Annotated in this window: 52 protein-coding genes, 1 pseudogene and 1 riboswitch (1 of these 54 running past the window's edge); of the genes and pseudogenes, 23 read left to right on the forward strand and 30 right to left on the reverse strand. The window is 63.2% G+C overall.

What is annotated here, in order from left to right:
• Nucleotides 1-457: 457 nt before the first annotated feature.
• Nucleotides 458-739 (reverse strand): putative quinol monooxygenase, encoded by a 282-nt coding sequence (locus OO12_RS24740; protein WP_052216248.1) that lies wholly within the window; start codon nt 737-739, stop codon nt 458-460.
• A gap of 206 nt (nt 740-945) precedes the next feature.
• Between OO12_RS24740 and OO12_RS24745 the strand changes: the two genes are divergently transcribed.
• Nucleotides 946-2,367 carry a M20/M25/M40 family metallo-hydrolase gene (locus OO12_RS24745; RefSeq protein WP_034161368.1) on the forward strand — a complete coding sequence of 474 codons (1,422 nt, stop codon included), beginning with the start codon at nt 946-948 and terminating at the stop codon, nt 2,365-2,367.
• 31 nt (nt 2,368-2,398) lie between these two features.
• On the forward strand, nt 2,399-2,770 hold the full coding sequence (locus OO12_RS24750; RefSeq protein ID WP_034161369.1) for a nuclear transport factor 2 family protein: 372 nt from the start codon (nt 2,399-2,401) through the stop codon (nt 2,768-2,770).
• 142 nt (nt 2,771-2,912) lie between these two features.
• Here OO12_RS24750 and OO12_RS24755 read toward each other — a convergent pair whose 3' ends face one another.
• Nucleotides 2,913-4,148, reverse strand: a complete 1,236-nt coding sequence (locus OO12_RS24755) for a tetracycline resistance MFS efflux pump (protein ID WP_034161370.1) — start codon at nt 4,146-4,148, stop codon at nt 2,913-2,915.
• Between the two features lie 322 nt (nt 4,149-4,470).
• Here OO12_RS24755 and OO12_RS24760 point away from each other — a divergent pair, with 322 nt between their 5' ends.
• The 5 genes and pseudogenes from OO12_RS24760 to OO12_RS29475 form a co-directional block, all read left to right on the forward strand.
• Entirely contained in the window at nt 4,471-5,691 is a 1,221-nt protein-coding gene (locus OO12_RS24760; protein WP_034161371.1) for an acyl-CoA dehydrogenase family protein, read from the forward strand.
• Nucleotides 5,692-5,823: 132 nt separating this feature from the next.
• The gene (locus OO12_RS24765; protein ID WP_034161372.1) at nt 5,824-6,891 is read left to right on the forward strand and encodes an acyl-CoA dehydrogenase family protein; all 1,068 of its coding nucleotides are present in this window, start codon (nt 5,824-5,826) and stop codon (nt 6,889-6,891) included.
• A 226-nt stretch (nt 6,892-7,117) separates the two neighbouring features.
• Nucleotides 7,118-9,877, forward strand: a complete 2,760-nt coding sequence (locus OO12_RS24770) for a TonB-dependent receptor (protein ID WP_034161373.1) — start codon at nt 7,118-7,120, stop codon at nt 9,875-9,877.
• 110 nt (nt 9,878-9,987) lie between these two features.
• Nucleotides 9,988-11,295 (forward strand): spinster family MFS transporter, encoded by a 1,308-nt coding sequence (locus OO12_RS24775; protein WP_034161374.1) that lies wholly within the window; start codon nt 9,988-9,990, stop codon nt 11,293-11,295.
• Nucleotides 11,247-11,430: pseudogene (locus tag OO12_RS29475) on the forward strand (hypothetical protein); the annotation flags it as partial. The gene OO12_RS24775 and the pseudogene OO12_RS29475, both read left to right, overlap by 49 nt.
• A 123-nt stretch (nt 11,431-11,553) precedes the next feature.
• Here the strand turns inward: OO12_RS29475 and OO12_RS28355 are convergent.
• Entirely contained in the window at nt 11,554-12,285 is a 732-nt protein-coding gene (locus tag OO12_RS28355; protein ID WP_152616647.1) for a hypothetical protein, read from the reverse strand.
• A gap of 307 nt (nt 12,286-12,592) precedes the next feature.
• Between OO12_RS28355 and rnr the strand changes: the two genes are divergently transcribed.
• Together rnr and OO12_RS24790 are read left to right on the forward strand one after the other, a co-directional pair.
• Nucleotides 12,593-14,818, forward strand: coding sequence for a ribonuclease R (gene rnr / locus OO12_RS24785; RefSeq protein ID WP_034161414.1), 2,226 nt, complete (start codon nt 12,593-12,595; stop codon nt 14,816-14,818).
• A complete protein-coding gene (locus OO12_RS24790; protein WP_034161376.1) occupies nt 14,815-15,120 on the forward strand; it encodes a hypothetical protein in 306 nt (101 codons plus the stop codon). Before rnr ends, OO12_RS24790 begins: the two co-directional genes overlap by 4 nt.
• A 28-nt stretch (nt 15,121-15,148) precedes the next feature.
• Here OO12_RS24790 and OO12_RS24795 read toward each other — a convergent pair whose 3' ends face one another.
• The 3 genes from OO12_RS24795 to OO12_RS24805 form a co-directional block, all read right to left on the reverse strand.
• Nucleotides 15,149-16,318, reverse strand: coding sequence for a saccharopine dehydrogenase family protein (locus OO12_RS24795; protein ID WP_034161377.1), 1,170 nt, complete (start codon nt 16,316-16,318; stop codon nt 15,149-15,151).
• A 459-nt stretch (nt 16,319-16,777) separates the two neighbouring features.
• Nucleotides 16,778-17,089 carry a hypothetical protein gene (locus OO12_RS24800; protein ID WP_152616648.1) on the reverse strand — a complete coding sequence of 104 codons (312 nt, stop codon included), beginning with the start codon at nt 17,087-17,089 and terminating at the stop codon, nt 16,778-16,780.
• Nucleotides 17,090-17,154: 65 nt separating this feature from the next.
• Complete coding sequence (locus tag OO12_RS24805; RefSeq protein ID WP_034161379.1) at nt 17,155-18,957, reverse strand: ABC transporter transmembrane domain-containing protein; 1,803 nt, start codon at nt 18,955-18,957, stop codon at nt 17,155-17,157.
• Between the two features lie 134 nt (nt 18,958-19,091).
• On the opposite strand from OO12_RS24805, the gene OO12_RS24810 reads away from it, so the two are divergent.
• Nucleotides 19,092-20,324 carry a polyhydroxyalkanoate depolymerase gene (locus OO12_RS24810; protein WP_034161380.1) on the forward strand — a complete coding sequence of 411 codons (1,233 nt, stop codon included), beginning with the start codon at nt 19,092-19,094 and terminating at the stop codon, nt 20,322-20,324.
• Between the two features lie 13 nt (nt 20,325-20,337).
• Nucleotides 20,338-20,895 carry an SMI1/KNR4 family protein gene (locus OO12_RS24815; protein ID WP_052216249.1) on the forward strand — a complete coding sequence of 186 codons (558 nt, stop codon included), beginning with the start codon at nt 20,338-20,340 and terminating at the stop codon, nt 20,893-20,895.
• 413 nt (nt 20,896-21,308) lie between these two features.
• On the opposite strand, the gene OO12_RS24820 is transcribed toward OO12_RS24815, so the two are convergent.
• A complete protein-coding gene (locus tag OO12_RS24820) occupies nt 21,309-21,848 on the reverse strand; it encodes a DUF805 domain-containing protein (RefSeq protein WP_034161381.1) in 540 nt (179 codons plus the stop codon).
• 76 nt (nt 21,849-21,924) lie between these two features.
• On the reverse strand, nt 21,925-22,305 hold the full coding sequence (locus tag OO12_RS24825; protein ID WP_034161416.1) for a VOC family protein: 381 nt from the start codon (nt 22,303-22,305) through the stop codon (nt 21,925-21,927).
• 79 nt (nt 22,306-22,384) lie between these two features.
• Between OO12_RS24825 and soxR the strand changes: the two genes are divergently transcribed.
• Nucleotides 22,385-22,888 carry a redox-sensitive transcriptional activator SoxR gene (gene soxR / locus OO12_RS24830; RefSeq protein WP_235365008.1) on the forward strand — a complete coding sequence of 168 codons (504 nt, stop codon included), beginning with the start codon at nt 22,385-22,387 and terminating at the stop codon, nt 22,886-22,888.
• Here soxR and OO12_RS24835 read toward each other — a convergent pair.
• From OO12_RS24835 to OO12_RS28965, 7 genes are all read right to left on the reverse strand, one after another.
• Complete coding sequence (locus OO12_RS24835; RefSeq protein WP_034161382.1) at nt 22,885-24,063, reverse strand: acetyl-CoA C-acyltransferase; 1,179 nt, start codon at nt 24,061-24,063, stop codon at nt 22,885-22,887. The genes soxR and OO12_RS24835 overlap by 4 nt on opposite strands.
• A gap of 135 nt (nt 24,064-24,198) precedes the next feature.
• Entirely contained in the window at nt 24,199-24,657 is a 459-nt protein-coding gene (locus tag OO12_RS24840) for a MaoC family dehydratase (RefSeq protein WP_034161383.1), read from the reverse strand.
• A 373-nt stretch (nt 24,658-25,030) separates the two neighbouring features.
• Nucleotides 25,031-26,281 carry a mechanosensitive ion channel family protein gene (locus tag OO12_RS24845; RefSeq protein WP_034161384.1) on the reverse strand — a complete coding sequence of 417 codons (1,251 nt, stop codon included), beginning with the start codon at nt 26,279-26,281 and terminating at the stop codon, nt 25,031-25,033.
• Between the two features lie 10 nt (nt 26,282-26,291).
• Nucleotides 26,292-27,296 (reverse strand): DNA topoisomerase IB, encoded by a 1,005-nt coding sequence (locus OO12_RS24850; protein ID WP_034161385.1) that lies wholly within the window; start codon nt 27,294-27,296, stop codon nt 26,292-26,294.
• Between the two features lie 44 nt (nt 27,297-27,340).
• Nucleotides 27,341-28,450 (reverse strand): acyltransferase family protein, encoded by a 1,110-nt coding sequence (locus tag OO12_RS24855; protein WP_034161386.1) that lies wholly within the window; start codon nt 28,448-28,450, stop codon nt 27,341-27,343.
• Nucleotides 28,447-29,814, reverse strand: coding sequence for a putative O-glycosylation ligase, exosortase A system-associated (locus tag OO12_RS24860; RefSeq protein WP_034161387.1), 1,368 nt, complete (start codon nt 29,812-29,814; stop codon nt 28,447-28,449). The genes OO12_RS24855 and OO12_RS24860 overlap by 4 nt, the downstream gene beginning before the upstream one ends.
• The gene (locus OO12_RS28965) at nt 29,807-29,971 is read right to left on the reverse strand and encodes a hypothetical protein (protein ID WP_200887556.1); all 165 of its coding nucleotides are present in this window, start codon (nt 29,969-29,971) and stop codon (nt 29,807-29,809) included. Before OO12_RS28965 ends, OO12_RS24860 begins: the two co-directional genes overlap by 8 nt.
• Before the next feature lie 126 nt (nt 29,972-30,097).
• On the opposite strand from OO12_RS28965, the gene OO12_RS24865 reads away from it, so the two are divergent.
• Nucleotides 30,098-31,339, forward strand: a complete 1,242-nt coding sequence (locus tag OO12_RS24865; RefSeq protein WP_034161388.1) for a TIGR04063 family PEP-CTERM/XrtA system glycosyltransferase — start codon at nt 30,098-30,100, stop codon at nt 31,337-31,339.
• Nucleotides 31,336-32,349, forward strand: coding sequence for a hypothetical protein (locus OO12_RS24870; RefSeq protein ID WP_052216250.1), 1,014 nt, complete (start codon nt 31,336-31,338; stop codon nt 32,347-32,349). The genes OO12_RS24865 and OO12_RS24870 overlap by 4 nt, the downstream gene beginning before the upstream one ends.
• 3 nt (nt 32,350-32,352) lie before the next feature.
• Here the strand turns inward: OO12_RS24870 and OO12_RS24875 are convergent, their stop codons facing one another.
• Entirely contained in the window at nt 32,353-32,664 is a 312-nt protein-coding gene (locus OO12_RS24875) for a hypothetical protein (protein ID WP_034161389.1), read from the reverse strand.
• A complete protein-coding gene (locus tag OO12_RS24880) occupies nt 32,661-32,840 on the reverse strand; it encodes a hypothetical protein (RefSeq protein WP_034161390.1) in 180 nt (59 codons plus the stop codon). Before OO12_RS24880 ends, OO12_RS24875 begins: the two co-directional genes overlap by 4 nt.
• A gap of 93 nt (nt 32,841-32,933) precedes the next feature.
• Between OO12_RS24880 and OO12_RS24885 the strand changes: the two genes are divergently transcribed.
• Nucleotides 32,934-33,566, forward strand: coding sequence for a S24 family peptidase (locus tag OO12_RS24885; RefSeq protein WP_034161391.1), 633 nt, complete (start codon nt 32,934-32,936; stop codon nt 33,564-33,566).
• 20 nt (nt 33,567-33,586) lie between these two features.
• Here OO12_RS24885 and OO12_RS24890 read toward each other — a convergent pair whose 3' ends face one another.
• Nucleotides 33,587-33,760 carry a hypothetical protein gene (locus OO12_RS24890; RefSeq protein ID WP_235365010.1) on the reverse strand — a complete coding sequence of 58 codons (174 nt, stop codon included), beginning with the start codon at nt 33,758-33,760 and terminating at the stop codon, nt 33,587-33,589.
• Nucleotides 33,761-33,932: 172 nt separating this feature from the next.
• On the opposite strand from OO12_RS24890, the gene OO12_RS24895 reads away from it, so the two are divergent.
• The 3 genes from OO12_RS24895 to OO12_RS24905 are packed head-to-tail and all read left to right on the forward strand — an operon-like array spanning nt 33,933 to nt 40,326.
• A complete protein-coding gene (locus OO12_RS24895; RefSeq protein ID WP_034161393.1) occupies nt 33,933-34,142 on the forward strand; it encodes a hypothetical protein in 210 nt (69 codons plus the stop codon).
• 53 nt (nt 34,143-34,195) lie between these two features.
• On the forward strand, nt 34,196-36,154 hold the full coding sequence (locus tag OO12_RS24900) for an autotransporter assembly complex protein TamA (RefSeq protein ID WP_034161394.1): 1,959 nt from the start codon (nt 34,196-34,198) through the stop codon (nt 36,152-36,154).
• Entirely contained in the window at nt 36,151-40,326 is a 4,176-nt protein-coding gene (locus OO12_RS24905; protein WP_052216251.1) for a translocation/assembly module TamB domain-containing protein, read from the forward strand. Before OO12_RS24900 ends, OO12_RS24905 begins: the two co-directional genes overlap by 4 nt.
• Before the next feature lie 77 nt (nt 40,327-40,403).
• Here the strand turns inward: OO12_RS24905 and OO12_RS24910 are convergent, their stop codons facing one another.
• The gene (locus tag OO12_RS24910; protein ID WP_052216252.1) at nt 40,404-41,252 is read right to left on the reverse strand and encodes an ATP-grasp domain-containing protein; all 849 of its coding nucleotides are present in this window, start codon (nt 41,250-41,252) and stop codon (nt 40,404-40,406) included.
• A gap of 7 nt (nt 41,253-41,259) precedes the next feature.
• Nucleotides 41,260-42,684, reverse strand: a complete 1,425-nt coding sequence (locus OO12_RS24915) for an aldehyde dehydrogenase family protein (RefSeq protein WP_034161395.1) — start codon at nt 42,682-42,684, stop codon at nt 41,260-41,262.
• A 120-nt stretch (nt 42,685-42,804) separates the two neighbouring features.
• On the opposite strand from OO12_RS24915, the gene OO12_RS24920 reads away from it, so the two are divergent.
• A complete protein-coding gene (locus OO12_RS24920; RefSeq protein ID WP_034161421.1) occupies nt 42,805-43,779 on the forward strand; it encodes a quinone oxidoreductase family protein in 975 nt (324 codons plus the stop codon).
• Between the two features lie 49 nt (nt 43,780-43,828).
• Here OO12_RS24920 and OO12_RS28360 read toward each other — a convergent pair whose 3' ends face one another.
• The 9 genes from OO12_RS28360 to map form a co-directional block, all read right to left on the reverse strand.
• Nucleotides 43,829-44,155: a hypothetical protein gene (locus OO12_RS28360; RefSeq protein WP_152616649.1), complete on the reverse strand. Its 327-nt coding sequence runs from the start codon at nt 44,153-44,155 to the stop codon at nt 43,829-43,831.
• A gap of 284 nt (nt 44,156-44,439) precedes the next feature.
• On the reverse strand, nt 44,440-44,763 hold the full coding sequence (locus OO12_RS24925; RefSeq protein ID WP_034161396.1) for a hypothetical protein: 324 nt from the start codon (nt 44,761-44,763) through the stop codon (nt 44,440-44,442).
• A 123-nt stretch (nt 44,764-44,886) separates the two neighbouring features.
• Nucleotides 44,887-45,657 carry an SPFH domain-containing protein gene (locus tag OO12_RS24930; protein ID WP_052216253.1) on the reverse strand — a complete coding sequence of 257 codons (771 nt, stop codon included), beginning with the start codon at nt 45,655-45,657 and terminating at the stop codon, nt 44,887-44,889.
• A gap of 177 nt (nt 45,658-45,834) precedes the next feature.
• Nucleotides 45,835-46,254: a lysozyme inhibitor LprI family protein gene (locus OO12_RS24935; RefSeq protein ID WP_034161398.1), complete on the reverse strand. Its 420-nt coding sequence runs from the start codon at nt 46,252-46,254 to the stop codon at nt 45,835-45,837.
• Nucleotides 46,255-46,261: 7 nt separating this feature from the next.
• The gene (locus OO12_RS24940) at nt 46,262-46,603 is read right to left on the reverse strand and encodes a hypothetical protein (RefSeq protein ID WP_034161399.1); all 342 of its coding nucleotides are present in this window, start codon (nt 46,601-46,603) and stop codon (nt 46,262-46,264) included.
• Nucleotides 46,604-46,769: 166 nt separating this feature from the next.
• Nucleotides 46,770-48,182: a type I glutamate--ammonia ligase gene (gene glnA / locus OO12_RS24945; protein WP_034161400.1), complete on the reverse strand. Its 1,413-nt coding sequence runs from the start codon at nt 48,180-48,182 to the stop codon at nt 46,770-46,772.
• 123 nt (nt 48,183-48,305) lie between these two features.
• Nucleotides 48,306-48,644, reverse strand: a complete 339-nt coding sequence (locus tag OO12_RS24950) for a P-II family nitrogen regulator (RefSeq protein WP_034161401.1) — start codon at nt 48,642-48,644, stop codon at nt 48,306-48,308.
• A gap of 180 nt (nt 48,645-48,824) precedes the next feature.
• The gene (locus OO12_RS24955) at nt 48,825-49,364 is read right to left on the reverse strand and encodes an RNA 2'-phosphotransferase (RefSeq protein WP_034161402.1); all 540 of its coding nucleotides are present in this window, start codon (nt 49,362-49,364) and stop codon (nt 48,825-48,827) included.
• A 17-nt stretch (nt 49,365-49,381) separates the two neighbouring features.
• Nucleotides 49,382-50,206: a type I methionyl aminopeptidase gene (gene map, locus OO12_RS24960; protein ID WP_034161403.1), complete on the reverse strand. Its 825-nt coding sequence runs from the start codon at nt 50,204-50,206 to the stop codon at nt 49,382-49,384.
• A 63-nt stretch (nt 50,207-50,269) separates the two neighbouring features.
• On the opposite strand from map, the gene OO12_RS24965 reads away from it, so the two are divergent.
• The 4 genes from OO12_RS24965 to OO12_RS24980 all read left to right on the forward strand — a co-directional run bounded on the left by OO12_RS24965 (nt 50,270) and on the right by OO12_RS24980 (nt 56,624).
• Nucleotides 50,270-51,025, forward strand: coding sequence for a competence/damage-inducible protein A (locus tag OO12_RS24965; protein ID WP_034161404.1), 756 nt, complete (start codon nt 50,270-50,272; stop codon nt 51,023-51,025).
• A gap of 18 nt (nt 51,026-51,043) precedes the next feature.
• Entirely contained in the window at nt 51,044-51,394 is a 351-nt protein-coding gene (locus OO12_RS24970) for a hypothetical protein (RefSeq protein ID WP_052216255.1), read from the forward strand.
• 97 nt (nt 51,395-51,491) lie between these two features.
• Nucleotides 51,492-51,734, forward strand: a riboswitch (cobalamin riboswitch).
• Nucleotides 51,735-52,031: 297 nt separating this feature from the next.
• Nucleotides 52,032-55,286, forward strand: a complete 3,255-nt coding sequence (locus OO12_RS24975; RefSeq protein WP_160296905.1) for a TonB-dependent receptor domain-containing protein — start codon at nt 52,032-52,034, stop codon at nt 55,284-55,286.
• A 57-nt stretch (nt 55,287-55,343) separates the two neighbouring features.
• Complete coding sequence (locus OO12_RS24980; RefSeq protein WP_034161406.1) at nt 55,344-56,624, forward strand: hypothetical protein; 1,281 nt, start codon at nt 55,344-55,346, stop codon at nt 56,622-56,624.
• Nucleotides 56,625-56,680: 56 nt separating this feature from the next.
• Here OO12_RS24980 and OO12_RS24985 read toward each other — a convergent pair whose 3' ends face one another.
• Nucleotides 56,681-57,671, reverse strand: partial view of a sulfatase family protein gene (locus tag OO12_RS24985; RefSeq protein WP_034161407.1) — the 3' portion only. Its footprint extends 458 nt past the window's final position; 991 of the gene's 1,449 nt are visible here — the last part of the coding sequence; its start codon lies off the right edge, out of view — the gene reads right to left on this strand; it ends in the stop codon at nt 56,681-56,683.

A 57,671-nucleotide genomic window follows, 5' to 3' on the forward strand; every position in this document is an offset into this window, starting at 1 on the left:
ACAATAAGGTGTAACATATCCTCCGGACCATCCCCCTCGACCCTCCCGCATTCCCCTTGAGTGGATCGATTCACATCGCGCCCGAACCCGTCATACCGGCGCTCGTTTGCCCGCGTTTTTTCACATCCCGGATAAGGCGTGTGCGACGAAACAATTGCACGCCGCAGACCCGCAAATCAGACAGCCCCGAATTGAAGCGATCATGACTCCACCGCCCGACATTTCCCGAAATTCCCGTTTGCGTGCCGCGAAATTCCCGCGCGGTTCCAACAAAATTCCCGCAGGATTTCCCGTAAATTCCCGTAGCGCGCGGAAAAAAGCACTTTCCCGTGGCAATTCCCGTCGTAACGGGAATATCGCGCGCCGCAGCCCGATGTTTCCGGTCGGCTCCCGCCGCTTCTTGCTGGTTGAAGAGGGGTGCGGCTGCTTTCCGGCAGGGGGCGGGGTACGAAGTCGATTAGAACGGGCTTTCCGCCTGCTCGGTGTGGAACAGGCTGACATGGGTTTCGCGCCGGCTGACGTCCGGCGGATTGGCGATCTTGCGCCAGGCGTCGAGCGAGGCCTGGTCCGCCCAGCGCTCGAAGACGTTGATCCGCTCCGGATCGATCGCATCGGCGCTTATCGCAAGGTCCAGGCAGCCATGATGGATACGCGCCCGCGCCACCATCGGCGCATGCGCCGCAACGGCATTGTCGCGCGCCTCGGCGGCGGTGCGAGTATAACCGGCGATGATGATCATGATCTTCTCCCGTTGCCCCGTGCAGCAACGGTGTCATTGTTAGTTATCTTTTATAACTATGCAACAACGACTCGTTGCATGATGAAATATTTGCCGGCGTCGGCGGCATTCCGGCTTGTCGCCGGCACCGCTCTTCGCCAGACTGCGACAGCGCTGACAGACTTACCTCCCCGGCAGCGCTTACCAGCCCGAAAGGACCGCTTCGCATGAAGGCTCGCAGCCATTTCGCGTCGATCACGCTTGCCGCATTGCTCACCACCAGCGCGATGCCGGCTCAAGCCGCACCGTCCGATCCGCGCGCGGGTGAGCCAGCTTTCCGGGCGTTGTACAAGGAACTGGTCGAGACGGATTCGAGCTGGCCGGACGGTAGCTGCACCTTGGCGGCGGAGCGCATGGGCGCGCGGCTCAAGGCCGCCGGCTACCCGGCCGGGGATGTGACCGTGATCGTCGATCCGGCCCATCCGAAGGAGGGCAATCTCTCCGCCATCCTGCGCGGCAGCAATGCCAAGCTGCCCGCGCTGCTGCTGCTTGCGCATATCGACGTGGTTGCCGCGAAGCGTGCCGACTGGACTCGCGACCCGTTCGTCATGGTCGAGGAAAATGGCTATTTCTATGGGCGCGGTACGTCGGACGACAAGGCGATGGCGGCTGCCTTTACCGATGCCCTGGTCCGGTTCCGGGCGGAAGGGTATAAGCCCAAGCGCACGATCAAGCTCGCGCTGACTTGCGGTGAAGAGACCGAGAAGGCGCTGAACGGCGTCGAATATCTGCTCAAGAACAAGCCCGAGGCGCTGGCCGCGGGATGGGCGCTGAACGAAGGCGGCGGCGGTTCGCTGGATGACGCTGGCAAGCCGGTCAGCAACGGTGTCCAGGCGGGCGAGAAAGTCTATCAGGACTTCACCTTCGCCGCGACCGCGCCGGGTGGGCACAGCTCGCGCCAGGCGCCGCATTTCAATGCAATCGGCTGGATGGCGGAGGCGCTCGCCCGGGTGAATGCCTATGATTTCCCGGTTAACCTGACCCCGGCCGCCAAGGCCTATTTCGGTGCATCGGCACCGCTCTATCCCGCCCAGACCCAGGCAATGGCTGCGATCGGTACGGGCAAGGCGAGCGAGGCGGATTATGCTGCGGTGTCGGCGGCGAATCCGAGCTGGAATGCGACACTGCGCACCACCTGCATCCCGACGATGATCTCGGGCGGCCATGCGACCAATGCGCAGCCGCAATCGGTGAGCGCGAACGTCAATTGCCGCATCATCCCGGGCGAAGGCGCCGAAACGATCCTCGCCAAGCTCGCGGCGCTTGGCGGCGACAAGGTCAAGGTCAGCTTTGCCGACCCGCCCCAGGCCGGATCGCCCGCGCCGCCGCTGACGCCACAGATCATGGGGCCGATCGAAGCGATCTCGAAGGATATGTGGCCGGGCGTACCGGTGATTCCGCGCCTCGCCACCGGCGCGACCGACGGGCGTTTCACCAATGCCGCCGGCATCCCGACCTATGGCGTGTCGGGCATGTTCTCCGATCCCGACGGGCAGGGCGTGCACGGCCTTAACGAGCGCATCAGGGTCAAGTCGCTGATGGACGGACGGGCGTTCCTCTACCGGCTGGTGAAGGCATATACGGAGTAGGAGCCGGGCTTCATATCGGTGGGAGGCATGAGTGACTAATCCGTCGAACTTTGCGGCAGAATGGTGCGAGGCCTGGAACGCGCATGACCTTGAGCGTGTCCTCGCCCATTTTCACGACAATGTCGTGTTCTCCTCGCCTGTGGCCGCGGCAATCCTTCCCGAAACGCAAGGACAGGTCCGCGGTAAGGAAGCGCTGCGCGCCTATTGGTCGGAGGGGTTGCGACGCATTCCTGACCTGCATTTCACGGTCGAACAGGTCTTTGCCGGCATCGACACGGTCGTGATCCAGTATCGCAACCAGAAGGGCGTGTCGGTCAGCGAGGTGCTGATCTTCGATGGCGACAAGGTCAGGAGCGGGTACGGCACCTATCCCGTCGGCGTGGAGAATCCCGCGGGAGCCTGATCCTCCGCCCTCCGTTCGTTTCGAGCGAAGTCGAGAAACCTTGCGCAGCCTTTGTGACTTGTTTCTCGACTTCGCTCGAAACGAACGGAGGGGGAGCGATACTGGCGTTCAGATGAGCCTGAGGCCCCGTAACGCTCGAAGTTCAGGCGTCCATCGGTGCCGTGGGCGGCTCTGCCGGCGGTGCCACCTGGTCGAGCACTTTCCACGCGATCGTGCCGAGCGCCGTCAACGCCAGCACGCTGGCGACCAGGAACGCGGCACCGGGAAAGCCGCGATCGACCCCGGTCGCCAGCGCCTGGGTGAGCAGCAACGGCCCGACGATCTGCGACACGCTGCCCATGCTGCCGATCCCGCCCTGCAATGCGCCCTGGCGCGTCGCATCGACCATGCGCGAGAGCAGGCCGTTCATTGCCGGGAAGACCAGCCCCGAAAAGGCGCTGAGCAGGAACAGGGCATAGGCCTGCCAGCTCGCGGTGATGAAGGCGAAGATCAGGAAGGTCAGCCCACCGCTGGCCAGCCCGATCATGACCGCGCGGCGTTCGCCGATCCGCGCGATGATCCGGCCCGACAGCCCGGCCTGGAAGATCACGCTGATCAGCCCGACAAAGGCGAGGCTCCAGCCGATTTCGGCCGGGCTCCAGCCGAAGCGGATCGCCGCCCAGAACGCCCAGGTCGCGGGGTAGACCATGTGCGCGAGCTGCCAGAAGAACCAGGCGAGCAGCAGCGGCGCGGCGTTGCCGGCGGCGAACAGCGGGCGGAACGCGCCGACGATATGCGCGTCGCGCAAGTGGAAGGGGCGGCGATTTTCCGGCGCCAGCGTCTCGGGCATGGCGACGATCATCGCCGTCGCGTTGAGCAGCGCCAATACTGCGGCGGCAACGAAGGGCGCGCGCGGTCCGAAATCGGCGAGCAGTCCGCCGATCGCCGGGCCGATGATGAAACCGACACCAAAGGCCGCGCCGATGAACCCGAACACGCCCGCACGCTTTTCGGGCGGCGTGACGTCGGCCAGCACCGAGCTTGCCGGGCCGTATACCGCACCCGCAATTCCCGCGATCGCCCGGCCGAGGAATAGCCAGGCGAGCGTGGGCGCGATCGCCATCAGTGCATAATCGGCGGCAAAAGCGAGCATCGACGCGATCAGCACGACCCGCCGCCCGAACCGGTCGCTGAGATTGCCGAGCACCGGTCCGGCGAAGAATTGCGTGAAGGCGAACACGACCAGCATATAGCCGGCGATCCGCGTCGCCTGTTCCAGGTCGACATGGCCGAGATGCGTGATCAGTTCGGGAAAGACCGGCATGATGATGCCGAAGCCGATCGTATCGACCAGCACCGCGGCAAGGACGATTGGTACGGCGCGGTGTTCGAATCGCATGGTTTGCTCCCCTGCGCGGCTTCTAGCGGGTGAGCAGGGCGGTCACAAAGGGGGAGATGCGGCTGGGCTTTGGCCTGAGAAGGATCGGGTAGGAAGGCCGGCGCAACGAAACGGGGCGGTAGTTCGGGACCATGTCTCTACCGGACCCCGGCCTGCGCCGGGGGAAGCGTCTTTTTCTGGTCTGGCGAAGCGGAGTCAAGCGGGCCCCGGAGGACGGAGTTCCTGATCATCCGGGCCTCAACCTCCCTTCCACTCCCCGCCAATCTGTGCCACACCACCGACCATACCCGATATTCAGATTCGGTCCCAAAGGAGAGGATTTATGGCTACCGCCGCCGAACTCGACGTTTCCGTCAACCCGCTCGACGCCTTTCGCACCGATGTACGCGACTGGCTTGCCACGAACTTTCCGCCCTCGTTGAAAGGCAAGGACAATAGCTTGTCCGCGATCGAGGGGCCGGCCGAGTTGTCGGCCGATGAGGTGGCGTGGAAAAAGGCCATGGGCGACAAGGGTTGGGGCGTACCCACCTGGCCGGCGCAATATGGTGGCGGCGGTCTCGACCGGGCGCAGGCCCGTGTGCTGCAGGAGGAAATGGGTCGCATCGGCGCATCGAACCCGATCGGCGGCATGGGCGTGATGATGTTCGGCCCGACCCTGCTCGAATATGGCAGTGAAGCGCAGAAGAACGAGCATATCCCGGCGATCGCCAAAGCCGAGGTGCGCTGGTGCCAGGGCTATTCCGAACCGGGTGCCGGCTCCGATCTTGCGTCGCTGCAGATGTTCGCCGAGGACAAGGGTGACCATTATCTCGTCAACGGGCAGAAGACCTGGACGAGCGGCGGCCAATGGGCAGACAAATGCTTTGCGCTGGTGCGCACCGACAAATCGAAAAAGCATGAAGGGATCAGCTTCCTGCTGATCGACATGACCAGCCCAGGGGTCGAGGTGAAGCCGATCCGGCTGATTTCGGGCTCATCGCCCTTCTGCGAGACCTTCTTCAGCGATGTGAAGGTGCCCAAGGAGAATCTCGTCGGGCAAGAAGGCGAAGGCTGGACGATCGGCAAGCGCCTGCTCCAGCACGAGCGGCAGAATCTGTCGGGCGGCGGCTCGGCGGTCGGACGCATGTTCGCGGGGAAGGCGGTCAGCGCGCTGGCCAAGGAATATCGCGGTACCGACGAACAGGGCCGGGTCAATGACAGCGATCTGCGCATGCGCATCGTGCGTCACGAAATGGACAGCCGCGCCTTCATGTTGACCTTGCGCCGCGCCGCGCTGGAATCGAAGTCCAATCAGGGCCCGTCGGCGGCGACCTCGATCATGAAGAATGTCGGCGCGCGCATCACACAGGATCGCGCCGAATTGTCGATCGAGATCATGGGCATGAACGGCCTGGGCTGGGAAGGCGAGGGCTTCTCCGCAGACGAACTGACCCAGACCCGGACATGGCTCTTCGGCAAGGCGGTCTCGATCTATGGCGGGTCGAGCGAGATCCAGAACAACGTCATCGCCAAGCGCATCCTGGGGATGCTCGATCACCAATAGGAGCGCGTCGCCCCGGAACTGTTCCGGAACCACTGCGCGGCGTGCGTGGAGCGTGAGGCTCCGGCGACGCCCTCGCGGATGAGTGGATGCCGGAACACATCTGGCGTGACGAACTGAACGAGGAATATGACAATGGCCGTACTCAACGACGAACAGACGATGTTGCGCGACATGGCGCGCGAATGGGCTGACAATGAAGCGCCCGTCACGGCGTTCCGCAAGATGCGCGACGCCGCGCCGGCGGAGGCTTTCGATGCCGATAGCTGGGCCGCGATGGGCCAGATGGGCTGGGCTGGGGTGATCATCCCTGAGGAATTTGGCGGATCCGCATTTGGTTATCTGTCGCTTGGCCTAGTGCTCGAGCAGCTCGGGCGCAACCTGACGGCGTCGCCGCTCGCCGCGACCGCCGCCGCATCGACCGCGATCGCGCTTGGTGACAATGAGGCCGCCAAGGCCGAATGGCTGCCGAAGATCGCTGCCGGCGAGGTCGTCGCGACCCTCGCGATCGACGAGGGCCCGGTGCACGATCCGGCGAAGATCGCCACCGCCGTCTCGGGCGGTGCATTGACCGGTACCAAGCAATTCGTCGCGGAAGGCGATAGCGCGCAACTGTTCGTCGTCGCGGCGGCCGACGGCCTCTATCTCGTCTCGGACGATGCGGGCGTGACACGCTCGCCGCGCCACATGGCGGATGCGCGCAGCCATGCGCAGGTCGCCTTTGCCGAGGCGAAAGCGCAGAAGCTCGGCGGGACCGACCTGACCGCCCGGGTGGTCGATCGTGCGACGGCCGCGCTGTGCGCGGAGATGCTCGGCATGGCCGAGCAGGCCTTTGCGGTGACCAATGACTATCTCAAGGTTCGCGTCCAGTTCGGCCAGCCGCTCGCCACGTTCCAGGCGCTGCAGCACCGCATGGCCAAGATGTTCACTGAGCTCGAACTGGCGCGTTCGGCGGTCGAGGGTGCGCTCGAGGCGATCGATGCCGGGCGCTCCGATGTCGATCAGGCCGTCAGCCTGGCCAAGGCGGTGATGGGCGACACGCTTCACCTCGTCAGCCGCGAGATGGTCCAGCTCCATGGCGGCATCGGCATGACCGACGAACATGATGCCGGCTTCTATCTCAAGCGCGCTTATGTGCTGGAAACGATGTGGGGCAATGCCGCCTATCATCGCGAGCGTTTCGCACAGCTCAACGGGTACTGACTCTGGCCGGGGCGGCGGTTTGTCGCCCCGATTTAACCCGGTTTTCGATAAATTCGAATACACGTTCTGGCCGACCCGGATGTTTCTGCCGGTATGACTTTTTGGCAACAGGCCCTGGCAAGAGGGTAAGTTGGTGCCGGTTCTGCTTGACGTAACGGAAGTCTCTCTATCTATTCGAGTGTGGGGTACGGAACCGATCAGCGTTTCGGCCTAACGGGAGATAGAGATGCTCAAGAAGCAATATATGTCGGCGTGCGCCGTTGCGGTCCTGGCTCTGGGACTGGCGACGCCGGCATTGGCGCAGGAAGCGCCCGCCGCGGCAGAGGCCACCACCCAGGACAGCCAACCCGATAATTCCAGGGACGATATCGTCGTGACCGCCCAGGGCCGTGCCCAGGCGCTGGCCGATGTGCCGCTCGCCGTGTCCGCGATCAATGCGAGCAGCCTCGAGCGCTCGGGCGCCAGCGATATTCGCCAGCTCGCGCAAATCGCACCGTCGTTGCAGGTTTCCTCGACCGGCAACGAGGCAAACGGCTCCGCCCGGCTTCGCGGTATCGGTACGGTTGGTGACAATCCCGGGCTCGAAAGCTCGGTCGCGGTGTTCGTCGATGGCGTCTATCGCTCGCGGTCGGGCATTGGTCTGAATGAACTCGGGGATATCGAGCGCGTCGAAGTGCTGCGCGGCCCGCAGGGCACATTGTTCGGCCGCAACGCATCGGCGGGCATCATCAGCATCGTCAGCAAATCGCCTTCCTTTACCTTCGGTGCGGGTGGCGATGTCTCCTATGGCAATTACGATTACTGGCGTGTCGCCGGCAATGTGAACGTGCCGCTGAGTGAAACGGTCGCCGCGCGCGTCGACGGCGTTTATGTGTCGCGCGACGGTTTCTACAAGGACGTGACCAATGGCGGCACGGTCAATGACCGCAACCGCTATTTCCTGCGCGGCCAATTGCTGTTCCAGCCGTCGAGCGACCTGACGGTCCGCCTGATCGGCGACTATACCAAGCGGAACGAGGCGTGCTGCGCGGCGGTCTATATCGACCAGACGGTCGCGCCGGCCAATCGCAACCTGCTGACGACGCAGAACCCGATCATTCCGATTCTGACCGCGCTGGGCCAGCCGACCGCGGCGTTCAGCGACCCCTATTCACGCAACATCTATGTCACCCCGGGCCGCAGCTATGACGGCAAGACGCAGGATTGGGGTGTTTCGGCCCAGGTCGATTATGATTTCGGCGGCGCCTCGCTGACCTCGATCACCGCCTATCGCGGCTATTATAATTATCAGGCGTCGGACACCGACTATAGCAAGGTCGACATCCTGTATCGCGCGCCCGGTCCCGATGCCGGCCGGCGCCAGTTCAAGACTTTCTCGCAGGAACTTCGCCTGCAAGGCGAGGCGTTCGGCGGCAAGCTCGACTGGCTGGTCGGCGGCTTCTTCGCCAATGAGGATCTCGGCGTTCGCGACAATCTGAAGTTCGGGTCGCAATATGGCCGCTTCGCCGCGTGCCGCATCCTGGTCAGCACGCCCTTGGCGCCCTTTGCCAGCCCGTCCTCCGCTGGATGCCTCAGCGCCGGCGGCCGTGGTGCGCTGCTTGGGGCCAATGGTGGTGCCGGTCAATTCGGTGCGGCCACGCCCGCGATCATCGCCGGGTTCGATCGGCTGGATTCGGTGGTCAATGTCGGTGACACGCGATCGACCTATGACCAGAACAGCAAGAATTTCGCTTTCTTCACGCACAACATCTTCGAGATCACCGATGGGCTGAAGCTGACCATCGGTCTACGCTACACCCATGAGACCAAGAAGCTCGATGCCCGGTTCGGCAACAACAACACCTTCTGCCCGGCGCAGCAGGCCGCATTGTCGCCGTTCCTTGCCAATGCCGGGCTTGCCGCGATTGCCGGCGGCCTGATCAACCTGACGTGCCAGGGCAATTCGACGTCCGAACTGAACGGCGTGTCGATCAACGACAAGCGTTCCGACAGCGAACTGACCGGCACAGGCATCCTGTCCTACAAGGTCACGCCGGACTTGCTGCTCTATGGCAGCTATTCGCGCGGCTATAAGGCGGGCGGCTTTAACCTCGACCGGTCGGCGCTGAAAGGGCCGATCCCGGCCTTCGCGACTGCCACGCTGACGGCACAGCAGGGTGCCCAGGCCTTGGTCCGCAACCTGCAATTCGACCAGGAAATCAACAACGCCCTGGAAATCGGCGCCAAATATTCGACGCCGGGTTTCAGCATGAACATCGCGGCGTTCCGCCAGAAATTCAGCAATTTCCAGCTCAACACGTTCAACGGTTCGGTCTTCCTGGTACAGAACGTCAATAGCTGCGCCACCGACCTGGCGGGCGGTGATCGCGACACCAGCCCCACCACCGGATCCTGCAAGAAGGGCGATGTCCGCGCCGGCGTGATCTCGCAGGGTGTCGAGCTTGAAGCCGTGATCGTGCCGATCCGCGAATTCTCGGTCTCGGCCGGCATCACTTATGCCCAGACCAAGTTCCGCAAGAACCTGATCGGCACATCGAACGGTGCGCCGCTCGATCCCGCGCTGCGTCTGTTGCCGGGCGACAATTTGTCCAATGCTCCGGAAATCGTCGCGACGACGGCGGTGACCTGGACTCCCAAACTGGGTGGCAGTGGCCTGTCGGGCCTGTTCTATGTCGATGGACGCCTGTCGAGCGACTATAACAGCGGCTCGGATCTGTTCCCGCAAAAGGAACAGGACAGCTTTTTCGTTATGAATGCGCGGATCGGCTTGCGTGGGCCCAACCAGAGATGGGGCATCGAGTTCTGGGGCCAGAATATCCTCAACGCGAAGTATACGCAGGTCGCGTTCAGTTCGCCGTTCCAGGCCGACGGCCCCGGGCCGGCCGGGGTGTTCCCGGCTACGAGCTATCCCGGCGCGACGCAGATCTTCTCCGCCTTCCTCGCTGAACCGCGGACCTATGGCATCACGCTGCGCGGTAAATTCTGATCGCGTGACTGACTCGCCCATATCGATCCGGGGCATGTAACGTCCCGCCCGCTGTCCGGTTTTCCGGGCGGCGGGCTTGTTTTCCGATCTCCAGCGTAACCGGAGCTTTCATGTCCTTATCCGCCGCGAGCCGCCCCGAGCTCGACGACACATTGGCGATCCGCCGCCGCACGCTGACGCTTGGCCTGCTCACGTTGACGTATTTCTTCAGCTATATGGACCGGCAGATCCTCGCCATCCTTGTCGAGCTGATCAAGGCCGACCTAAAGCTTTCCGATACGCAGATGGGCATGCTCGGCGGTTTAGCTTTTGCGCTATTTTACGCCATCCTCGGCATTCCCGTTGCGCGACTGGCCGATCGAGCCAATCGTCGCAACATTATTGCCGTGTCGCTTGCCTTATGGAGCGTAATGACTGCGCTGTGCGGACTTGCGCAGAACTTCGTCCAGCTGTTGCTTGCGAGGATCGGGGTTGGGGTCGGCGAGGCGGGGTCGAGCCCGCCAAGCCATTCAATCATTGCTGATCTCTATCCCGTCGAGAAGCGTGCCAGTGCAATGGCGATCTATTCGCTCGGTGTCGTACTGGGCGGTGGTTTCGGCACGATGATCGGCGGCTGGCTGGCGAGCCAATATGGCTGGCGCGTTGCGATCATCGCTATTGGTGTTCCCGGAATCCTGCTGGCGGTGCTCGTTCGCCTGTTCGTGGTCGAGCCGAAGCGTGGACTGTCGGATGCGGCTCGGGTCGCGGACAGCAGCCGAATGCCGAGTATATGGTCGGCCTTTGCGGATATGTGGCGCAATGCCGCGGCACGGCACTTGGTGCTGGCGGTGACGCTGACCTCCATGATCGGTTATGCAACGAGCTATTGGGGACCAAGTTATCTGCAGCGGTCGCTCGGTTTCTCGGTCGGGCAGGTGGCGCTGATCGTGGCGCCGATCGCCGCGATCATCGGTACGGTGTCCGGGGTCGGTGGTGGCCGCGTCGCCGATTGGGCAGCAAAGCGCTGGGGCATTCATGCGCAGAGCTGGATGGTCGGTCTGCTTAAATGCGCGGCGCTGCCGTTCACCATATTGTTCTTCACCACCGACGTCCCTGCGGTCGCGATTACCGCTTATGTGTTCAACATGCTGTTCGCCAACAGTTATCTCGGCCCAACCTTTGCCATGCTGCAGGGGCTGGCGCCCCTGCGGACGCGGGCGATGTGGGCGGCGATCACCTTGCTGGTTATCAATCTGGTCGGCCTTGGACTCGGGCCGACGATGATCGGCGTCCTGAGCGATGCGTTGACGCCGCTGGTCGGCAAGGAGGAATCGCTGCGATGGGCGCTGGTTGTTGCCGTTTCGGCGACGCCCTGGGCGATCTTCCATTACTGGCGCGCGGGGGTGATGCTGAAGCGGCAGCAGGAAATGGCGGCGTAGCGCGCGCCAGCCTCTATCTCTGGGCAAAGCCTAAACCAGCCCCCGGCCTGCCAACGCGCGAGCAGATTCTCGATTTCATCGCCACCTCCAACACGCTGGCGGGCAAGCGTGAGATCGCCAAGGCGTTCGGGCAGACCTCGCTGCATCGCCTGCCGCCCGAACTGCTGCGCCGCCTGTCGCCGGAGGATCGCGACATGCTCGCCGGGATCGCGCGGTTCACCGACACGCCGAATTTTGAGGCTCTAAGCGAACCAAAGATCATAGCGCTTTTTGGACAATAAACTTTTGCGTAAATCCTTCTGGTGTAGGGGTAATACTAAAAATTGGCCCTTTGCTCCCATCGATTGAGTCGACCGATATCTTCGCCCCCAGGATATAAAAATGTTTCCCAATCATATCCGGAGATATTGTTATTAATTCAGATCTAACCCAGCGATCAGAACGATTTTTCGAAGAATTTGAAATTATGTAGTTATATTTATCTTTGCTTTTGCTGTTGAATTGAAAATTGATTTGTAGGTAATTATCAATCCCATTGGCTTGTACAGTTTTATAACCAAAAGGCACGATTGGTTTAGGAGATCTATTAGTCCAGCCTGAAATCATAAAAAAACTGTGAGAGAATATGTGATAAAGGCCTTCAAATTTTCCGTCCGCATCGTTGTCTACAAAACAGTAAAAGCTATCATGCCCTTCAGGGCGTACCATCTCGCATGCGGTGTAAGGTGACTTTGCTATCTCGACCAAAATTGTGCCCGACGGAATAAGGTTTCGCCGTTCAACGTACGTTGAGTCTATTGTGATTGCCGGGTATTTGGGCGCAAAGCGAGCGATTGGGAAAAAAAATGCAGATTCGTCAAAGTTGACCGATTTTTGTGCGGCAACTCCTGAAACTGAAATCCATTCCGGTGAATAGTCTCTAACAGGAGCCCAGCCCATTATCAAAAATACCGCTGCGATGTACATCGGAGACTTGTACAATTTGCGCATTATTATAACTCTTCAGTGTTAATATGGCATCGTGCGCAAATATATCTAAACGGGGTGTATAAATCGAGGAAAAAGTTGATGGCAAATATACCAAGCTCAGCGGGCGTGGCGACTTGTTGCCCGGTTTTTTACCGCTAAGGTCGTGCGCGGGTATCACAAAGCTGGTTCGGACAAACCAAAGAACATTCTATTATGGCGACGATTGTGCTGATGACGAAAGGAAGAGTTGTGGTGGTTCGTCGTCCGCGTCCTGCGCAATGAATTCACCTCCCTTCCAGCCCCGCCCGAAACCGCCTATCCCCCGTCAATGCCTAAACCAGCCCCCGGCCTGCCGACGCGCGAGCAGATTCTTGATTTCATCGCCACCTCCAGCACGCCGGCGGGCAAGCGCGAGATCGCCAAGGCGTTCGGGTTGACCGCGCAGCAGAAGATCATACTCAAGGCGATGTTGAAGGACATGGCCGATGAAGGGCTGATCGACAGCGCGCCGGGCCGCGCGTTCCACAAGATGGGCGGGGTGCCCAAGGTGACCGTGCTGCGCATCGTCGATGCCGATGATGGTGGCAATGTCTGGGCCGTGCCGGAGAATTGGCACGCCGAGACGCCCGCACCGCGGCTGCGCGTGCGCGAACGCAAGCGCGGCGCGCTGGGGGTGGGCGACCGCATCCTCGCCCGCACCGAAGAGGCCGGCAATGGCTGGATCGCGCATCCGATGAAGGCGCTCGCCCGGGGCGAGGAACTGATCCTCGGGGTGCTGCGGCAGGAGGGGAGCAAGCTCTGGTTGCAGGGCGTCGAGAAGAAGGAACGGCGCGAATTCCAGGTCTCCGACGCCGGTGAGGGCAAGCCCGGCGACCTGGTGCTGGCGGAAAAGGCTGGACGCCCGCCGCGCATCACGGCGCGCGTCACCGAAGTGCTGGGCGATCCCTTCGCCCCGCGCAGCTTCTCGCTGATCGCGATCCATAAGCTGGGCATTCCGACGGTCTTCTCGCCCGAGACGATCGAGGGTGCGGAGAAAATCGCCAAAACGCCGCTGGGCGAGGGTTTTGGAGAGAATGGGCGCGAGGATCTGCGCCATGTGCCGATCGTCGCGATCGACCCCGCCGATGCGCGCGATCATGACGATGCGGTCTGGGCCACGTCCGACGACGATCCGAAGAACGACGGCGGGTGGAAAGCGATCGTCGCGATCGCCGATGTGAGCTTCTATGTCCGGCCGGGATCGGATCTCGATCGCGAAGCGCGGCGGCGCGGCAATTCGGTCTATTTCCCCGACCGGGTCGTGCCGATGCTGCCGGAAATATTGTCGGCGGATGTGTGCTCGCTCAAGCAAGGCGCGGATCGGGCCGCGCTGGTCTGTCATATGCAGATCGGCAAGTCGGGCGAGCTGAAGTCGTGGCGTTTCACCCGCGCGGTGGTGCGGATCGCCGCCAATATCGCCTATGAAGATGCACAGGCGGCGATCGACGGCCAAATCGATCACCCGCTGACCGACACCGCATTGAAGCCGCTCTGGGCCTGCTGGCGCGCGCTTTACAAGGCGCGCGAGAAGCGCAGCCCGCTCGACCTCGACTTGCCCGAACGCCGCGTCGTGCTCGACGAGAAGGGGCGCATCATGTCGGTCGCGCCGCGCGAGCGGCTCGATGCGCACAAGTTGATCGAGGACTATATGATCGCTGCCAATGTCGCGGCGGCCAAGGCGCTCGAGGCGAAGAAGGCGCCGGTCATGTACCGCGTCCATGAAGAGCCGAGCCGCGAGAAGCTGGTCGCGCTGAAGGACTATCTCAAGACCTTCGGCGTCGAGTTCGCCCTTGGCCAGGTCGTGCGTCCGGCGACGTTCAATCATATCCTCGACAAGGTCGGCGAAGTCGATTTCCGCCAGCAGGTGATGGAGCAGGTGCTGCGCACTCAGACCCAGGCCTATTATGCGCCCGCCAATCACGGCCATTTCGGGCTCGCACTGGGCAGCTATGCACATTTCACCTCGCCGATCCGGCGCTATGCCGATCTGATCGTCCACCGCGCTTTGGTCAGCGCCTATAAGCTTGGCCCGGGTGGGCTGACCGAGGGCGAAGCGGCTGGCATGGAGCGGATCGGCGAAGGCATCTCCGCGCTCGAACGCCGCGCGATGGAGGCGGAGCGCGACACCATCGACCGCTATGTCGCGGCCTTCCTTGCCGAGCGCGTCGGGCAAGTGGTCGAGACGCGCATCACCGGTGTGACTAATTTCGGCTTCTTCGCGACGGTGGAGGGGATTGGCGGCGACGGCCTGATGCCGGTGCGCGATATCGGCGGTGAATATTTCCGCTTCGATGAAGCGGCCCGCAAACTGGTCGGCGAGCATAGCGGCACCGAATATGCCAGCGGCCAGCGCTTGCCGCTGCGGCTCGCCGAGGCCAATCCGGTTTCGGGCGCGCTGCGTTTCGAAATGGTCGACGGCAAGGGTGCGGCACCAGAGCGCGATGTGAAACCCGCGCGCGTGATCAAACGGCGCGGCCGGCCGGCGAACATCCGGCATCAGGGCCGCAAGCGGTGATCGTGCGCGATGGCCGGGTGGGCGTACGCGTGCGCGGCCGGACGGCGGAAATCTTCCTTGCGCGCCACGCGATCACGCCGGGCGATGCGATCGAGCATGTGCCGGAGCCGCGCGATCGCCGTGTCTTCGAACGGCTGCGGGCGAAGGGCATCGTGCGCGAGGCCGCGCCGGGACGATATTGGTTCAACATCCCCGCAGCGCTTGCCGACGCCGAGGCACTGAGCCGCCGCATGGTGCCGATCGCGGTCGGCGTCGCGCTGTTGGTCGTGGTCGCGGCAATCGCTCTCAATCTCGCCGCATAAACGCCTCTCCCGTCCAGCGAGGAGTCGACTACCCCGCCGTGAAGGTCAGGCCGGCGCGGTCGATCAGCCGCTTGCGCAGCGCGTCGCCCATCAGCGCGCCCGGCGTCCAGACGCCGCCGCCCTTGTCATTGCCGCTTGGCACATCATGCACCAGGCACAAGGCCGCTTCGGAGATCATCTTGCTGGTCGAACCGTAGCCGGGATCGCGATCACCGGTCACCACCGCGTCGATCCGCGTGCCGTCGGGCATCTCGCCGACGAACAGCACGTCGTAATAGCCGTTCTCGCGCTCTTCCTTCGACGGCCCTTCGCCGGGTTTCGGGGCCTTGTCGCCGGCGAGCGGATTGATCTTCGCGATCGCCTCCGCCGCGGCCCTGCCCATATCGCCCAGCCCCGGCGCGACCATCATCTCGTCATAGACGAAGTCCGCGCCATAGCTCTGACCAAGCAGGAAATTGGTGCGATGGACATTCTTGGTGTTGATCGGCGCCATGATGAACGGTGCGACCCATGACTCGATCGTGCGGTCATATTCGGGCAGCAGCCCCTTGGGCTGGCTCGGTCCGGTGAAACCGGGGGTCAGTGCGAACGGGTTGACCAGCAGGCCGAAGATCGACGGATCCTTCGCCGCCGCCGCAAGCGTCGCCTTCAGGCTGGCAACGGTGCCGCCCGATGCGCCGCCCTGCATTTTCCGCACGCGGCATTTCACGCGCGGCGCGGGCTTGCCGTATTTGGCCCTGGCCGCTTCCTGCAAGGTCAACACGCCGAGATCGAACGGGATCGAATCGAAACCGCAACTGAGCACGATCCGCGCGCCGCTGCGCTGCGCGGTTTCATGATGGGCGTCGATCATATGCCGCATCCAGGCCGGTTCGCCGCACAGATCGACATAGTCGGTGCCGGTCTCGGCGCAGGCGGCAACCAGCTCATTGCCGTAAAGCTGGTACGGGCCGACCGTGGTCAGCACGACCTGAGTCCGCTCGCACATCGCCTTCAGCGTCGCGGGGTCGTCGGAATTGGCGGCGATCAGCACCGTGTCGGCCGGCGCGCCGACCTCGTCGCGCACCTCCTGCAGCTTGGTCAGCGACCGGCCTGCCATCGCCCAGCGCGGCGTGTTGGTCTGGATGAGATATTCGACGACCAGGCGACCGGTGAAGCCGGTGGCACCGTAGACGATGATATCGAAGTCGCGGGCCATGTCACTCTCTCCAGGTTCGTCGCCCCGAACTGGCTCCGGGGGTCACCGCGTCAAAGACGATGCTGCATCTTGCTGCACGGTGGATGCCGGAACAAGTCCGCATGACGTTATTTGGAGGGATTCTTGGCCGGATAGACCGGCTTGCCACGCGGTGAGTCGTATCCGGTAAGGAGTAGGTTGCTGGCTGTTATTCCGGCATGATCTTTCGGCTGTTCAGTTGGATTCTGAACCTGATTCCGATATAATTTCAATGCTTGAGCTCAGGATACCGTTATTGCGTAACGGCCCGACATCAGTCAGCGATCTCGCTGTTCTGACCGGAGCAGCCAGTACAGAATCGGTCGGTATCTCCTGCCATGTGAAGAGCGGATCGGCGGCTCGAGCAATGTCTCGTTCGGACACATGTGGTCACGGCCCGTGCTGGCGTTGAATCGAGGGCATTGTTATCTTCGCTGCTCGTCAGGCGTACGCCTGATGGTCTATGATGCGGACGCCGTCTGACCGAGTAGCAAATTTGAGTTCGCCTATCTCTTTCAAGGCACTGATGGCGTTCTCTGCCTGACCATTCTGAATTCTGACCCACTCGATCGCGACAAGCTCGACCGGGCCGAACTCAAGCGTGTCGATGAAGGGATGCGGCGGATACAGGCCGACGCCCACTCGCGCCGGCTTTTCCTCTTCCGCGTCGACGAATTTGAACCAGACCTGTGTGATGCCGAACTCGGGGCGCTGCAGTACCGCGAAAACCTTCCGCCATTTCGTATCGGACATGAGCGATGCCGACATCGTGCGCCGTACATTCCGAAGGGTGCGCTCGCGTTCCTCGGTAAGGCTCCTCACGCCGCTTCGCTGAACTGCAAACTCGCCAGCCGGGCATAGAGCCCGTTCTGCCCGATCAGCCCGCTATGCGTGCCGCTCTCGACGATCTGTCCGTCGTTCATGACGATGATCCGCTTCGCCGCGCGGACCGTGGCCAGGCGATGGGCGATGACCAGCGTCGTGCGATCCTGCATCAGCCGTTCGAGCGCGTCCTGCACCAGCCGTTCGCTTTCGGCATCGAGCGCGCTGGTCGCCTCGTCGAGCAAGAGGATCGGTGCATCGCGCAGCAGAGCGCGGGCGATCGCCACGCGCTGGCGCTGCCCGCCCGACAGGCGTGCACCGCCTTCGCCCATGAATGTGTTGAGGCCCTCGGGCAGCTTGCGCAGGAATTCGGCGGCATTGGCGGCTTCGGCGGCGGCCCAGAGTTCGTCGTCGCCCGCTTCCCATTTGCCGTAACGCAGATTGTCGCGCGCCGATGCGCCGAAGATCACCGTTTCCTGCGGCACCATGGCGATCCGGCGGCGAACTTCCGCGGGGTCGGCCTGGGGCAGGGGGACCCCGTCCATGCGGATTTCGCCAGCGTCGGGATCGTAGAAGCGCTGGATCAACTGGAACAGGGTCGTCTTGCCCGCACCCGACGGGCCGACCACCGCGACCGTCTCGCCCGGCGCGATGGCCAGCGAGAAATCGGCCAGCGCCGATACCTCGCGGCGGGTGGGATAGTGGAAGCGGACATGATCGAACTCGATCGCGCCCCGCGCGGGCAAGGGCAGGGGCGTCGGGTTGGCCGGCGGCGCGATCTCGGGCCGCTCTGCCAGCAATTCACCGAGCCGTCCGGCCGCGCCGGCGCCGCGCAGCAGGTCGCCATAGACTTCGGTCAGCGCACCGAATGCGCCCGCGACGATGCCGCCGGTCAGGACGAACGCGGCGATCGATCCGCCGCTGATGCGCCCGGCGGCGACGTCGATCGCTCCCTCCCACAGCACCAGGGTGATCGAACCGAAGATCATGAAGATCACGATCGCGGTCATGACCGCGCGCAGGCCGATGCGCCGCCGTGCCGCCGCGAAGGTCGCGGCAACCGCATCGGCGAAACGCATCGCCTCGCGATCTTCCTGCCCGAAGGCCTGGACGATCTTCATCGCGCCAAGTGTCTCGGTGGCGATCGACCCGACATCGGCGACGCGATCCTGCGAGGCGCGCGACTGATTGCGGATGCGGCGGCCGAGCAGAGTCATCGGCAGGATGATCGCCGGGATGCCGAGCATCAGCAGTCCGGCCAATTTGGGAGAGATCGCGAACAGATAGATCAGGCCACCGATTCCGGTGAAGCTGTTGCGCAACGCGACCGAGACAGTGGTTCCGACCACTTGCTCGATTAACGTGGTGTCCGACGTCAGCCGTGACGCGATTTCCGACGGGCGATTCTCCTCGAAGAAGCGCGGCGTCAGGGTGAGGAGGTGGCGCTGAACCGCCGTGCGAATGTCCGCAACGACTCGTTCGCCGAGCCATGAGACATAATAGAAACGCAATGCCGTGGCGAAGGCGAGCACGACGACGATCATCAGCAGATAATGGAATGACGACGCGACCGCGTCGGTGTGACCGCCGGTGAAGCCGCGGTCGATCACGCGCTTGAAGCCGTAAGGAATGGCGATGGTCGCGGCGGATGTCGTGACCAGGGCAAAGCCCGCAATCGCGATCTGGCGCGGATAGCGCGAGGCATGGCGCCACACCATCGTCAGATCGCTCAGCCGCCGCTTCCCGGTCTCCTTCGCCGGAGGAGCGGTCGGGATGATTTGGGGGGCGGAGTCGGCCATCGCCAGCGCCTAGCAGGACCCGGTCCGTCTCTCAACGGGCCAGCGATATTAGCGACGGTATTGATTGCCAGTGCTGCACCGCACCACTATGCAATTGTATTCAAAGTAACCGTTTTATCCCGATAGGGGCGTCCATGCTCTATAATGCCTATGAAATGCAGCGTTCGATGCTCGCCGGGGCGAGCGCTTTTGCCGATTTCAGCGCCGGGATACTGTCCAATCCGGCCAATCCTTTCGCCTATTTCGGTGGTGGCCCGATCATGGGCTCCGCGCTTGAAGTTTTCGCGCACGCGTCCGCACCGCGCGGCAAGCCCGCCTTCGGGCTCGATCACACCATAATCGACGGGCGCACCGTGCCGGTCATCGAGGAAGTCGTGCTGCGCAAGCCGTTCGGTCAGCTCAAGCGCTTCGTGCGCGAAGGAGTGAGCGGTGGTCCCAAGCTGCTGATCGTCGCGCCGATGTCGGGCCATTACGCCACGTTGCTGCGCGGTACGGTGGAACGGATGCTGCCGGTCGCCGATGTCTATATCACTGACTGGCGCGACGCGAAGCTCGTGCCGCTCGCTGACGGCCGGTTCGATCTCGACGATTATATCGATTATATCGTCGAATTCCTCGACCTGATCGGCACGTCCGGGGACGGCGAGCGCCCGCATATGCTTGCGGTGTGCCAGCCTTCGGTGCCCTGTTACGCCGCCGCCTGCCTGATGAGCGCGGACAAGCATCCCAACCGTCCCAAGACGCTGACCATGATGGGCGGACCGATCGATACGCGCGAAGCGCCGACCGCGGTCAACACGCTGGCCACCGAGCGGCCCTTTGCCTGGTTCGAGCAGAATGTCATCGCCACGATCCCGGCGACCTATGCGGGCGCGGGACGCCGGGTCTATCCCGGTTTCCTGCAGCTTGCCGGTTTCATGACGATGAACCTCGGTAACCACATGATGTCGCATTGGGAGATGTTCAAACATCTCGTCCAGGGCGATGACGAGGGCGCCGACGCGACCAAGGATTTTTACGAGGAGTATCGTTCGGTCTGCGATATGACCGCCGAATTCTACCTCCAGACCATCGATGTCGTGTTCCAGGACCATGCGCTGCCCAAGGGCATCATGACGCACCGCGGCCGCACCGTGGATCCGGCGTCGATCACCGATATCGCGATCCTGGCGATCGAGGGCGAGCGTGACGATATTTCCGGGCTGGGCCAGACCAAGGCCGCGCTGACCATCGCCACCAAGCTTCCGGCGGCGAAGAAGAAATACATGATGGCCGAAGGCGCCGGGCATTATGGCATCTTCAACGGCAGCAAGTGGCGCACCAAGATCGCGCCGGTGCTGGAAGACTGGATGGCGAAGCACGCCTGACGGCACTACGCGAATGGCGATGTTTGCGGGGTATATTGAAGAGCTGCGGCATGTTTATGCCGATCATGACCTTCGCTTTTGCCTTTCCGAGCCAAATACGGAAAGCGTGCTGGCTGGCGCGGAAGCGCGGCTTGGCTTCGCCCTGGATCCTGGCTTGCGTGAAGCATGGAAGATCGCCGACGGCGGCGAGCATGAGGTGCGTGTTTTCCTCAGGCCGGGTTTTCTAACTGGATATGACTTCCTCTCATTGGCCTCGGCCGAAGAGGCCCGAGCCAGGATGGAGCGCAGGTCCGCTCAATATATCGACTATGTCGAAGAGACGGTCCGCGACCACCGTATTCGTGACGGTTGGTTCCACGGCGGATGGGTTCCATTCGCTGCCTTTGGCGGCAGTTCGCTGATGCTGATACAGGACCATTCACCCGCCGAGGCGGGAAAAGTGGGGCAGGTCATCGCCTTCACCCACGATCCCGATGAAATCACCTATGTGGCACCGGATTTCGAGACCTTCCTCCAGCTTTCGTTGGAAGCCGTCCGGGACGATCCGGAGGAATTCCTCGAAATATTCTAGGCTCGAGCGTTGATGCGTTCCATTCACGCCGGGTCGAGATCACTTGCGCGACGCCCTGTCGAGGACCCGTAAGAAGGGCATTTGGCGTGGGAGTTCCATCGCCATGGGGGGACGCGCGACGTTCATAACCTGCGCACGTCTTGCGCTCCGGCAGTGCGCCAAATTCACATAAGCAACTGATATATAATAATTTATACTGGATTCTCGCCGAAGGCGTGGCGCGAGATATGTTACATTCAGGTGTAACATATCTCCGCCGTGCGTTCCTTCAGCCCCAACGTCGTCGGTGATTCAACTGACGCGCCGGATCGGGCATGACATGCCTTGTCGGCCTGATACCGGCTCGCTCTTTCTCAGTGTCGAAAACAGGCTGTGGCGTAACACCAGCGCAATGCCTTCACGCTTGCCGGTCCTCAGATTCTTGCGGTCGATGCAATTGCCTCGTCGGGCATCTCCAGGCGGGGGTCCGAGCCGAAACGATTGTCGCCAGGCGTTTCGGGCAGAAAATTCAGCACCAGCGTGGCGAGTAGGGAGACAATGCCGACGGCCCATAATGTCGTGGTCAGGGGTGTCCAAATGATCATGCGTGACCAGGGGCCGAAATGAACCGTTGCGGAACTGATCGGGCCATCGCCGGCAGGCAGCATGACAAGAGTCAATATACTCAGCGCGGCAATGACATATGTCATCGACCACCAGCCCGACCGGTTCTGATCGTGGAGTCGGCGGACAAATTGCGGGAGCGATGGCCAAGCCCAGATCATCGACCAAATGATGCCAGCCACCGCCAGCGGGCCAAATGGCGGCGAGTCGCGTTCCGTGATGTTCAGAACGCTGGCCAGCATCGACAACAGACTGAACGCCACAACCTCAGTCCGGGTCGAGCGCCCGCTGAATTCGAACGCACGGGTGAACGTCCGAAAGGCCAGCTGAAACGAGAGAGTGTTGCTCATGACCGCAAGTCTGTACGCGCTCGACCCGCCGGTCAATTCTCCCGGCTCCGTTCGCTGGAGCCGAATACGGTCGAATTCAGGCGTAACTCACCACTTCGAACTCGATCCCGTCGGGGTCGAGAAAATAGAAGCGCCGTCCCGGTTCGTAATCGCCATGCGAGAAGGGCCTGAGTCCCAGTGCGATCACCCGTTTCTCGACCTCGTCCAGATCGTCGACCAGCACGCCGATATGATTGAGCGGCGCGCCCTTGGGATAACGCGCGGTGAGATGCTGACCGCGTGGGCCGGTATAGAAAGCGATATAGTCGGTTTCACCGCCGGCATGGATGGTGAAACCGCCGTCGCGCGCCGGGCCACGCCAGCGTTCCTCCCAGCCAAACAGCATCTCGACCATCAGCGCCGACCGCTCGGGGTCGCTGACGGTTACATTGGCATGTTCGAGTTTGGCCTGCGTCACGGCGGTCTCCTTGATTACCGATTCGAGTTGACGCACGGCTTCTGCAACCTCAACCTAAGTTGAGGTCAAGAGGTTTTGAATGATGACGGGCTTGAAGGCGAGCGACGTGATTTCGATCGGCGATCTTGCGGCGCGGGTCGGCGTCTCGGTGTCGGCGATCCGCTTCTACGAGGCGAGGGGCTTGCTCAGCCCGTTCCGCAATGCCGGCGGGCAGCGGCGCTTCCTGCGTTCGGATATCCGCCGATTGTCGTTCATTCTGATCGCGCAACAGCTTGGCTTGTCGATCGAGGCGATCGGTGGGGAACTGGCCAAGCTGCCCGGCGAACGTACGCCCAACGCGACGGACTGGCGGCGGATGAGCGGGGGGATGCGCAAACTGCTCGACGATCGCATCGCCGCGTTGACGCGGACTCGCGATCTGCTCGACGTGTGTATCGGCTGTGGCTGCCTGTCGCTGCGCAAATGCGCGCTGTACAATCCGCAGGATCGCGCGGCAGCCAAGGGCCCGGGTCCGCGCTATGTCATGGGCGATGAAGCGATTGAGGCGGATCGGGTCGAACCCGATCCGCCTCTCGTCTGTTAAAGGACTTCGAACAGGCCGGCTGCGCCCTGGCCGCCGCCGATGCACATCGTCACGACGACATATTTCGCGCCGCGACGCTTGCCTTCGATCAGCGCATGGCCGGTCGCGCGCGCGCCGGTCATGCCATATGGATGGCCGATCGAGATCGCGCCGCCGCTGACGTTGAGCAGTTCGTCCGGAATGCCGAGCTTGTCGCGGCAATACAGCACTTGCACCGCGAACGCCTCGTTCAATTCCCACAGGCCGATATCGTCCATTTTCAGGCCGAAACGCTGCAGCAGCTTGGGGATCGCGACGACCGGGCCGATGCCCATTTCATCGGGCTCGGTACCACCGACCGCCATGCCGACATAACGGCCAAGCGGAGTCAGACCGCGCTTTGACGCAAGCGCTTCTTCCATCAGCACGCTGGCCGAGGAGCCGTCGGACAGCTGGCTGGCATTCCCGGCGGTGACGTTCATGCCTGGACCCATCACCGGCTGCAGCGCCTTCAGGCCTTCCAGCGTGGTCTCGGGCCGGTTGCCCTCGTCCTTGGCGAGCGTCACTTCCTTGTAGGTGACCTCCTTGGTCTCCTTGTTGACGATCGCCATGTTCGCGGTGACCGGCACGATTTCCTTGTCGTAATAACCGGCCGCCTGAGCGGCGGCGGTACGCATCTGCGACTGAAAGGCATATTCGTCGCACGCATCGCGGCTGATGCCATAGCGCTTGGCGACGACTTCGGCCGTGCCGAGCATCGGCATGTACACGTCCTTGTGCAGCGCGATCAGTTCGGGATCAGCCGCGACGCGCATCTGCGGGGTCTGGACGAGCGAAATGCTTTCCACGCCGCCGCCGATGGTGATGTCCATATTGTCGGTGATGATCTGCTTCGCGGCGGTCGCGATCGCCATCAGGCCGGAGGCGCACTGACGGTCGACCGACATGCCGGCAACCGAGACGGGCAGGCCGGCGCGCAGCAGTGAGGTGCGCGCGATATTGCCCGCCTGATGGCCCTGCTGCAACGCGCAGCCGAACACCACGTCATCGACTTCGGCACCGTCGATCCCGGCACGTTCGACCGCCGCCTTGATCGAATGGCTGGCCAGCGTCGGCGCAGGCGTGTTGTTGAACGCGCCGCGATAGGCGCGGCCGATGGCGGTACGGGCGGTGGAAACGATGACGGCGGAACGCATGGGTATTGATCCTTCTTGCTTCTTCCTCCCCGCCCGCTCGCTTGCGGGAAGGGGTGGGCCTGTGCCCTTGGTTGGATGGGGGAAGGCGGACAGGCTCTCCCCCTATCCCTCCCGCCAGCGGGAGGGGGATTCAGGTCAAACGAAAATCTGGCTGATCCATTCCGCGATCATCGCTGGCTTGTCCTCGCCTTCGATCTCGACGGAGAATTCATTGGTCTGCTGCCACTGGCCGGGACGCTTCTCGGCGAATTCGACCAGCTTGAAACGGCCGCGCACGCGCTTGCCGGAGCGGACCGGCGTGAGGAAGCGGACTTTGTTGCCACCATAATTGACGCCCATCTTCACGCCCTCGATCGACACCGGGTCGATGATCTTCGAAGACAGCAGTGGCATCAGCGACAGGGTCAGGAACCCGTGCGCAATGGTCCCGCCGAACGGCGTCATCTTGGCCATTTCGGGGTTCACATGGATGAACTGGTGATCGCCGGTCGCATCGGCGAACTTGTCGATCATCTCCTGGCTCACCTCGACCCAGTCGGAAACGGATTCAGTGCCGATCCGGCCCGCCATTTCCTGCACGCTGATCGTCGTCATCGCATTTCCCTTCGCGCCCGTTCGCAGATGCGGGTCAGATAGGCGTCGAGTGGTGCGCTCGGCAAGTGGCTGGTGACCGGAAACGTGCCAGAAACGTGAATACCGCTTCTGCCGTAGCGTCGAAGTCACGCAAATGTGCGATCTTTTATTGGTTCGACAGCGAACCGGACATTCTAATTTTTGTCGCCGGCATCCGAATCGGGTTTCTTGGCAACCAACTCCCACAGTCCTAGCTCGCGCCGAAATACACATCGACACTGTGAATCTGGCCGTCGCGCACAGTCAGATATTCGGTGTTCCGGAACCATACGGCGCCGGTCCCGGAACGCTTCATATTGCGCGCACCATCTCTCGCGGCTGCCATGCCCGTTCGTCAGGAATGTCCGTCCTGATCCACGGCCGACCGATCCGGCGACGGCTCGGGTGGGCCCTTCGGCTGGGCCGGTGTTGCCTTCACTCTCGGCTCGGCGGGTTCTTCCTCACCGGGATAGGGGTAGATCATCCCGCCCTGTGGTGCGGCGGTGAATGCGGTCTGTGTCGGGTAGGCGAATTCGATATTCTCGTTGTTGAAGCGGCGGATGATCGCCAGTCCCACCGCATTGCGCGCGTTGAAGAAATCCTCATAGGCGGCGGTTTCGGAATCGAATTCCAGATCGAAATCATAGCTGCTGGCATTGAAGTTCAGGAAACCGGCGCGGACGAATTTATAGCCGCAGCTCTCGACCACTTCCTTCAGCATGTCGGGCAAGCGATCCATCACGTCGATCGGCGTCCATTGCACCAGGTTGAGGGTGAATTTGACCCGCCGATAGTCGCGCTGCGAGTTGTTGAGGATTTCCTTGTCGAGCAAATTCTTGTTGGCAATGATCCGCTCTTCGCCGGTCGCCGCGCGAATTCGCGTCGATTTCAGCCCGATCGCCTCGACCGTACCCGATGACTGATCATAGGAGATCGCATCGCCGCGCCGGAATGGGCGGTCGAAGATGATTGCCAGCGCCGCGAACAGATCGGCGAAAATGCCCTGCGCGGCGAGGCCGATGGCGATGCCGCCGACACCGAGGCCGGCAACCAGGCCGGTGACATTGACCCCGAGATTGTCGAGCACCACGATCAGCGCGATCGCGAACAGCGCGAACGTCACCAGCAAGCGGATGATGCCCATCGCGCTGCCCAGCGCCTCGCCCGAATAATTCTCCGATTGCGTGCGATGCTCGATCGTGCCGAGGATGATTTCGCGCGCCCAGATCGCCGCCTGGAATACCGATGCCAAAGTGAAGAGGAAGTTGATCGTGGTCGTGATCTCGGCCGGCGCATTGGCGTAGCCGGCGACCAGTTTCGCGGCGACCATGACGATGAAGAAATTGCCGGTCTTGACGATCGCGCGGCCGAATACCTTGCCCCATCCTGCCGTGCCCTGGCTGCGCTCGCACAATTTCTTGCCGAGATTGCGCGCGAAATGCAGCGCCAGCACGATCGCCGTCGCGACGGCGATGGCGATGATGATCTGCAGCCAGTGGATCTGCACCCACCCCACGCTCGCATTGATAAAATTCTGCGCCTGCTGATCGAGATTTGCCGGATCGATCTTGCTCAGCGGCGCCACGGTGCTGTTGTTCGTCGTCATGCTGGGAAACCTAGGCGGCCTTGGCGCTGGGGCCAAGGCTTCCGGATTCGAGGAAATCGATCAGGCCGCGTTCGGCGCGCGACAGATGGTGCGAACGGCGGGGCAGGGTGCAGCCGTCACGAAACACCGTTTGCCCGTCCTTGACCAAGGCGATCAAGGCAGGGTGGACATAGGATTTGCGCGCGATGGCGGGCGTGTTGCCCAATGCCTCGACCACGGGTTCGAGCATTGTCTTCAGGCTGATGTCATGATCGGCACAAGCCAGCGCCTCGAACGCCAACACGCTCGCGCTCCAGGTACGGAAATGCTTGGCGGTATAGTCGTCGCCCATTGCATCGCGGATATAGTCGTTGACGTCGGAGGAGGTCACCGGATGCGCTTCGCCTTCGGTGTCGAGCCAACGGAACAGATGCTGGCCGGGCAGATCCTGGCATTTCCTGACGAAGCGGCTGAGCGATCCGTCGGTGATCGTCAGCACCCGCAACTTGCCCGATTTCGCCTTGTACTGCAGCTTGAGCGTCTGGCCGCGCAGCCTAGCATGGCGTTTGCGCAGCGTGGTTGCGCCAAAACTCTTGTTCGCCTTCACATAGCCTTCGTTGCCGATGCGGACATGGCCGAGATCGAGCAGCCGCACGATCGCCGCGATGGCGGTGTCCTTGCCGATGCCGCGGCGTTTCAGATCGGCTTCGACCCGGGCACGCAGCTTGGGCAGGGCGCGGCCGAACGGCGCGCACAGCTCATATTTGGCGGATTCCTGCGCTTCGCGGAATTCGGGATGATAGCGATATTGCTTGCGGCCTTTTTCGTCCCAGCCGACCGCCTGGATATGGCCATTGGGTGTGGGGCAATACCAGGCATCGCGATACGCGGGCGGCAGGCCAACCGCGTTGAGCCGCTCGATCTCGTCGCGATCGGTGATGCGATCGCCACCGGTATCGAAATATGCCCAGCCATGACGCATTTTCTTGCGCGTGAGGCCGGGCTCGCTGTCATCGCAATAGGTGATCCTGGACATGGCGAAGGGAATGCGCGGGGCGGCGCGTAGGTTCCCGCCCAGGCTCAGGGAAGCGAGTGCCCGGCCTTTTCGCTATTGACCTTGGCATAGGATCGGGCCGGGAGTTTCAATCCGTTCACCCATCGTTGAGCGGGCCGTTCGACCAGATGATACAGCGCCACCGAGCTCGCCAGCACCAGCAGCAGGAATAGGCCGATCAACACCGGGGGCACCGAGTGCGGATCGTTCACCAGCGCGAGCTTGAACACAACGAACAGCAGGAAATGACCGAGATAAGTCGCGTAGCTGATCTCACCGAGATAATGTAGCGCGCCGTTGTCGAGCGGGTTGCGCTTCATGCCTGAGGTCAGCGCGAGCGCCAGAAGCAAAGCGGCGAATAATGCGGGTACCGCAAGCGTCTCGGGGGTGCCGCTCCGCCACAATGCCGCAAGGAACAGGGCCAGCAACGCCGCACCGACCGCGGGCATCACGGGCCGCGCCTTCCAGCGCACCCAAAGCGCGCAGACCGCAGTGCCGGCGACGAACTCGATCACGCAACGGACCAGCCCGAAGCGGCTGATATCGGTCCCGAGCGTCGGCGCCCCACCGCGCGCCATCACCGCATGGAGCAGCACGACCAGCGACCCGATCGTCGCCAATACCGCCCAGCTCGGTACGCGCCGCCAGTCAATCGCCAGCGTGAGGAACGGGAAGAGTAGATAGGCGCCCAGTTCCGCACTGATCGACCAGCTCGGGTCGTTCCAGTTGAGCTGACCGGTAAAGCCCCAATTCTGCAGCAGCATGATATGCAGCGGCAGTTCGCGGAATGGGTAATTGGCCTCGTCCTGCCGCCCGGTTGCAGCGAACAGCAAGGCCAGCCCCACGGCGCACCCGAGCATGAACAGATGCAGCGGCCAGATTCGCGCGATGCGCTTGTGCAGGAAACCGGGCACGGCGGCGAAACCTCGGTCGCGCAGTTTCTCGCTCCAGCTCAACCAGATCACGAAACCCGACAGCAGGAAGAAGAAGTCGACCGCGAGATAGCCCTTGGCGAAGAATGCCACCCAATCCTGTGGCAGCCCCGCGATCGACAGACGGATATGGTAGAGCACCACGAACCACGCGGCGATGCCGCGCACGCTGGTCAGCGCGCGAAGTTCGGGCCTGGCGTTCACGACAGGATCGGCTCGAGTGCGGGTGGGCGGGATTTCCGGATCGGGCGCCAGGACGCCTCGCGCCGCTTGCGCGCGAGATAGGTGTCGAGCCCGATCTGCGCCCCGATCAGCATGTAGACGAAGGGCTGGAAAGCGATGGCGATAAAGGCCGCGCCGAGCAGATAGACGATATGCCCGCTTTGCAGCGCGCTGGCCAGGGGCGCGATCCATTCTTCGCCGGGCAGCGGCTTGCGGTAGCGCCGGCGCAACACCTCCATCCGCATGATGCCGGTCAGGTTGATGATCAGCCACAGCAGCAGCCCGGGATAGCCTTGCTCGCCGAGCATCTCGAAATAGGCGCTGTGGAATGCGCGCGCCTGATCGACCGTCAGCTTGCGCTCCACCGTCTGCTGGCCGGCGACCTTTTCGACCTTCTCGGTGTCATAGCGGATCTGGTTCTGGCGATACATTTCGAAACCGCCGCCGAACGGATGGTCCTTGGCGTAGTCCATGGTCCATTTCCACACTGCGAGCCGGGTCGAAGCGGACTCATCCGCCTTGTAGGTCTTGATGGTGCTCATTCGGTCCGTGAAGGTGCTCGGCAGGAACGGGACGGCAGCGACCGCCATCAGCGCCAGCGCGCCGACATACAGGCCCTTGCGTTTCGTATCGCGGATCATCAGCACCGCGAGCAGCCCGATGCACAACAGGCCGGTACGGGTCGAGGTGCCGACCGGGATCAGTAGACAGGCGAAAATCAGCGCGTAACAGAAACCCTTCACCATCCAGCCGGGTTTGAAGATCGTGCCATGCCGCGTGAACCACAGGATCACCGGGATGATGGCGATCGCCACCGCGGAAATCGTGCTGCCCTCATAAAGACCCGAATTGTTGGTCACCATCAGGTTGAGTTCGCCATAGCCGCCGCCGCCCGACGCGATCGTCTTGATCCCGCCGACGATGATGATCGACGATGCGGACAGGATCATGATCAGCAGCAGCGATTCGATGCGCAGCTTGGTACGCAGCGTCAGCGGCAGGAATGCGGCGAAGGCAAGCGCCTTCCATACCCAGTCCCATTTATCGAGCGCCTCGATCGGGAAGTCGGCGGCGCGCGTCGTCTGAGAACAATAGAGCAGCAGCAGGACGATCAGGAACTGACGTGGCGCGATGCGCGTATCGCGCTTGTCATCGACCACAGCCCAGGCCGCCACCGCCAATCCTGCGGCAATCAGCGAGATCGGCACCGAATTGAGCATGATATAGGTCAGCCGCTGCGGGCTGACGATATCGATATAGACATAGACCAGCACGAACAGGAACGGCTTGCGAAAGCCGAGCGCGAAGAAGGAACCGAGAAAGGCAACGAAGACGAGATCACGCACCGGGCTTTCCCCCGATGGCCGATTTCCTGTCTTGCTTCGGTGCTTCCGCAGTATCGCCTGGTGCTGTTTCGCGGTCGAGATCGGGACGGCGTAGCAACAGCCACGCGGCAAGCAGCATCAGGCCATGGCTGATCGCGAGCGCGAGATTGTCGATCATGCCGCCTTATCCGTCCCTTCCTTCCGTTCGTGCCTCGACAAGTGCAGAGCGAACGGACGTTGAATAGCGCTGTACCGGCCCCGGGTTGACGCCCCGTTAAACACTGATGTGGCAGGGATACTGGCCATGCGCATCCTCCACGCCCTTGACCACGGCCTGCCGCTGCAGAGCGGCTATACCTTCCGCACTCGGGCCATCCTGAAAGCGCAGATGCGCCGTGGATGGCATGTCGCTGCCATCACCGGCCCGCGGCACGGCGCGAGCGAAGCCGACTTCGAACGAGTCGACGGGATCGATTTCTACCGCACGCCGGCGGTCAAGGGCTGGCCGAGCCCCTTTGGCGAACTGCGCGAGATCCAGACCTTCGCCAGGCGAATCGCGGCGGCGATCGATGAATTTCAGCCCGATATCGTTCATGCCCATTCGCCGGTGCTGGATGCGCTCGCCGCGCTACGCGCCGCGCGCAGGCGGAACGTGCCCTTGGTCTATGAAATCCGCGCCTTCTGGGAAGACGCGGCAGTCGGCAACGGTACCGGTCGTCAGGGCTCGCTGCGCTATCGCGCGACGCGCGCGCTCGAAACCTGGGCCGTGGGCAAGGCCGATGCCGTCGCGGTGATCTGTGACGGATTGCGTCAGGATCTCGTAGCGCGTGGCGTCGATCCGGCGAAAATCATGGTGTCGCCCAATGGTGTCGATCTGACCGTGTTCGGCGCGCCGCTCAACTATGACGCGCCGCTCGCGCTGTCGCTTGGCCTCAATGGTGCCGAGGTGATCGGCTTTATCGGGAGCTTTTACGATTATGAAGGGCTCGACGACCTGATCGCGGCAATGCCGATGCTGGTCGCGTCGCGCCCCAACGTGCATCTCTTGCTGGTCGGCGGCGGTCCGATGGAGGAGGCGTTGCGTGCTCAGGCTGCGGCATCGCCGGTCGCGAAGCAGATCACGTTTATCGGTCGCGTGCCGCATACCGAGGTCGACCGCTATTACAGCATGATCGACATATTGGCTTATCCGCGCAAGCGCATGCGCCTGACCGACCTGGTCACGCCGCTGAAACCGCTTGAGGCGATGGCGCAGCGCCGCCTGGTCGCGGCATCCGATGTCGGAGGCCATCGCGAACTGATTCGCGATGGGGAGACCGGCACGCTGTTCCCGCCCGACGATCCCGCCGCGATGGCGCAAGCGCTGGCCGGCTTGCTGGCCGACCGCAATCTCTGGGAAGAACGGCGCGACAAGGGCCGCGCTTTCGTCGAAGCGGAGCGTAACTGGGAAATGAATGTTGCTCGTTACGGTCCCGTTTACCAAAAACTTACCGACGCTGGTGCATCACTCGACTCATGGTCGCGAACTCCCGCCGTAAACGCTTGAATCTGCCGCTCGCGCCGGTTGTCGCCGGTGCATTGGCGACGCTTGCCGCGCTGGTCTTCGCGTTGCTCCCGACTCTCACCCTCGAAGGGCTTGTCCTGGACAGCGGCATCGCCGCGCTGGTGCCGGCCGCCGCGCCACCGCTCGGCGTCACCGCCCGTGCCGCGCTGATCCTCATCGTCGGGGGCGGGATCGGCCTGGTTTCCTGGTTCGCCCTGTTCCTGACGGTTGGGGCACGGACCATTTCCTATTCCGGTAAAGCAGCCAGTCCCGACGCGCCGGTGCTCCGTCGTGCGGATGCGCATCCCGATGCGCCCGCGCGCCGCCCGGTCTATGCCAATCAGGATCTCGGCACGCCTTTCCTCGAAGTGCGCGCGCGTCCTGTACATGCCGTGGCCGATGAGGCTGACGCCGGTGAGGCTGACATGGCTGAACCGGAAGCGTTCGAGCCCGAGATTGAAGAGGCGGTGTTCGAACCGGCTCCTATGTCGCTGAATTTCGCGCCGCTCCAAAAGCTTCCCCCGGTCCTGACGCCTCCAGCGCCCGAGCGCGCCCAAATCCTTGAGCAGCCTCCGGTTCTGGAGCAGCCTCCTGTCGAACAGGATATTCCTGTCGATCTCGACATGCCACTGGCGGCCTATGATCCCGAGGCAATCCCCGATGAGCCGATCGACTGGTTCCCGGCACCGGCGCAGTTCGTCTCGCGGCCGCGTCCGCCGGTATTCGATGCCAGCGAGCGTTTCGAAACATTCGAACTGACGCCATTGACGCGCCCGGTTCCGGAACCCGTTATGCCGACGCCGGTACTGACTCCCGAGCCGGCGGCACAAAGCCCGCGCCGCGCCTCTGACTATGATTCGTCGGCGAGTATCCACGCGTTGCTCGACCGGCTGGAAAAAGGCGTCACAAGGCGCGAAGCCGTCGCGCCTCCCGCACCGCCACCGCCACCGCATCGTGAGGAATCGCTGCAGGACGCGCTTGTCTCACTTCGCCGGATGGCGATGCGCGGCTGACTGTCATTCCTCGATCGTCAGCGCTTCGAGCTCGATCGTCACGGTATTTTCCGATCGCCGCAGCGAATTGACCGCCATGCTGGCGAGCAAATGACCTCGCACGTCGATATCGGCCTCGGGCAGGGCGGCAAGCCATTCGTCAAGCGCGGACGATGCGGATGCCGTCAGGCTTACCAGGTGCCGCGCTCCGGAAAAGGTCGCGCTGGCCCATGGCGTCCAGGTCGCTGTGGAGATCGCCGCCGGGCAGCCTGCTTCCTGGGATTCACGCTCGATCGCGCGCGTCAGCAATGTGCTGGCATCGGTATCGCGGCTCATCGTGATGCCCCATTGCGGATAAACGCCTCGATCCGTGCAGCGGTGCGTACCCCCGGTTCGCGTCCATTGCGCAAGTCGCGCACCAGCCGAGGATCATTCAGCGCCAGGCGACCGAACCGGGTCTCCGGCATGTTGCTCGCACGCAAATAAATTTCGACCTTCCGCAGAACCGACATCCTCAAACATCCTCACTGAGTCGCATTGATGTTCATGTTCTGTTCTGGAATTTCCAACTTGTCTAGGAAAAATCCTATGCTATTGCATCCCCTATGGATGCGATCGATCCGCGTGCGGCTCTCGACGCTCTCGTGGCGGACAGCGGCGAGAGCTATGCCGCGCTGTCGCGCATGCTCCGCCGTAACGATGCGTATCTTCAGCAATATGTGAAGCGCGGCACGCCGCGTGTTCTGGCCGAGCGCGACCGCAAGCTGCTGGCGGCGTATTTCAACGTTGATGAGGCCGTGCTGGGGGGGGCGTCGTCATCGCCGAACCCGGCAATGATCTCGGTGCGCCGGCTCGATGTCGCTGCGTCAGCCGGGCCGGGCGGGCTGGTCGAGGATGACAAGGCGATCGGCGATGCGCGGTTCGACCGTAATCTTCTCGACATGCTCGGCATTCGCACCGGCAAGCTGGCGATGATTCGCGCCGAAGGTGATTCGATGAATCCCCTGATCGAGGACGGCGACCAGATGCTGGTCGATGAAGGGGACCGGCGGACGGGTCCCCGGGGCGCCATTTACGTGATCCGGCTCGACCAGGCGTTGATGGTCAAGCGCGTGTCGCGAAATGGGGATCGCATGACGATTGCGAGCGACAATCCCGCTTTCCCGGTGATGCCGGAGCATGGCGTGAGTGACGTCGATATTATCGGGCGGGTCGTGTGGTTGTCGCGTAGCCTGTAATAGGCGGTTCGGTCGCGGGACTATCGCCCCCGGTCGAGCAGCCAGATCAGGATGGCAATGACGATGCCGCCGCCACTGCCGATCAGGAAGCCTGCGGTTGGCTGTTCGAGAAACAACCCGATAATTGCGCCGAGTATCGCGCCGATTGCGATCAGGAAGCCGCCGGCGGCGGGAGAGCGGGATGTATTGGCCATGGCGCGCTCTGCCATGTCCCGCGACAGGACGCCAGCGTCCCGCGACGGGATGCATGGCCCATCCCAGGGCAGCGTGCTGCAACTCGTTTACCAATGTCGCCCGCGCATTTGCTGGCTCGCACGGTTCTGGCACGCGGATTGTAAGCCTCGCGCACGACCGCGGGGGAAATTCATGTCGTATATGCCGTATCTTGCCAGCCATGACGTTGCGGACGCCACCGACCTGATCGCGCGCTTTGGCGATGATGCGGGTTTCGAAGCGGCGGCGCGGGCGGACAAGAGCCGGGATGTCGGCAATCAGCTGCATTTCTGCCGTTGGCGCCAGATCGAACGGCTCATCCTGTTGCTTTCGATCGACCGCGCCGTGGGCACAGTTCACTAATCTCCTGCTCAAGCCCCCTGTCGCTCGCGGAATTGTCCGTCTAGGACAGAGACATGTCAGTGTCGGTCGGGCGGTGTGGCGCGTTGTTGTGCGCCGCTGCGGGTCTTTTTGTTATCGTCGCTCCCTGCGCCCATGCGCAGGACAGCGCGGGGATCGCCGCGCCCGACGCCGGAACGCTCGATCCGAACTCGCCGCTTGCGCCGCTGCCCAATATCGGCGTCGAATGGCCTGACCTGTCGGCGGCCCCCGATGAACCGGTCGATCCTTCGGCAACACCTGAATTGACCGGCGAGACACGCTACAGCTTTGCCGTCGAGGGCATTGACGGCGTCGCCACGCCGCTGTTGCGCCAGCGATTCGATGCGCTGTCGACCCTGAAGACCCATGACGGTGATCCCGCCAATGCGGGGCAACTCGACCGGCGCGCGCGTGAAGACACACTGTTGCTGACCGAGCTGTTGCGTGCCGAGGGCTATTATGATGCGCGCGTGACCAGTCGGATCGAACCCAAGGGCGGCCATCCTCTGGTCACGATCGAAGCTGAACCCGGAGTGCAATACAAGTTCGGTGGCGTCACGCTGAATGGTCTGGCCGCTGCCGGGGACAAGAGCGACGGATTGCGCACGGCATTCGGCGTGAAGCCCGAAGATCCGGTCAATTCGGATGCGGTCGCAGCCGGCGAAACCAATTTGCGCACCCGCATCGGTCAGCAGGGCTTTCCCTTCGCCACCGTAGGCGAACCTGAAATCGTCGTTGATCGCGCCGCACGCACTGCGACGCTCGACATGAAGGTCGACCCCGGCGGCGCACGGCGTTTTGGGCAAGTCACCGCACCACCGAACAAGGTGTTCGGCGCGGATCACATTCAGGACATTGCCCGCTTCACGCCGGGCCAGCCGTTCGACCAGAGCGCGTTGGTCGATTTGCGCCGTGCGCTGATCCAGACCGGTCTGGTTTCCTCGGTCGATATCAAGCCGGTCGAGGGCAAGGATCCAGGCACGGTCGATATCGCGGTCGGACTCGAGCCCGCGCCGCCGCGCACCATCGCCGCCGAACTCGGCTATGGTACCGGCGAAGGTGCGCGTGCGGAAGTCAGCTGGACGCACCGCAACCTGTTCCCACCTGAGGGCGCGTTGACCCTGCGCGGCGTGCTTGGCACCAAGGAACAGCTTGCCAGTGTGATCTTCCGTCGCAACAACTACAACGCGCGTGACCGCGTGCTGACTTTCCAGGCGGTGGCGTCGAACCTCAATCGTGACGCCTATCAGGCAAAGACCTTCGCGGTGTCGGGGACACTCGAGCGACAGACCAACATCTTCTTTCAGAAGACCTGGACCTGGTCGATCGGTAGCGAGTTGGCGGCGTCGGACGAACGCGACGTGATCCTGTCGACTGGTGCGCCGCGCCGTCGTACTTTCTTTATCGGCGCGTTGCCGACCAGCCTCACCTATGATGGTTCGGACGATCTGCTCAACCCAACCCGCGGCTTCCGTCTGGGCGGGCGCCTGTCACCGGAATTGTCGCTGCAGGGAAGGGTATTCGGCTATGCCCGGGTGCAGGTTGACGCCAGCGCCTATCAGCCGATTAGTGATGGGGTGATCATGGCCGGGCGTATCCGGCTGGGCACGATCGTCGGCGCGCCGCGCGATGCAATCGCGCCGTCGCGGCGCTTCTATGCCGGCGGCGGCGCATCGGTGCGCGGCTATGGCTATCAGGATATCGGGCCGCGCGATCCCAATAACGCTCCGATCGGCGGGCGCAGCCTGACCGAATTCTCACTCGAGGCGCGGGTCAAGGCGTTCGGCAATTTCGGCGTCGTGCCGTTCCTTGACGGGGGCAACATCTACACCTCGCCCTTGCCCAAATTTGCCGAGTTCCGCTTCGGTGCAGGTCTTGGCGTGCGCTATTATTCCAATTTCGGCCCGATCCGCATCGATGTCGGCACGCCGCTCAACCCGCAAAAGGGCGATGCGAAGGTCGCTGTCTATGTCTCGCTGGGACAGGCATTTTGACCGAAGCGGCGGCCGCTTCCGCCCCCGCGCCGGTCAAACGCACGCGCTGGTGGCGCTGGCTGATCACCGCGCTGCTCGGCCTGCTCGCCTTGCTGGCGGCCGCGCTGTTCATCCTCGATACCAGCATCGGGCATCGCTGGGTCGCCGACCAGATCGCGGCGCAGAAGCCGTCGAACGGCCTGCGCTACAGCGTCGGTCGGATCGACGGTTCGCTTTTTTCGAAAGCCGTGCTGATCGATGTGCGGATCCGCGATCACAAGGGGCTGGTATTCAGGGCTCCGCGAGCGGAGCTCGAATGGTCGCCGTTCGCCTGGCTTTCCAACCGGCTCGACATTAGCCGCCTCGTCATTCCCAGGGCGCTGCTCGCCAAGGTGCCGGAGACGATCAAGACCGGGCGCAAGGGGCCGACCCTGCCGAGTTTCGATATCCGTATCGGCGAATTGCGTGTCGATCGGCTGACCATCGCCCCAGCGGTGTCCGGTGTCGCACGGTCCGCACGGCTGGCGGGCAAGGCGGACGTCCGCTCGGGCCGGGCACTGGTCGATCTGACCGCGGTCGTTGCGGGCAGCGACACGCTGGTCGTGAAGCTCGACGCGGAACCCGATCGCGACAAGTTCGATGTGACTGTCCGTGCGAGAGGCAGCGCGAGCGGCGTGCTGGCGAAACTGATCGGCATTGCCCGCCCGATCGCGCTTGACGTGGCTGGCGACGGCACCTGGAAGAACTGGCAGGGCAAGGCCCGGGGTGATATCGGCGATGTCCGCGTGATCGATCTCGCGCTGGGTAACAAGACGGGCAGCTACTCGCTCACCGGCACGCTGACCCCGGCGCCGTTCGTCAAGGGCAAGCTGATGCGCCTGACCAGCCCACGCATTGTGGTGAGCGGATCGGCGACACTCAGGAACCGGCGTCTGGACGGGACGCTTGGTCTGCGTTCGGCCGCTTTGGTCGTCGATGCGACCGGTGTGATCGATCTGGCCGAGAACAGCTATCGCAATGTCCGCCTCGCCGCCCGGCTGCTGCGCCCGCCGGCCCTGTTCCCCAATATGAGCGGCCGCAATATCCAGTTGCGCGCGATCCTCGACGGTGCCTTCGCCACCGCGGCGTTCGACTATCGTCTCACCGCCGACCGCTTCGCCTTCGACGAGAATGGTTTCGAAGTGGCGCGGGCGGCGGGCAAGGGGCGGCTGTCGAAGTCTCCGGTATCCGTGCCGGTCAAGTTCAGCGCCGTGCGCGTCACCGGGGTCGGAGATGTGGCGGGTGGTATCCTGCATAACCTGACGCTCGATGGCGTGTTGCGTGTGACCAGCAAATTCATCACCGGCGACAATCTGCGCCTGCGTTCCGACAAGCTGACCGGGCGGATCAACCTGATCCTCGATCTCAAGACCGGGCATTACGAGGTTGGCATCAACGGCGCGCTCGGCCGTTATCTGATCCCCGGCCTCGGCATCGTTGACGTGACCTCGAAGCTGCAGGCGGTGCCCGGCCCGAACGGCAAGGGCTTGCGCATCATCGGCAGCGGCACCGCGCAGATGATCCGGCTCGACAATGCCTTTTTCCGCTCGCTGGCCGGCGGCTTGCCGCGCGTCGTCACCGGGCTGGAGCGCACCCCGGACGGCATTCTCCATCTAAAAGGGCTGGTGCTGACCGCGCCCGAGATTCGTATTACCGGTAATGGTTTCCGCCGCCGCGACGGTACTTTCTTCTTCGAGGGAAGCGGGCGCCAGACGACCTATGGTCCGTTCACCATCAAGCTCGACGGCAAGATCGAAAAGCCGACGCTGGATCTGGTGTTCGAACGACCCAATGAGACGATGGGTCTGGCCGATGTGATCGCTCATCTCGATCCGACGGCGGAGGGCTTTGCCTTTACCGCGCGTGGCGGGTCGCGGCTTGGACCGTTCACCGGCAATGGCGCAATCCTGCTGCCGCGCGGTGGCGATGCGACGGTGTCGATCGCTCAGCTGGATGTCAGCGGCACGCGGTTGAATGGTGCGCTTGACGTGGTCGAGGGCGGGTTCAACGGACGGCTGGCAGTTGCGGGCGGCGGCATTTCGGGCGAGTTGCTGTTTCGTCCGGTCGGCACGGTGCAACGGATCGAAGCGCATCTCGACGCCAGTTCGGCCAAGCTTGCCGACATGGTCACGCTGCGGCGCGGACATCTTGACCTTGTCGCGCTGCTCGATCCGGCGGGCACCTCGATCGAGGCGACCGCGACTGGCAATGGTCTGAAGCGCGGCACGCTGACCATCGGCCGCATCGCCGGCAACGCGACGCTGCGCGGCGGAGTCGGCCAGATCAAGGCATCGATTTCCGGGTCGCGCGGCCGCGCCTTCGACATTCAGTCGCTGACTCAGGTGACGCCGGACAGCTATAGCGTCTCTGCTCAGGGCACCCTCGATCGCCGTCCGCTGAAGCTGATCACCCCAGCCGTCTTCACGCGCGACGGCGCCAATGAAGGAGGGGGCTGGCGGCTCGCCCCGACCAAATTGAGCTTCGCCGGGGGCGATGCTCAGGTGGCGGGGCGCTTTACCGGCCGCTCCAGTGCGATCGACGCGAGCATGACGCGCATGCCGCTGGCGATCCTCGACATCGCTTTCCCTGGCCTTGGGTTGGGCGGCAGTGCGTCGGGCAAGCTCACTTTCTCGCAAGCCGAAGAGCAGTCGCCGACGGGTCGGGCGGATATGACGGTACGGGGGCTGACCCGTTCCGGTCTGGTCTTGTCGTCGCAACCGATCGATGTCGGCATCGCCGCCGTCCTTCAGCCCAACAAGGCGGCGGTGCGCGCGATCATGTCGAGTGGCGGCAAGACCGTCGGGCGGGCGCAGGCGCAGCTGGCCCCGCTCGGCTCGGGCGATCTGACGACCCGGCTCACGCGTGCGCCGCTCTTTGCGCAGCTACGCTATAACGGCCCGGCGGATACGCTGTGGCGGCTGGCCAATATCGAATTGTTCGACTTGACCGGTCCGGTCGCGATCGGCGCCGATCTTGGCGGCACGATCAACGACCCGAGCATCCGCGGTGTGCTTCAGGCGAATGGCGCGAAGCTTGAAAGCGGCGTGACCGGCACCGTGCTGACCAATGTGCAGGCGACCGGCCGGTTCGGCGGGTCGAAACTGGTCATCGACCGCTTCAATGCCGATGCCGGCAAGGGCGGCCGGGTCTCGGGCACCGGCACGTTCGACCTTGCCGCCGCGCGCGGCTTCGGGATCGATCTCGCCATTCGCGCCGAGAGCGCGCAGCTGATCAACCGCGATGACATCGCCGCGACCGTCACAGGCCCGCTCAGCTTCAAGTCGGATGGCTCGGGCGGGGTCATCTCGGGCGATGTCGTGCTCGACAAGAGCCGTTACCGGCTCGGCCAGGCGACCGTCGCCAGCGCGGTACCGCGTCTCAACATCCGCGAGATCAATGTGCCGGGCGGCGATGACGATGGCGATGTCGTGCCGGCCAAACCCTGGCGGCTCGACATCCACGCCCGCGCGCCCAACCGGTTGACGGTCAGCGGCCTTGGCCTGGCCAGCGAATGGTCCACTGACCTGAAGATTGGCGGCGTGCCCGACAATCCTGCGATCACGGGCCGCGCGGACTTGATCCGCGGCGACTATGAATTCGCCGGGCGTGAGTTCGAACTGGAACGCGGCATCATCCTGTTCGCGGGTGACGTGCCCGCCAACCCGTCGCTCGATATTGCCGCCAATGCGGACTCGACCGGCCTGCGCGCCACGATCCGGGTCACTGGCAATGCGCTGAAGCCCGATATCAGCTTTGCCAGCGTGCCCGCGCTGCCCGAAGACGAGCTGCTCTCGCGCCTGTTGTTCGGCACGTCGATTACCAACCTGTCCGCACCCGAAGCGCTGCAGCTCGCGGCGGCGGTCGCGGCCTTGCAGGACGGCAAGGGCGGCCTTAACCCGATCAATGCGGTGCGCCGTGCGGCCGGGCTCGACCGGCTGCGCATCCTGCCCGCCGATCCGCAAACCGGGCAGGGCACATCGGTCGCGGCGGGCAAGTACATCACACGCAAATTGTTCGCGGAGATCATCACCGATGGCGCGGGCTATTCGGCGACTCAGGTCGAGTTCCAGGTCACGCGCTGGCTGTCGCTGCTGTCGAGCATCTCGACGCTTGGCCGGCAGAGCGCGAACATCCGCGTGTCGAAGGATTATTGACCCGCGCGGCGCGCCGGCGCCGCGTGATCGACATTGTCGCGTCGACAGCGGCTTTTCCAACCACGCCCTGTTGTGGCTTAGCGGGAGTCGGCCAGCGCATCGAGCAACGCATCCGCCAGAAGCGCGGGCACGTTGGGTTCGAGGTGCGGGTAGAGATCGGGCTCGATCGCTTCCAGCTCCATCAGCGCCAGCGTGCCGTCGGGCAGCCTGAGCAGATCCACCCGCGCGTAAAGCGGCCGGCCGGGCAGGGCGGCCATCACCTTCCCGACCAGCGCCAATTGCGCGGCGTCGGGGTCGAAGCGGGTGAAGACGCCGCCGAACTGCGGCTGCACGCGAAAGTCGCCGGCAATCGCGACCTTGCGCACGGCGTGGCTGAGCACGCCGCCGATCAGCAGGAAGGACAATTCGCCTTCGCCCGACACGGCGGGGATGAAGGGCTGGATGATCGCATCGTCGAGCGGCTTGATCACCGAGCCCCGCGCAACGCGTTCGGTGCGGAAACTACCGCCGGATATTTGCGGCTTCACCACCAGTTCGTCGACGTCGAACCGGTCGAACGCCGCCGCCACGCTGTCGGCATCGGCGCGGCCAAAAATGCTCGGCAGGATCGGCACGCCGGCCGCTTCGAGTTCGAGCAGATAGGTTTTGCAGGTGTTCCAGTCGAGCAGCGCCGCCGGGTTGAACAGCGGTCGTGCGGCCGGCCAGCCCGATATCATCGCCCGCCATTTCGCGACGTCGAGATGATAGCCCCAGGCGAACAAGGCGAGCGTCGCATCGCCGTCGCCCGGCCCGTCGGTCCAGGGCCGGGCGCGAAGTGTCATGCCGCGTGCGCCGAACGCGGCATGATAGGTTTCGAGTTCCCTGCTGGCTGCGGCGAGATAGGCCGGCTCGCCAACGGGCATCAGGACATCGATGATCAACGTCATGAAGGCGTCAGGCTGGCTCGCCGACGATGGTCTTCAACTCCATGAAGTCGGCCAGGCCATATTTACCGCCCTCGCGGCCATTGCCCGACTGTTTGTAGCCGCCGAACGGCGTCCCGCCGCCGCCTGCCCAGGCGTTGATCGTGACCAGACCGGCGCGCAGCCTGGGGGCGACTTTGGCCGCTTCCGCGGGGTCGCCCGAAATCGTCGCCGACAAACCATAATCGGTGTCATTGGCCATTTCGATTGCCTCGTCACCGCTTTCATACGTGGTGATCGTCGCGACCGGACCGAAGGTTTCCTCGCGGTAGATGCGCATGTCCGGGGTCACGTCGGCGAACAAAGTCGGCTTGATGAAGAAGCCGGCATTGCGCCCGTCGGGACGGCCGGTGCCGCCGGTGACCAGGGTCGCGCCTTCGTCGATCGCCGACTGGATCAGGCCCTGGATCTTCTCATATTGCGCCTTGTTGACCACCGGGCCGATATGCGCGCCCATCACGCTTGCCGCATCGACCGTGACGGCTTCCATGATCGACTTGACCACTTGCGTCGCTTCGGCGGCCTGGCTGCTATGGACCAGCAAGCGGGTCGGCGCGATGCAGCTTTGCCCCGAATTGGCGAGCACGCCCTGCACCGTCGGCGGCAGCACGTCGGCGAGGTTCGCGCCCTGCAGCACGACGTTCGGCGCCTTGCCGCCCAGTTCCTGATGCACGCGCTTGACCGTGGCGGCGGCCGCCTGCGCCACCGCGATGCCCGCGCGCGTCGAGCCGGTGAAGCTGACCATATCGACATGCTTGTGAGTCGACAGCGCCGCGCCAACGCCCGGACCATCGCCATTGACCAGGTTGAACACGCCGGCCGGCACGCCCGCCTTGTCGAGGATTTCGGCCAGGATCATTGCGCAGCCCGGGGCTTCTTCCGACGGCTTCAGGATCATGGTGTTGCCGGCGGCGAGCGCGGGCGCGACCTTCGCGCAGATCTGGTTGAGCGGCCAGTTCCACGGCGTGATCATCGCGACGACGCCGAGCGGCTCATGCACCACCCGGTTCTTGCCGACCTGTTCGGAGAAGCTGAATTCCTGCAGCGCCTTCAACGTGCCGATGAAATAGCCGAGTCCGGCAGGGGCCTGCGCCATGGTCGCAAAGCCGATCGGCGCGCCCATCTCTTCGCTGGTCGCCGCGGCCAGGTCAGGCATCCGCGCCTTATATTCCTCGATCACGCACTCGAGCAGCGCAATGCGGTCGGCAACACTGGTCTGCGAATAGCTGTTAAAAGCCTTTTTCGCCGCGCCGACCGCCTTGTCGACATCGGCCTGGCTGCCGAGGGTGATTTCGCTTACCGGCTGCTCGGTCGAGGGATCGATCACCTCGTGGCGCTTGCCACCCTCGCTATCGACCCAGGCGCCATCGATATATTGCTTCAGGTAGCTTTTCATCTTGCTCTCCGATTTTTGAACCTGCGGTATGCTTCGATTGCCTAGATGGCGCGCGCGACGATCCGTTGCAACCTGAAACGTAGCGCCTATTTTCGCTTCACCCTGACAGGAGATCGACTGATGGCCCGTATCGCACAAATCACTCGTACCGGCGGACCCGAAGTCATTGAATGGGTCGATATCGACTTGTCGCCGCCCGGTCCCGGCGAGGTGCGGATGCGCAACACGGCGGTCGGGCTCAACTATATCGACACGTATCACCGCAGCGGCCTGTATCCGCTCGAACTGCCGGCGCGCCTCGGTGGCGAAGCGGTCGGCGTGATCGAGGCGCTGGGCGAGGGCGTGGCCGGCTTCGCGATCGGCGACCGCGTCGGCACGTTCGGCCCGGCTCGTGGCGCCTATTCGACCGAGCGCAATCTGCCCGCCGATCAGGTGGTGAAACTGCCCGACACGGTCGACGACCGGACGGCGGCGGCGCTGCTGCTCAAGGGCGGGACGACCGAGTTTCTGGTCGAGCGCTGCGCCCGGGTTGAATCCGGCCAGACAGTGCTGGTCCACGCCGCCGCCGGCGGGGTCGGTCATTTGCTGGTCGGCTGGCTCAAGGCGGTCGGCGCGACGGTCATCGGCACCGTCAGCACCGAAGAGAAAGCGGCGCAGGCGCGCGCCGCGGGCGCCGATCATGTCCTGCTCTACAAACAGGTCGATGTGGCAAAGGAGGTGAGGGCGCTCACCGGCGGCAAGGGCGTGGCGGTGGTGTTCGATGGGGTCGGCAAGGCGACCTGGGAGGTCTCGCTCGCGTCGACAGCGCGGCGCGGCCTGATCGTCAGCTTCGGCAATGCCGGCGGCGCGGTCGACGGGGTCAATCTCGGCATCCTGGCGCGTCATGGCTCGCTGTTCGTGTCGCGGCCGACCATGTTCGATTATTATGCCACCGCCGAGGAGCGAAAGGCGGGTCTCGACCGCGTGTTCGAGATGCTCGCCAGGGGCGCGATCACCGCCGAAATCGGCCAGACCTTCGCGCTGGAAGATGTCGCCGCTGCGCATCGCGCGCTCGAAGCGGGCGAGACCAGGGGAGCGACGGTGCTGCTCCCCTAGGGGCTGACCCACCTTTACGCGTATCGCCAGACCGTCAGCGCTAAGCCGTTCAGCGTCGGTGAGTGTTGGTGTCGGTCATGTGAAAGAGCGTGGCGGCATTGGTCAGGGTGCCGTCTCGGGATGGCGTTAGCGATTCGACCGGTGAGGTTGAATCGGCGGGGTGGCTGCGGAACGCGCGCAGCGCATTTCGTGCACTGCTGTGATCGATGGAAACTCCCGCAGCTGCGGGAGATGCTGCGGGAGTTTCTGGGGGAAAATGCTTTTTGAGGGTTCTGCGGGAGTCTGCGGGAAAAGCTGCGGGAGTTTTGATGGATCCGCACGGGAGTTTTTCCGCTGTGCTGCGGGAAAATCGGGAAATCTCGGGAAGGATCGTCATGGTCTGCTCGGTTCCGGGCCAATCGAGTCAAATGGCCCGTCGAATGAGCGGGCCTTTGCCGGCGCGACATCAGCGCCGGAGAGCAGGCATGACGCCGCCGGCAAGCGATTTGAATCGGGCCGACATCCAGCCGATCACCCCGCCGCGCCGAAAATCACGTCGCCCGACGGAGGACGGGCAAGGAATTTCGGTCAGCGGGAGTGGGGAAGGAGGAAGAAGAAAAACCCATCCTGCCCAAATGGTTGCAAATGGAATCATGGACGATCCGGCAGCATTTCGGGTACCTAGCGCTGGCTGCATTTCATCTCGGCGGCAACCTGTTCCAGCTGCGTCGGCGTCTTGTTCTCGCCCCGGACGCGCTTGAGGCATTTTTCATAGGCGCTTTGTTTCGGTTCGGACTGGCGCTCCCGTCTTGCGCGCGCGACGGCGGCAATTTCCTGCAACTCGAGCGATGTCAGGTCGCTAAGCTGTTTCGACCCGTTGGCGACCGCCGCATAATTCTGCTCCGCGCGGGCGATATCTATTTGAGCAAATGCGGCGGTTGAGATCATCAGTGCTGCGGCAAATGTGCAGGTGAACCAGCGTGCCATCGACAACATTCCGTTCATTATCAGCTATATCACTCAAATATATCAGAATAGTCGACAACAGGGGAAGCCGAAAATCTTGCGATCGCCGGCACTCCCTGCAGAAAGCCCGATGCCTTTCGCTACAGCAAAGGCAGGAGGCGTTCAGCCCGTTGCGCCCGGCAGTTTCTTGAAGGCTTCAAGCAACTCGGTCGGGAACATCGCGATGATCGTGGAATTATGCTCCACGCCGATTTCGGCCAGTGTCTGCAAGCGGCGCAGTTCGAGCGCACCGGGCGCGCCGCCGATGATCGTCGCCGCTTCGTTGAGCTTGCGCGCCGCTTCCTGCTCGCCCTCGGCCTTGATGATGCGGGCGCGTTTCTCGCGGATCGCTTCGGCTTCGCGCGCGATCGCGCGCTGCATTTGCGGCGGGATGTCGAGGTCCTTGATCTCGACCGCGTCGAACTCGACGCCCCAGCGGATACAGGTCAGCGTGAGCAGTTCGTGCAGCCTTTTGTTGATCGTGGTGCGATCCTTCAGCATCTGGTCGAGATCGCTTTGGCCGATCGCATCGCGCAGCGCCGTCTCCGCCGCCTGGACGATCGCCGATTCCCAGTTGGTCACGGTGGTGACGACCCCGGCGGCATCGAAGGCGCGATACCACAGCACGGCATTGACCCGCACCGCGACGCCGTCGCGCGTGACGGTTTCCTGGGTATCGAGCGAATAGGTGATGGTGCGCAGGTCGACCTTCACCACCCGCTCGACCAGCGGGATCAGCCAGAACCAGCCCGGGCCCTTGGTGGCCTGAAGCCGACCGAGCCGGAACACGACGCCGCGCTCATATTCCTGGTTGATGCCAAAGGATTTGAGCGCAAGCAAAAGGGCGATGCCGCCAAGCGGCACCAGGGTGAACGACATTGTGGGGAGAAGCATGAAAGCCTCGGGATGCCGCGAGCATGCGGCGTGGTGCGGTCCAATGGCCGCTGCCACTATCTACTCCTCTACCCGAGCACGATCATCGCCGATTCCTTGCAATCGCGAATGCACCGGCTGCACTCTGGTCCCGGCAGCGCAGGTTTCTGGGGTGGAATGCAACCGCCGGATTGAGGGTCATTCGATGGCCATCACCCGCACATAGCTTTCGAGCAGGCGTGCCCGGTCGCGAGTCAGCGTCACCGCTGAATCCGCCTGCATGGGAACATACATCGTCCCCTGGCGTGTCGCGTAGAGGCTGGATTGCGCACTCAACTCGCCGTCCCGATAAACCAGCCACGCCCGTTGGGATTGCTGCAACTGATGCGCGGCCTTGGCTGGTAGCCGCCGCATCAACGTCCCATAGGAAAGATTCATCCGCCGATCATAGGCTTTCGCGGCAATTTGCTCGCAATCAACCTGGCCCGCCGTCGAGGCGTTGGCGGGCAGTTCAAGGCAACGATCGAGCGCGGCTTCCGTCGCATCGCGCTCGGGGGCGGCATGGGCCGCCGGCGCGGCCGCGGCGATGATCAGCGTGACCATGCCGCGCATCGCCATGGACAGATCAGGTCGCTGCATTGCCGCGTTTCCAGCGTGCGAACACACCCGCGCCCGTCAGAACCACGCCAAGCCCAAGCAGGAACATCGCCAGCGTGTTCCCACCGATCTCGCTATTATTGGCCGCGCTGATCGCGCGTGCCGCCGAATCCGCATCGGTCGCCGTCATCGCGGTGGCGAACGCGGCCTCGTCGCATTTCGCCGCCATATCGGGCTGATCCCGCATTCGCTCCCTGCACTGCGCCGCGATCGCGGCGTCCGCCTTTGGCGGGCCGCCGGTAAGGCTGAGCACGGCGCCGGCCGCGAGCAAGACCAGTCCCAGGACAATCAACAGCACGGGATTCTTCATTGCGATCCTTTCAGATATCGCAACATCGAACTTCCCATGGCGACATCCGTTCCGAGAAGCTCGCACCATCCACTGGATTTTCTTGAATATTTCCAGCGACGATGCTCCAGCAAAAAGGGCGCCCGGATCGCTCCGGACGCCCCTTGTACGCAATCTGATCCGGGGATCAGTAGCTGTAGTACATGTCGAATTCGACCGGGCTCGGGGTCATTTCCCAGCGCGCCACGTCCTGGTATTTCAGCTCGATATAGGATTCGATCTGCTCCTTGGAGAAGACGTCGCCCTTGAGCAGATAGTCGTGATCGGCGGCCAGGCTTTCCAGCGCTTCACGCAGCGAACCGCACACCGTCGGCACCTGAGCGAGCTCTGCCGGCGGCAGGTCGTACAGATTCTTGTCCATCGCTTCGCCCGGATGGATCTTGTTCTGGATGCCGTCCAAGCCGGCCATGAACAGCGCCGCATAGCAGAGATACGGGTTGGCCATCGCGTCGGGGAAGCGCACTTCGACGCGCTTCGCCTTGGGGCCGGTGCCGTACGGAATGCGGCACGACGCCGAGCGGTTGCGCGCCGAATAGGCGAGCAGCACCGGTGCCTCGTAACCCGGCACCAGCCGCTTGTAGCTGTTGGTGGTCGGGTTGGTGAAGGCGTTCACCGACTTGGCATGCTTGATGATGCCGCCGATGAAATACAGGCAGGTGTCGGACAGGCCGGCATAACCATTGCCGGCGAAGAGCGGCTTGCCGCCTTCCCAGATCGACAAATGGGTGTGCATGCCCGAGCCATTATCTTCCTTGATCGGCTTGGGCATGAAGGTCGCGGTCTTGCCGTAAGCATGGGCGACCTGATGCACGACGTACTTGTAGATCTGCATGCGATCGGCAGTGGTGGTCAGCGTGCCGAAGGTCAGGCCGAGTTCGTGCTGAGCCGCGGCGACCTCATGGTGGTGCTTGTCGCAGGGCAGGCCCATTTCGAGCATGGTCGACACCATCTCGCCACGGATGTCGACCGCGCTGTCGACCGGCGCGACCGGGAAATAACCGCCCTTGGCGCGCGGGCGGTGGCCCATATTGCCGCCTTCATAGGTGGTGCCGGTGTTGGTCGGCAGCTCGATGTCGTCGATCTTGTAATAGCTGGTGTTGTAGCCATTCTCGAACTTCACATCGTCGAACATGAAGAATTCGGCTTCCGGACCGACATAGACGGTGTCGCCAATGCCGGTGGTCTTGAGATAGGCCTCGGCGCGCTTCGCGGTCGAGCGCGGATCGCGGGCATAGAGTTCGCCGGTCGCCGGCTCGACAATGTCGCAGATCAGGATCAGCATCGGCGTCGCCGAGAACGGATCGACATAGACCGCGTCCAGATCCGGCTTCAGGATCATGTCGGATTCGTTGATCACCTTCCAGCCCTCGATCGACGATCCGTCGAACATGAAGCCGTCGGTCAGCTCGTCGTCGCCGACGACCCCTGCGACCATCGTCAGATGCTGCCACTTGCCCTTGGGATCCGTGAACCGCAGATCGACCCACTCGATCTCCTGGTCCTTGATCATCTTCAGGACGTCGCTCGCAGAATTCGCCATAAACCCCATGCCCTTTCGTTTTTTGTCGTCGTTCCGCCTCTGCGGAGAATCATGTTACGTGCGCAGCGCCTGCTGTCACACAATGTTGCAGTGCGTCAAATAGCTCTTGTCAGCTCGCTCCCCTCAGATGGCATCCTCATTCCGCTCGCCGGTGCGGATGCGCAGCGCGGTTTCGACCGGAATGACGAAAATCTTGCCGTCGCCGATGCGACCGGTCTGCGCCGCCGCCGCGATCGCTTCGACCACGCGCTCGGCCAGGCTGTCCTCGACCACCACTTCCAGTTTCACCTTGGGCAGGAAATCGACGACATATTCGGCGCCGCGATACAATTCGGTATGGCCCTTCTGGCGGCCGAACCCTTTTGCCTCGGTCACCGTGATGCCCGAAACCCCGACTTCGTGCAGCGCTTCCTTCACTTCGTCCAGCTTGAATGGCTTGATGATCGCCTCGATCTTTTTCACGCGTACTTGCCCCTGCTTCCGGCGAAAGCGCCTCTGCCTACCGCGCGTCTTACAACAAGCGTGCCAGTCGCGCGAGGGGCGCTGCGCCGTGGGGAGGGCAGGGCGAGGCGGGTTAACCGATGCCTAACGCCCGTGCAGATGGAGGAATGTGCCTGCTTTTGAGGCACGTCGCGCGACCGGTCAGCCTTCGCTCAAAAATGCCGGTGGGACATGGTCGGTCAGCCACACGCCATTGCCGGTCAGGAAGAAGGCCCGGCCCGATCGCGCCAGGTCGCCGGCGCGCACTGTTAGGATCACCGCCTTGCCGCGCCGGTTGCCGACGATCGTCGCGGTCGCGATGTCGGGCGACAGATGGACATGGTGCCGCCGCATCGGGCGCAGGCCATCGGCGCGAATGGGGGTGAGGAAGCGATCGACCGTGCCATGATACAGCAATTCGGGTGGTTCGCGCCGGGGCCAGTCGAGCTCGACCGTGATCGAATGCCCCTGTGTGGCGCGGATGCGCGCGCCGTCCGCGCTCAATTCATAACGCTGCTTGTCGTTGGTCTCGACCACTGACAGCAACCGTTCCCAGTCGCACTCGATCCGCTGCCCGGCCAGTGCGGCAAGCACCGCATCGACGTCAGTCCAGCCCGCGCCGTCGAGAGTCAGATCCGCCGCGTCCGGCCTGTGTCGCAGCCAATAGGATAGCGTCTTCGAGATCGTCCTGTCATCGGCCATGACGGTTGCCGCGCGCCTCAATAAGGCGGCTGGTGGAACCCGCCGGGGCTGACCGTGAAGATCTCATTGCCGTCTTCGGTGATGCCGATCGAATGCTCGAATTGCGCCGACAGCGAGCGGTCGCGGGTCACCGCGGTCCAGCCATCGTCGAGCAGCTTCACGTCGGGGCGGCCGATATTGATCATCGGTTCGATCGTGAAGATCATGCCGGGGCGCAGTTCCGGACCGGTGCCGGGACGGCCGACATGCACCACCTCCGGCGCATCATGGAACAGGCGGCCAAGGCCATGGCCGCAGAAATCGCGCACCACGCCGAAGCGATGCTTTTCGGCATGGCTCTGAATCGCATGCGCGACATCGCCCATCGTGTTGCCGGGCCTGGCCTGTTCGATCCCGAGCATCAGGCATTCATAGGTCACATCGACCAGCCGCTTCGCCTTGATCGGCACGTCGCCGACCAGATACATCCGGCTTGAATCGCCGTGCCAGCCATCGACGATCGGTGTTACGTCGATATTGACGATATCGCCGCTTTTCAGCGTCTTGATGCCGGGAATGCCATGGCACACGACATGGTTGATCGAAATGCAGCTGGCATGAGTATAGCCGCGATAGCCAAGCGTCGCGGGAATGCCGCCGCCCGCCGCGATGAAATTGCGGATCAAATCGTCGAGCTCGCCGGTCGACACGCCGGGCACGACATGCGGCACGATCATGTCGAGCGTCTCGGCGGCCAGGCGGCCGGCCTTGTGCATGCCGTCGAACGCATCGCGCCCGTGCAGCTTGATGGCGCCGGTCCGGCCCAGCGGGGCGTCGGCGGTGACGGTTACATAGTCAGTCATAAACGCGATATAGCGAGCTTGGCCGGGCTTTGCGAGACCCGCGCGCGGGTCTATGCGGGGCAGATGACGACACGCATCTGGACAGCCGCACTGGCGGTGATCGGCGACGAGATTCTGTCGGGCCGCACACAGGACAAGAATGTCGCGCAGATCGCGGCCTGGCTCAACGTCCAGGGCATTCGCCTGGCCGAGGTGCGCATCGTGCCCGACAGAACCGATGCGATCGTCGAGGCGGTCAATATCCTGCGCGCGCGGAACGATTATCTGTTCACCACTGGCGGGATCGGCCCGACGCATGACGACATCACCGTCGATGCGATTGCCGAAGCGCTGGGGGTGGGGGTGGTGTTTCATCCCAAGGCGGTCGCCGTGCTGGAGGGCTATTACACCACGCGCGGCGGGCTGACCGATGCGCGTAAGCGCATGGCGCGTGTGCCGGATGGCGCCGACCTGATCGAGAATCGCATGTCGGGCGCGCCCGGCATCCGGATCGGCAATATCTTCATCATGGCCGGGGTGCCGCACATCACGGCGGGCATGCTCGACGCGCTGACCGGCACGCTGGAGGGCGGGCTTCCCGTGCTGTCGCGTACGATTGGCGGCTGGATCCCGGAGAGCGAGGTCGCCGAGCTGCTTGGCGCGGTCGAAAGAGCCCATGAGGGCGTCGCGATCGGCAGCTACCCGTTCTTTCGCGATGGCCGCGTCGGCGCGAACTTCGTCGTGCGTGCGACCGATACGGCATTGCTCGACGCCTGTATGACGGACCTGACGGAACAGCTCGAGGCGGACGGGCGTACCGTTTTTGCCGACGGCATCTGACCTGGGAGGAATGGCCCCATGATATTCCGAGCTGCGATCATCGCACTGACCTGTGCCGCGCTTGCCGCCTGCAACGGATCGACCGCGCCCGCCGGCAATACCATGGCCGCGGCGAAGGATACCGCGCCCGATCCGATGGAAGCCAAGATCGCGGCGCTCTCCGAGCCGTTGCGCCAGGTGACGTTCTTCCGCGCGATCAACGATGCCGATTATACCTGCCAGCGCATCGTCAATGTCGTGCCGCGCGGGCGGATCGAGGGCAAGCTGGTCTGGGCGGTCGAATGCGAGCAAGGCGCGCAATATGTGATCGAATTGCAGCGCGGCGGCATCTTCCATGTCAGCGGCGTGCCCAAATCGGCGCGGCCCTGAAACCAATGGCGCGCCGGGCGATTGGGCGGGGCGATTGACGCTCTTGCGTCCGGCCGCACCCCATTCTAACCGTGCCGCTCGGTCGGCCCTTCGGGACCGGCCGTCAGATCGCGCCGGTGCTTCGCAAGAGGCTTAAAATGGGAATGCGGTGCGGACGGTTCGCCGTCCAATGCCGCGGCTGTCCCTGCAACTGTAAGCGGTGAGCGCGATGCACCGGGTGGACGGGATTGCTCCCGGGCCGCCAGCCACTGGACCGACCGCCGCGGCGTGACGTCCGGGAAGGCCGTGTATCGCGCGATGACCCGTGAGCCAGGAGACCTGCCGGCGTCTGGTCGCTCTTGCTTTGGTCCAGGGGATGGCCGGGGCACGGATGTTCCGTCTGAGCGACGAACGTGCGGCGGGGGTCGCATCGGTTCGCATGACGGGCGCCTGTCGCGCCGGCCCGTTCGTGCGCGCCGACCGTTCGTTACGGCACATCCCCGTCCTGTCGCCAGGCGCCGGGGGAATATTGTTGTCTGGTTCATCTGTTTCGAGGGCGGCGATCGCGGTCGTTCTGTGTCTGGGTGCCGCCTGCGCTGAAGCTCGCGCTCAGGAGGCAGATCCGGTCGATGCCGATGCGCCCGCAGGCGGCATGCAAATGGACGCCATTCCCAAGGCGATCGAACAGGTCGGACGATCCGACATCATCGTGACGGCGAGCAGCCGCGAACAACTCCGCGACATCCTATCGCCTGGTGTCGTATCGGTCGTCTATCCGGACGACACCAGGGGGGAGCACAAGTCGCTACCTGAATTGCTCGACCAGATTCCCGGGGTTTTCGTGCGTCGGGTGGGTGGCACGGGCCAATATACCACCACAAGCATCCGCGGCAGCGCACCCAGCCAGGTCAACATCTATATCGATGGGGTGCCCTACAACACGTCGAGCGAGGTCGCCGCCGACATATCGACCATTCCGGTCGGCAATGTCGAACGAGTTGAGGTCTATCGCGGCACAGTGCCCGCGCGTTTCTCGGGTGCGCCGCTGGGTGGTGCGATCAATATCGTCACCAAGAAGGCGACTGGGTTGAGCGGCACCGTTTCGGCCGGCGCGCGCTCCTTTGGCGGCTGGCAGACCGCCGCCAATTTCAACACGCCGCTATTGGGCGGCAGCCTGTTGCTTGGTTTCGATACCGACCACAGCAAGGGCGATTTCACCTATCGTAATTATGCCCAGCAACAGTTCCTGGACCGCGACTTCGGCAATGCGGCCTATACCGGTGACGGGAAGCCGGACACTTATTACAGCAGCTGGGTATGGTTCGAAGACGGCGCGGGCGGCGGCGAGCGGGTCGTCAACAACCGCGATTATTACCTTCCGGTCGCGAGAAGGCGTCAGAACAACAGCTTCCAGAAAGACAATATCCTCGTCCGCTGGACGACGGATCATTTCAGCGCGAAATATTCCTTCACTTATCTGGATCGCCTGCAGCCGAGCAACGCGGGCTTCGTGCGGTCGGACATTCCCGCCTATACCTATCCGCTGTCGGTGCCTGACAATGGCGTCGCCAACCCGCGTTACGGGCAGAAGCAACGCCAGCATGATATCGCGCTCGGTTGGCACGACACGATCGGCAAGGTCGATCTCAGCGCCGCGTTGAATGCGATGGATCAGGACAAGCAGTTCGCCAATACCGACCAGTTCGGGATTGGCGGGATCGGGCGCTTCTCGTCCGATTTCCACACCCGTCGCTATGGCGCGCAGCTGGACGCCGCCTACACGCTTGGCGAAACATGGCCGATCACTCAGCGGATCGAATTCCACGCGCAGGGCAGCCGGGAAACCATGCGCGCCGATGCCAATGATTCCGGTGACGGATCGGCCGAGCAGGCGGGATATTATCACCGCTTCCGTCGTCATCTGGTGAATTTCCAGGCGCAGGACACCATCATGCTCCACCCGCTTGGCGACCTTCAGATCACACCGATCGCGCGGGTCGAGCGATTGTTCGGGCCGACGCTGGGCGCCAAGGAAAATCCATTCGGTCCATCATCGGGCAATTACGGATGGAAACCGACATTCAGCGTGAGCGCCAAGAAGAATCTGGGCAACCTGCTCCTGTTCGCCGACACCGGCTCCTATAATCGCTATCCGAATTTCTACGAAATCTATGGTGATGGTGTGTTCGTCCAGGCGGGGTCGAGCGCGCTGCGCGATCTCACCCCGCTTCTGCGTGAACATGGCCGTAACACCGATGCCGGCTTCGGCTGGAACGGCAACGTGTTCGATGGGCTGCGCGCGAGCTTTCGCACCACTTTCTTCCGCCGCAAGACCTATGACACGATCACGCTATATTCGACGCCGGTGGGGTCGAAATACATCAACTCCGGCACAACGCTGACGCGAGGCGTGGAGTTCGAAGGCAATCTCGTCGCGGGCAAGTTTGCCGATCTCCAGATGGCCGCCAGCTATCAGAATGGTCATTATGTCGAGGGCAGTTATTATCTCTTTGGCGGGATGAGCGCCAAGGCCCTGGTGCCCGAAGGCAAGAAGCTCTCGACGCTGCAGAACCCGCGCATCACGCTCGATGCGCGGCTCAATCTGCATTTTCTCGATGGCGCTCTGACCAACTTCATTGAGGTGAAGCATGTCGGCCGTCGCTATAATTACCAGCTACCCAGCGATCTCGGGTCAACGCTGAGTTATGAAACGCCGCTCACCACGATCGATCTTGGCGGGCATTTCAGTTTTTCAAATGGCGTGAAGCTGTCGTTCGGGGTCAATGACCTCTTCGACCAGGGGCCGAAGCAGCGGCAAAAGCCGGATGGTCAGATTGGCGATGGCTCGTCCGACTATCGCTGCAATTTCGGCCAGGCGGAAATCAGCGGTGACTATTCCTGCTATGACGATCCGAACAATTATTATCTGAAGGCGCTGCATGGCAGCCTGAACAGTTTCTACCCCCAGCAGGGTCGTACCTTCTATTTCACGATCGCCAAAAACTTCGGCGCGAAAAAGGCCAGCGGAAGCGGGATGCGGCGCTCCTCGGTCGCGGCGCAAGCCAATGGGTCATGGACCGGCTTTCATGTCGGCGGTGCCGTCGGCCGCGGCTGGGCGCCGCGACATGGCGGCGAAGTGCTGGTGTTCGATACCAACGCCAATGGCGCGTTCATCGACAAGATCACTGGTGCGAATATCTTCGATTCCCAAGGCGGCCTGATCACTGATGACGCCTTTGACCCGCGTCACGCCGGGCGCGGCTTCGATGGCCGTGGCATCGCGCTCGGCGCTGCGGCGAGCGGCGGCATTCGCGCCGATCGGAGCCGGCGCGCAAGCTATGGCGTTCGCGGCGGTTATGATCGCCAGATTGGTGACTGGGTCATCGGCGCCGTCGGCGAATGGAGCCGCTATGATCTGACCGATTCCGTGTCAGCTTATGGGGTGTTGAAAGACGAGCAGGGCGACTTCCGCGATTCATTGCCGCCCGCGAGTTATACATTCACGCGCCATCTGAATTCGATTGCGTCGCTGCGCGCGCGCGGTGGGTTGGCCTGGTTGGGCGTGCTTGGTTACGCGACGGTCGGCCTGGCGCGCGGCAGTGTCGCTCATGCCTTCGCCACGACTGATACCGTCAACAAATTTTCCGACCATAGCGGGGGCAAGGCGCTCTGGGGCTATCAGTGGGGAGCCGGGATCGAGGCACGTGTCGCGGGACCTTTCACGCTTGGTCTCGAATTCCTCCACACCCGGCTGCGTGACCGCGACTATACCGTCCATGCCGGCGTCAATCCGGACCGCCCGATCCATACCGGATTTGAGGCCTCGCCGGGCCGCCCCGGCACCGACATCAAACGCAGCTCTTCCTATTACGAGATCGATTCACTTCGCCTGACCGTCGGGTACCGCTTCTGACGCACGCGCCTCCGCGCGCCCCAAATCCCCGTTCCGCAAGCCTGAAGGAAAGTAACAATGCCGACGACCTCTTATACCGCCTATAGCCTGTACAGCTACAATGTCAGTCCGGTGATCGGCATGGCCGGCCGCATCACCGACAATGGCACGACCATCACGCCGATCCCCAATATGAAGACCTATTCCGGCACGCCCGGCGCCGGCGACCCGCAACTCGAGGGCTTTGCCGACCCGAGCGGCAATCTGCGCATCGCGGTTGCGCCCTATGTCGGCGGCACCGGCGAAACCGTCGAGATCCGCAACGCCCTGACCGGCGCGATCGTCGGCACGCCGCACACCTGGGCCAGCGTCGACAATCTCTATGGTCTCGTGCTGGTCGGCAGCTATCTCTACGCGATCGATTATGACAATGCCCGCGTGGTCGAGATCAACCCGACGACTTATACCCAGACCGGCGTGACCTATACCCTGTCGAGCAGCTTCTTCCCGGCCGGCAATGTCCCGCACGGCCAGGGCCTGATCAACATCGGCGGCACGCTTTACGGGCTGTTCTCGATCGCCAACAGCAGCTTCACCACCTATGCCAACAGCGTGCTGGTGCGCTTCACCATCACCGGCGGCAGCTCGATCAGCGTTGCGGCCAACGACTATAACAACAGCTTCGGCAAGAACGCGTTCGCCATGGCGAACCAGGGCAGCGATCTTTATGTCGCGTGCATCGGCGGCGCGCAGGTCGGCGGCACGCCCAACGTCAATTCAGCGCTGCAGAAGATCGCGTTCGGCGCCGCGAATCTGGCCACGGCGGCGGTGACGACGGTGTTCGGCTATAGTGCGACCTATCCTTACGAAGTGCGCGACATCAGCTTCAACGGCACCACCGCCTATGTGCTGTTGGGCGCTTATGATGCCGGCTTCACGATGAAGGGCGTGCTGCTCCAGACGACGACCGCCTTTTCCAGCTTCGCCACGATCAACAGCTTCACCGGCGGTGCGCCGGGCTATTATTGGGCAGCGCAATATATCGACAATAACCGCATCCTGTTCGCGCGCGGCAATGAGATTCTCTATTACAACGCCGCCAGCACCGGCACGCCGGTCGCGACGCTGACCATCACCGGCGGTAGCCTCAAATCGGCCGGGACCAATTACGATACGCTCAACGACATGAGCTATGTCGGGTCGCGCACCACCACGCCGCTGGCGGTCCGTGGCTATCGCTCGCCAACTCAGGTCTCGCGGTCGGCCCGCGCCATCCAGGCGCGCTCGATCGCCCAGGGACGTCCCGAACTCACCGCCGACGAATTGCGTCGCCTGGACGAGGTTGCCGCCGAGAGCTGATCTGCGGATAGGGATCAAGGCTGCCGGGGGTAAACCCGGCAGCCTTGTTTCCCGGGCTATCCGGCAGCGTGGCCGTAAGGCGACGCCTCGCCCAGCCACGGATCGCGGGTGGCACGCCGCCATTCGGTCAATCGCTGGCGAAGCTGGTCGAGCGTCTTGCGCGCCGCCGGCAGATCGACCAGATTCACCACCTCGTCCGGATCGCTGCGCAAATCATACAATTCCTCGGCCGGGCGCTTGCGATAGGCGGCCTGAGTCCGCCGCCCAAGCCGCGTCGCCGGGTTGGCAATAATCGCCTGCCAGCTTGGCGATCCCGCCACATCCCCCGCGATCGGATAATCGAGCGGGTGAGCGAGATTGGCGATGTAGCTATGCGTCCGCGTGCGGATGGCGCGCATCGGATAATATTGATTGATCTCGTGGAATTCGTGGCTCGCAAAGATCCTGTCGCGATCCGGCGCATCGTCTGTGCCGAGCAATGCGAGCAGGGACTGGCCGGGCAGGGATTGGCCGGGCAGGGATTGGCCGGGCAAGGGCAGGCGCGGCCCGGCGGCCCCGGTCCAGTCGAGGATCGTCGGGACGATATCGATAAAGCTCACCATCGCGCGATTGACCGCGCCGCCGACATGGCCGGGCGCATGGATGATCAGCGGCAAATGCAGGCCGGCGTCATAAAAATTGGTCTTGGCCCCGGGAAACGGACGGCCATTGTCGCTGAGATAGATGATCAGCGTGTCGCCATCGCGTCCGGCCGCCTTCAATCCGTCGAGCAGCAACCCGATGCCGCTATCGAGCCGGCTGACGGATTCATAATAGGCCGCCAGATCCTGCCGCACGGCGGGCAGGTCGGGCAGATGCGGCGGTAGCGTCACCGTCGCCGGATCGTAATGGACCGGCTCGATCCGCGGCCAGTCGCCATTGCCATAGCCGCCGGGTGCGCGGTGCGGATCGCTATAGCCGATCGTCACGAAGAAGGGCCGTTCGCCCGCCGCGTTGATGAAGTCGATCGCGGCCCCGGCCATCGCGGCGACATCGCGCACGCCGCTT

Origin of the sequence: Sphingomonas sp. ERG5, assembly GCF_000803065.1 — a bacterium.
In the GTDB taxonomy this organism is placed as follows: domain Bacteria; phylum Pseudomonadota; class Alphaproteobacteria; order Sphingomonadales; family Sphingomonadaceae; genus Sphingomonas.

Bases quoted from the DNA above. Each gene is read 5' to 3' on its own strand.
- OO12_RS24940 (WP_034161399.1), bottom strand. From the start codon at position 46,603: ATGAAGAATCCCGTGCTGTTGATTGTCCTGGGACTGGTCTTGCTCGCG.
- OO12_RS24865 (WP_034161388.1), top strand. From the start codon at position 30,098: ATGCGCATCCTCCACGCCCTTGACCACGGCCTGCCGCTGCAGAGCGGC.
- OO12_RS24770 (WP_034161373.1), top strand. From the start codon at position 7,118: ATGCTCAAGAAGCAATATATGTCGGCGTGCGCCGTTGCGGTCCTGGCT.
- OO12_RS24880 (WP_034161390.1), bottom strand. From the start codon at position 32,840: ATGTCGGTTCTGCGGAAGGTCGAAATTTATTTGCGTGCGAGCAACATG.
- OO12_RS28355 (WP_152616647.1), bottom strand. From the start codon at position 12,285: ATGCGCAAATTGTACAAGTCTCCGATGTACATCGCAGCGGTATTTTTG.
- OO12_RS24885 (WP_034161391.1), top strand. From the start codon at position 32,934: ATGGATGCGATCGATCCGCGTGCGGCTCTCGACGCTCTCGTGGCGGAC.
- OO12_RS24910 (WP_052216252.1), bottom strand. From the start codon at position 41,252: ATGACGTTGATCATCGATGTCCTGATGCCCGTTGGCGAGCCGGCCTAT.
- OO12_RS24895 (WP_034161393.1), top strand. From the start codon at position 33,933: ATGTCGTATATGCCGTATCTTGCCAGCCATGACGTTGCGGACGCCACC.
- OO12_RS24850 (WP_034161385.1), bottom strand. From the start codon at position 27,296: ATGTCCAGGATCACCTATTGCGATGACAGCGAGCCCGGCCTCACGCGC.
- OO12_RS24800 (WP_152616648.1), bottom strand. From the start codon at position 17,089: ATGTCCGATACGAAATGGCGGAAGGTTTTCGCGGTACTGCAGCGCCCC.
- OO12_RS24795 (WP_034161377.1), bottom strand. From the start codon at position 16,318: ATGGCCCGCGACTTCGATATCATCGTCTACGGTGCCACCGGCTTCACC.
- map (WP_034161403.1), bottom strand. From the start codon at position 50,206: ATGACTGACTATGTAACCGTCACCGCCGACGCCCCGCTGGGCCGGACC.
- OO12_RS24745 (WP_034161368.1), top strand. From the start codon at position 946: ATGAAGGCTCGCAGCCATTTCGCGTCGATCACGCTTGCCGCATTGCTC.
- OO12_RS24845 (WP_034161384.1), bottom strand. From the start codon at position 26,281: ATGACGACGAACAACAGCACCGTGGCGCCGCTGAGCAAGATCGATCCG.
- OO12_RS24970 (WP_052216255.1), top strand. From the start codon at position 51,044: ATGATATTCCGAGCTGCGATCATCGCACTGACCTGTGCCGCGCTTGCC.
- OO12_RS24920 (WP_034161421.1), top strand. From the start codon at position 42,805: ATGGCCCGTATCGCACAAATCACTCGTACCGGCGGACCCGAAGTCATT.
- OO12_RS24930 (WP_052216253.1), bottom strand. From the start codon at position 45,657: ATGCTTCTCCCCACAATGTCGTTCACCCTGGTGCCGCTTGGCGGCATC.
- OO12_RS24775 (WP_034161374.1), top strand. From the start codon at position 9,988: ATGTCCTTATCCGCCGCGAGCCGCCCCGAGCTCGACGACACATTGGCG.
- OO12_RS24740 (WP_052216248.1), bottom strand. From the start codon at position 739: ATGATCATCATCGCCGGTTATACTCGCACCGCCGCCGAGGCGCGCGAC.
- OO12_RS24890 (WP_235365010.1), bottom strand. From the start codon at position 33,760: ATGGCCAATACATCCCGCTCTCCCGCCGCCGGCGGCTTCCTGATCGCA.
- OO12_RS24755 (WP_034161370.1), bottom strand. From the start codon at position 4,148: ATGCGATTCGAACACCGCGCCGTACCAATCGTCCTTGCCGCGGTGCTG.
- soxR (WP_235365008.1), top strand. From the start codon at position 22,385: ATGATGACGGGCTTGAAGGCGAGCGACGTGATTTCGATCGGCGATCTT.
- OO12_RS24965 (WP_034161404.1), top strand. From the start codon at position 50,270: ATGACGACACGCATCTGGACAGCCGCACTGGCGGTGATCGGCGACGAG.
- OO12_RS24765 (WP_034161372.1), top strand. From the start codon at position 5,824: ATGGCCGTACTCAACGACGAACAGACGATGTTGCGCGACATGGCGCGC.
- OO12_RS24915 (WP_034161395.1), bottom strand. From the start codon at position 42,684: ATGAAAAGCTACCTGAAGCAATATATCGATGGCGCCTGGGTCGATAGC.
- OO12_RS24820 (WP_034161381.1), bottom strand. From the start codon at position 21,848: ATGAGCAACACTCTCTCGTTTCAGCTGGCCTTTCGGACGTTCACCCGT.
- OO12_RS24805 (WP_034161379.1), bottom strand. From the start codon at position 18,957: ATGGCCGACTCCGCCCCCCAAATCATCCCGACCGCTCCTCCGGCGAAG.
- OO12_RS24810 (WP_034161380.1), top strand. From the start codon at position 19,092: ATGCTCTATAATGCCTATGAAATGCAGCGTTCGATGCTCGCCGGGGCG.
- OO12_RS24975 (WP_160296905.1), top strand. From the start codon at position 52,032: ATGGACGCCATTCCCAAGGCGATCGAACAGGTCGGACGATCCGACATC.
- glnA (WP_034161400.1), bottom strand. From the start codon at position 48,182: ATGGCGAATTCTGCGAGCGACGTCCTGAAGATGATCAAGGACCAGGAG.
- OO12_RS28360 (WP_152616649.1), bottom strand. From the start codon at position 44,155: ATGACGATCCTTCCCGAGATTTCCCGATTTTCCCGCAGCACAGCGGAA.
- OO12_RS24935 (WP_034161398.1), bottom strand. From the start codon at position 46,254: ATGGCGATGCGCGGCATGGTCACGCTGATCATCGCCGCGGCCGCGCCG.
- OO12_RS24760 (WP_034161371.1), top strand. From the start codon at position 4,471: ATGGCTACCGCCGCCGAACTCGACGTTTCCGTCAACCCGCTCGACGCC.
- OO12_RS24900 (WP_034161394.1), top strand. From the start codon at position 34,196: ATGTCAGTGTCGGTCGGGCGGTGTGGCGCGTTGTTGTGCGCCGCTGCG.
- OO12_RS24925 (WP_034161396.1), bottom strand. From the start codon at position 44,763: ATGAACGGAATGTTGTCGATGGCACGCTGGTTCACCTGCACATTTGCC.
- OO12_RS28965 (WP_200887556.1), bottom strand. From the start codon at position 29,971: ATGATCGACAATCTCGCGCTCGCGATCAGCCATGGCCTGATGCTGCTT.
- OO12_RS24955 (WP_034161402.1), bottom strand. From the start codon at position 49,364: ATGGCCGATGACAGGACGATCTCGAAGACGCTATCCTATTGGCTGCGA.
- OO12_RS24875 (WP_034161389.1), bottom strand. From the start codon at position 32,664: ATGAGCCGCGATACCGATGCCAGCACATTGCTGACGCGCGCGATCGAG.
- OO12_RS24835 (WP_034161382.1), bottom strand. From the start codon at position 24,063: ATGCGTTCCGCCGTCATCGTTTCCACCGCCCGTACCGCCATCGGCCGC.
- OO12_RS24840 (WP_034161383.1), bottom strand. From the start codon at position 24,657: ATGACGACGATCAGCGTGCAGGAAATGGCGGGCCGGATCGGCACTGAA.
- rnr (WP_034161414.1), top strand. From the start codon at position 12,593: ATGCCTAAACCAGCCCCCGGCCTGCCGACGCGCGAGCAGATTCTTGAT.
- OO12_RS24980 (WP_034161406.1), top strand. From the start codon at position 55,344: ATGCCGACGACCTCTTATACCGCCTATAGCCTGTACAGCTACAATGTC.
- OO12_RS24815 (WP_052216249.1), top strand. From the start codon at position 20,338: ATGGCGATGTTTGCGGGGTATATTGAAGAGCTGCGGCATGTTTATGCC.